Below are 56,705 nucleotides of genomic sequence, written 5' to 3' on the forward strand. Positions count from 1 at the left end.
TGATCGAAAGTCTCGTCGTCCGCCTTCGCTTATGCAGCCCGCAGGCGTGCGATTTTGTTCCACACTTGCATGACTTCGGTTCGCGGTAACGGTCGGACGGAATATCATGGCGTGGAATGTGAAAGAGATTGGCCACGGGGTCATGCATGGAAACGAAACGCTGAAGATGTCGGGCTGACTTGAAGCCCTTCATGATCCGCTCTCGCCGCCGGGTAGGTTGATGGGAATTCGCCGCCACCAGATCTTCGACCATCCGCAGACTGAGCGGAAAATGAAGATACAGCCAGACGGCATAAGCGATCACTTCAGCGGGAAACCGGTGGCGGCGATAAAGGCGATCACGAGCGACTTGGATCATGCTGCAAGATCGCACAGACCAATCGCCGACAGCTTAACTTTACGGTGCCGCGTTGGCCGTTCTCGGTGTTCGGGCTTTGGTCGCTGCGATCCATTCCAGAGTTCGCGTCTCGGGATCGGCGTTCAGCGTGATGTCGGTGACGACAGCGGCGCTGTCGGCGCCGTTCGCGAACACGCCCGCGATGCGATCCAGGTTTAGGCCGCCGATGGCCACGAGCGGTAGTGGTCCGATCCGGTCCTTCCATTCGCGCAGCCGGTCGAGGCCCTGTGGCGTCCACGGCATTTTCTTGAGGATGGTCGGATAAACCGGGCCGAGCGCGATATAGTCCGGGCTTGCGGCGAGGGCTGTCGCCAGTTCGGCCTCATCATGGGTCGAAAGCCCGAGCTTCAGGCCCGCCTTGCGAATGGCGCTGAGATCGGCAACGGCCAGATCTTCCTGTCCGAGATGGATGAAGTCGCATCCTTCTTCGATGGCAAGCTGCCAGTGATCATTGATGATGAGCTGGCATCGATGCGTCGCGCAGATCGCCTTTGCCCTCTGGATTTCGGCGCGTATCTCCGACGACGTACGATCCTTGATGCGCAACTGCACCAGCTTGACACCGAGCGGCACCAGCCAGGCAATCCAGTCGGCGCTGTCGACGATGAGATAGAAGGGGTCGAGCCTCATGCGAACACCGCCCTTCCGATCACCGGGGTCGATGGCACCGCCATGTCGCGCGGCTCCAGCATGCCGGCGCCAAAGGCCTGTCGGCCTGCATCGATCGCCTTGGCAAAGGCGCCGGCCATGGCGGCGGGGTCGCGGGCGCTGGCAACGGCGGTGTTGAGCAGCACCGCATCGAAGCCGAGCTCCATGACCGTCGTCGCATGCGACGGCCGGCCGATACCGGCATCGACAATCAGCGGGATATCTGGGAAATGCGCCCGCATGGCTCGAAGGGCGGACAGATTGAGCGGGCCAGCGGCGCTGCCGATCGGCGCGCACCACGGCATCAGGACCTTGCAGCCCGCTTCCAGCAATCGTTCGGCCACCACCAGATCGTCGGTCGTATAGGGAAAGACGTCGAAGCCTTCGCTGGCGAGAATGCGTGCGGCCTCCACTAGCCCGAAGACATCTGGCTGCAGCGTGTCGTGATTGCCGATGACTTCAAGCTTGATCCAGTTGGTCTGGAATACCTCGCGCGCCATCTTGGCCGTCAGCACGGCTTCGGAAACGCCGTGACAGCCGGCGGTATTGGGAAGCACGCGAACGCCAAGCGCGCGGATCATCTCGAAGAACGCGCCGCCATTGCGGCCGCCGGCGGTCTCGCGGCGCAACGATACCGTTACGATCTCCGTTGCCGATTGTCTGACGGCCTCTGCGAGAATGGCGGGAGAGGGATAGCGCGCGGTGCCCAATAGAAGGCGGGACGCGACTTCGGTTCCGTAGAGAGCAAGCATGGGTCAGCCTCCTTGCATCGGGGTCAGGATTTCGATCCTGTCATTGTCGTTGAGGGCGTGGTCGGAGCGATCCTCGCGATGAACGAGTTCGCCGTTGACGGCGGTCGCAAGCCAGTCGCCCTCATAATCCAGCGTGATCAGCAGCTCGGAAAGCGTCGTGACAGGGATGGTCTGGGGCTCGCCATTGACGATCAGTCTCATGGGGCAGGCGCTCCTATAGAATTTCGGGAAAAGACAAGATCAGCGGTCTCAGCGGCCATGGCCGGTGCCAGCAGGAAGCCGTGGCGATAGAGGCCGTTGAGGATGACCGCGTTTCCCTCGCGCCTGACGCGCGGAAAATTGTCGGGGAAGGCCGGGCGGATGCCGGCGCCGGTTTCAACGACGGTGGCATCTGCGAAAGCAGGGTGCAGCGCATAGGCGGCGTTCAGCAACTCCATCAGGGAACGCGCCGCGATAGGGCCGTCGAACTCCGTCTCGATCATCGTTGCGCCGACCATGAAAAGGCCGTCGCCACGCGGCACGATATAGACGGGAATACGCGGGTGCAGTAGGCGGACAGGCCTGATGAGTTCGACCTCATCGGTCTGAAGGTAGAGCATCTCGCCTCGCACCCCGCGTAACTCGCGGGTCTCTCCAATGCGTGCGCCGCCGGTGCAGTCGACAATATCGTCGAAACCCTGTTCGGTCGGATTCTCGCTGGCGAAGGTGACACCCTGTCTGCCAAGCTTCTCCTGCAGCGCCCTCAACACTCGCCGTGGATCGAGATGAGCTTCGCGCGAAAAGAACAGGCCTTGCCGGAAGCGCCCGGCAAGTGCCGGCTCCAACGTGGCCAAAGCTTCTTCTTCCACCCATTCATAACCCGTGGTGCGGCTAGCGAAGCGCTTCAGCTCGCCGTGATCGCGGGCCGGAGTGACCACCAGCGTCCCGTTTCTGTGTACCTCTCCAGGTAGGATCGCATCCCACCGATCGGGAGCGTCCATGCCACGTAAGAGCACGGCCTCCTCGGCGCTTTCACGCTCGCACCAGGGCGCCAGCATCCCGCCCGCGAGCCAGGATGCGGCATGGCCGAACCCTGGGCGCGGGTCGAAGACGGTGATGTCGGCGCCGCGAGCGTAGAGCTCATGCGCGACGGTGAGGCCGGCGACGCCGACCCCTTTGACAAGGACGCGCATCTCAGCCGGCCGAAGGCTCGACGGCATCGATCGGCATATAGAGATCGCCGCCCTCGCGATATTTTGCCGCCATTGCCTCCAGACCCTCCTTCTGCGCCTCGGCGCGGATGTCGTGGGAGATCCGCATGGAGCAGAATTTCGGGCCGCACATGGAGCAGAAATGCGCGACCTTGTGTGCCTCCTTCGGCAAAGTCTCGTCATGGAAGCTGCGGGCGGTTTCCGGGTCCAGCGAGAGGTTGAACTGATCCTCCCAGCGGAATTCGAAGCGGGCACGGGAGAGCGCGTCGTCGCGCAGTTGCGCTGCCGGATGCCCCTTGGCGAGATCGGCGGCGTGGGCGGCGATCTTGTAGGTGATGACGCCGGTCTTGACGTCGTTGCGATCCGGAAGACCCAGATGCTCCTTAGGCGTAACGTAGCAGAGCATCGCCGTGCCGAACCAGCCGATCATCGCCGCACCAATGCCGGAGGTGATGTGGTCGTAGCCGGGCGCGATGTCGGTCGTGAGCGGCCCGAGCGTATAGAAGGGCGCCTCGCCGCAGACCTTGAGCTGCTTATCCATGTTCTCCTTGATCTTGTGCATCGGCACATGGCCGGGGCCTTCGATCATCACCTGGCAATCCTTAGCCCAGGCGATCTTGGTCAGCTCTCCCAACGTTTCCAGCTCGGCAAACTGGGCGGCATCATTGGCATCGGCGATCGAACCGGGGCGCAGGCCGTCGCCGAGCGAGAAGGAGACGTCATAGGCGCGGCAGATGTCGCAGATCTCCTCGAAATGCTCGTAGAGGAAGCTTTCGCGGTGATGATGGAGACACCACTTGGCCATGATAGAACCGCCGCGCGAGACGATGCCGGTGACGCGATTGACGGTGAGCGGAATGTAGTGGAGCCGCACGCCGGCATGGATGGTGAAATAGTCGACGCCCTGTTCGGCCTGCTCGATCAGCGTGTCGCGATAGACCTCCCAGGTCAGGTTCTCGGCAATACCTTCGACCTTCTCCAGCGCCTGGTAAAGCGGCACGGTGCCGATCGGTAGCGGTGAGTTGCGGATGATCCATTCGCGGATATTGTGGATATTGCGGCCGGTCGAAAGATCCATGACGGTATCGGCACCCCAACGCGCCGCCCAGACCATCTTTTCGACCTCTTCGGCCATCGACGAGGTGACGGCGGAATTGCCGATATTGGCGTTGATCTTCACCAGGAAATTGCGGCCGATGATCATCGGCTCGGCTTCCGGATGGTTGATATTGGCAGGGATGATCGCCCGTCCCGCCGCGACTTCCTGACGGACGAACTCGGGCGTCACATGATCCGGAATATGGGCGCCGAAGCTTTCGCCGTCGCGAACCATGGCCTCCGCCTGCGCCTTGCGGCCGAGGTTTTCGCGGATGGCGATGAACTCCATCTCGGACGTGATGATGCCGGCGCGCGCATAGGCGAGCTGGGTGACGGCCTTGTCGTCCTTTGCCCGCAGCGGCTGGCGCAGCGTGGGAAATTCCGGTGTCAGCCGCTCGCCGCTAGCAAAGCCGTTGTCCTCGGGGCGGACATGGCGGCCCTGATAGGATTCGACGTCGCCACGGGCGAGCACCCATTCGCGGCGCAGATCAGGGAGACCCTGCTCGATACGAATGTCGGCACCCTCGATTGTGTAGGGGCCGGAGGAATCATAGACGATGACAGGCGGCTCGCCCGATGTCGGGTGGAGGCTGATTTCGCGCATCGGCACGCGAATGTCTGGGTGGATGTCTCCCGGAATGTAGATCTTCCGGGATGCCGGCAAGGGGCCGGTGGTGACTGTCGGGGTTACATTCTTTGCGGCGATATTCATGGTTTGAGGCTCCAAGTTGCGATTGGAGACCCAGTCCTCAGCCGGAATGATGAAAAGACGCCGGCTCAAGGATTCCACGCGTGAATCCGTAAGCCTTTCGAGCGCTTGCACCGTCCCTACGCCAGTATGAACTGGATCAGGTTCAACGGGTCACTGCGCCACAATCGGCAAAGCCGAGTTGTCCAGCAGTATCTCAGCCCCTTGCCGGGACCCCCCTGGTGAATGTCGTGAAGGCTATGCTTTCGGTTCGGGTCATGTCAACCCCGCAGGTGAGGCGATGACACTGAGGCTTGGCCGCGAGGCTGTCCGGCCAAGCGACACTGCTACGTCTTGGGCGCGCTCGTCGTTTCGCGGGTGACGAGTTCGAAGCCGACATCCAGACGGCTCTCCGTCGGTTGCGGGACGGTGCCGTCCGGCTCCAGGATAGCCAGTAGCAACTCTCCGGTTTTTCGACCGATCATTGCGGCATCGACGCGGATGGTCGACAAGGCCGGCACGCATTGGCGGGCAATGTCGAAATCACCGAAGCCGAGAATGGAAAGGTCGTCCGGGATGACGATCTTGCGGCGGTGACATTCCATCAGCGCGCCGACGGCGGAAATGTCGGAAACCGCAAAGACGGCCTGAACGTCGGGCGCCCGCTGGAGAAGCGTGCTCAGCGCCTCAGCCCCGTGATCGTAGGACGAGGGCGCGGCATTCTGGCGAACGATGAAGTCGTCGGAAAGATCTGCCTCACGGAGGGTCGCGGCAAATCCGAGCAGGCGACTTTCGCCGCGAAAGTCGGTAGCGTCCGCGGTCACGGCCGATCCGATGGCGCCGATGCGGCGATGGCCGAGAGAGATGAGATGCCGGGCCGCCAGCCGCCCGACCTCGTAGTTGGAAAAGCCGACCGCATGGTCGATTGGGTGTTCCGACGCGTCCCAGATTTCGACGATCGGAATGCCCGCCCGCAGCAGCATCTCGTTGGTCGCCTTGGTGTGGACCGCGCTGGCGATGACGATCGCATCCGGGCGTCGCGCCAGCATGGCGCGAACGATGCGCTCCTCCTCCGCCAGGCTGTACAGGGTATAGCCGATCAGGAGCTGGTAGTCGGCGGCGCGCAGCGCACCCGCGAGGCCCTGTGCGGTGTCGGCGAAATTGGCGTTGGTCAGCGTCGGCAGGATCGCGGTGATGAAGTTGGTCCGGCGCGAGGAAAGTGAGCTGGCGGTCCGGTCCGGCACGTAGCCGAGTTGCTCGATCGCCGTCATCACGCGATTGCGTGTTGGTTCGGCGACCAGCGTCGGATCAGCCAGCACGCGCGACACGGTCATCTTCGAAACGCCGGCAAGCCGCGAGACGTCGCTCATGGTCGCCTTGCGGGATATGTCTGAAGGATGCGCCACGTTTTCCCCTGTTTTTGGTTCACGCAATCCGTTGGTAGACGAGATGATAGAACCGGCCGTCGCACATGCTCATCATCTCGTCGGTGATGGCGCGACCTTCCAGGCGAACGGGCGAGACGAGTGCCTCTTCCACAGCTTCCATCGTCGGATAATCGATTTCCTGGACCATGATGATCGGCGCGGCTCCGGGGTCGCTACGCCCGGTGCGCATCACACGCACTGCCTGGGCATTCGGCATGCGCTTCCACACGGGTAGCAGCTTTTCCTCGACGATGCGAAAGAATTCCTCTTCGCGGCCGGCATGGATTGCGCCCTCGAAAATCGCGGACCGTGTGAACATGAATTTTCCTCCCTTGAGACTGTGTCGAAACAGCGGTGTCTTATCTGACTTGCAATGATACCGGTAACATGTTCTATTGCAACCACCAACCGAAATGGCGCGAGCCGGATCGGGAGCGGCGGATGAATGTTGGGATTATCATTCTAATTCCGCGAGAACGGAGTAATCGGTTCAGGACTGCTGGCTTTGGCAGGGCGGTTTTTTCATTCAGTTTTCCTATGTTACCGCAAACATAGGTGCCGTGAATAAGTTGGTAGTTTCCACCGCGAGAGCTCCGGGGAGTGGGCAGCGGCGGAGTGTGACAAAGCAACAGATGGAGGAGCATCATGAACATTTCGAAATCCCTGCGCGGGGTCATGGCAGCGGTCGGTATTGTCGCCACGGGGCTGCTCGCGACGACACAGGCGCATGCGACGACGCTGAACGACATCATTTCGCGCGGCAAGGTGCGCATCGGCGTTCTCACCGGTGCGCCGCCGATGGGCATGATCGATGAAAAGGGCAATCCGAGCGGCTATGACGTCGACGTCGCCAATCTGATTGCCGGCTATCTCTCTCTGCCGGTGGAACTGGTTCCGCTGACGCCGCCTTCGCGTATTCCGGCGTTGCAGACCGGCAAGGTGGACTTCCTCGTCGCAACACTGGCGCCGACCGGCGAGCGGGCGAAGACGGTGATGTTCACCCAGCCCTACAGCGCTTTCAACATGGACATCATTTCCGGTCCGGACCAGAAATTTACCCAGCTGTCGGATCTCCAAGGCAAGCGCGTGGCGGTGAACCGTGGTTCGTCGCAGGAAACGGCATTGCGCAAGGCGGCGGTTCCCGGTCTAGAAATCGTTGTCTATGAGGATGATTCCACCAGCGCGCAGGCGCTGATCGCCGGCCAGACCGACGCGGCGGCCGTGCCGTCCACGGTTGGCGAGGCGATCATCAAGCAGCGTCCGGATGCGGGTCTGCAGGTCGGCTTCACCTTCTTCCAGCAGGGTAACTCCATGGCGACGAAGATCGATGATTTCGAACTGCGCCAATGGCTGAATACCTCAATCTATCTCATGAAAGTCTCCGGTGATCTCGACAAGATCTCGGTGAAGTGGACCGGCCGGCCGATGGCGCAGCTTCCGTCCTTCTGATCGGGTTTGCGTCCGTGCCCGCCGGCGGAAAACATTCGCCGGCGGGCCGCGAAACCTCAACGGAGGTCCTTTTCCATGTCCTATACATTTCAATTCAGCGCCCTGGCGCAATATCAGGGTGAGTTCCTGAGCGGTCTCTGGTTGACCATCAGGCTTTCGGTTCTGTCCATCATCCTCGGCTCGGCCTTCGGCATCGTGCTTGCCTCGCTGCGTTCCGTCCGGGGCAGGTGGGTGCGGTTTCTGGTCGACGCCTATGTCGAGGTCATCCGCAATACGCCCTTCCTGGTCCAGCTTTTCATCGTCTATTTCGGGCTGCCGGGTATCGGCCTGAGGGTTGGCGCCGATACGGCTGCACTGATCGGCATGACCATCAATCTCGCTGCCTATTCGACGGAAATCATCCGAGCGGGTATCGAGGCGGTGCACAAATCCCAGATCGAGGCGGGCGAGGCGCTCGGCTTCACGCGCTTCCAGATCTATCGCCATGTCATCATCGTGCCGGCCGTTGCCAAGGTCTATCCGGCGCTGTGCAGCCAGTTCGTGCTGATGATGCTGGCATCGAGCGTCTGCTCGGCGATCTCGACCCATGAACTAGCCGCCTCGGCCGCCTTCGTGGAATCGCAGACCTACCGGTCCTTCGAGGTCTATATCGTCGTCACGCTGATGTATCTGGCGCTGGCGCTGGTGCTGCGCGCCGGTCTCGCGCTCGTCGGGATGTGGCTCTTCGGCCGCCGCGTCGCGCGTCGCACGATCACGGCCCTGCCGGAGGTACAGGCATGACACTCAGAACATTCGGCATCAATGAATTCACCTTCCTGGTGCAATCGCTGCAATGGACGGTCGTTCTGACGATCATCGCGCTGATCGGTGGTGGGCTCCTGGGCTTTGCCGTGGCGCTCGCCCGCACCTCGTCGATCAAGGCCGTGCGTATCGCCGCCGGCACCTATATCCAGGTGATCCAAGGCATTCCGGTCCTGATGATCCTCTTCCTGTCCTATTACGGGCTGAGCCTTGCCGGCTTCGAACTGCCGCCGCTGATTGCCGCGGGTGCGTCGATGACGATCTATGCCTCCGGCTATCTGGCGGAGATCTGGCGGGGCTGCATCCAGGCCGTGCCCAAGCCGCAATGGGAGGCGTCCGAGTCGCTCGCCATGACCCGATTGCAGCAATATCGCTACGTCATCCTGCCGCAGGCGATGCGGATTTCCCTACCGCCGACCGTCGGCTTTGCCGTGCAGGTGGTGAAGAACACCTCGATCACCTCGATCATCGGCTTTGTCGAACTCGCCCGTGCCGGGCAGCTCATCAACAATGCGACGTTCCAGCCGTTTCGCGTCTTCATCGCGGTGGCGATCCTCTATTTCGTCGTCTGCTACCCATTGTCCCAGCTGTCGCGTTGGCTGGAAAGGAGGCTTCATGCCGGAAGTAATCGTTGAAAATGTTCACAAGAGCTTCGGTGCGCTCGAGGTTCTGAAAGGTGTGTCGCTGAGCGTCGGACGGGGCGAGGTCTTCGCGCTGATTGGCCGCTCCGGGTCCGGAAAGAGCACGCTGCTGCGCTGCATGAACGGGCTGGAGAGGATCAATTCCGGCCGGATCGAGATTGCCGGCCATGCGCTCGGCGGCGATGCCAAGTCGCTGAGGGATCTCAGAACCGATGTCGGCATCGTCTTCCAGAGCTACAATCTCTTTCCGCACCTGACGGTGGGTGAGAACATCATGCTGGCGCCGCGCATCGTCAAGGATGTCAAGAAGGCGGCAACCCGCGAGATCGCCCGCGAAGTGCTGCAGCTCGTCGGCCTGTCGGAGAAGTTCGATGCCTATCCGGATCAGCTGTCCGGTGGCCAGCAGCAGCGCGTGGCCATCGCCCGCTCGCTTGCCATGCGGCCGAAGGTGATGCTCTTCGACGAGGTGACCTCCGCGCTCGACCCGGAACTGACTGAGGAAGTGCTGCTGGTCATGGAGCGACTGGCGCGCGACGGCATGACGATGATCCTCGTGACGCACGAGATGAGCTTTGCCCGGCGCGTGGCGACCCAAACCATCTTCATGCACAAGGGCACGATCTGGGAGCAGGGGCCGTCGGCGGAGCTGTTCGCCAACCCGCAAACGCCCGAGCTGCGCCAATTCGTGAAATCCGACGTGAAATGACCCTCGTTCAAAGTTTGAGTTGATCCATGACCGTAGACATCCTGCAGCTCTGCCCGCTGACGCCCTTTCTCGAAACGGAGTTGGCCAAACGATTTACCATCCATCGCCTCTTCGAGATGGAGGACAAGGCGGGCTTCCTGGCGGCCAATGGCGATAGCATTCGCGTCGCCGTCACAGGCGGTCACCTCGGTATTCCGGCCGATCTGGCCGCCGCCCTTCCAAAGCTCGAAATCGTCGCAATCAACGGCGTCGGCTTCGACAAGGTCGACCTGGCCGAGGCGAAGCGGCGGGGCATCCGTGTCTCCAACACGCCGGATGTGCTGACGGCCGATGTCGCGGATCTGGCGCTCGGGCTGATTCTTGCCTTTGGTCGGCAATTGCCGCGTGCCGATGCCTATGTCCGGGCCGGCAAATGGCTCTCGGCCGATATGGGGCTTTCGACGCGGGTCGCCGGTCGCCGCTACGGCATTTTCGGGCTCGGCCGCATCGGCATGGCGATTGCGAGGCGCCTCGAAGGTTTCGACGCCCGCATTTCCTATTCGGCACGCTCGAAGCGGGATGTGCCTTACGACTATCATGAGACGCTTGTCGCGCTTGCCGCAAATTGCGATGTCCTCATTCTCGCCGCCGCCGCCACGGCCGAAACCAGGCATGTCGTCAACGCCGAAGTGCTCGATGCCCTCGGGCCGTACGGCACGCTCGTCAACGTGGCACGCGGCTCGCTGGTCGATGAGCAGGCGCTGGTCGTCGCCTTGCGGGACCGGCGGATCGGTGGCGCAGCACTTGATGTCTTCGAGGATGAACCCCGCGTGCCGGAGGAGCTGTTCGGCATGGACAACGTGCTTCTGGCCCCGCACCTTGGCAGCGCCACGCACGAGACACGGCGGGCGATGGCCGATCTGGTGCTTGCCAATCTCGATGCCCATTTCGCCGGAATGCCGCTACCGACAGCTGTCGTTTGATGAGTTGAAGCTGGATTTTGCTGGCGAAAAAATGAGCGGAGGCAAAGCCGCTCATCTGATCTGTGACCCTATCAGGGATTGAATTTCTTCAGCCATTCCAGCGTTGCCGGAACCAGGTGGCTATCGATCGTCTCGGGCCCGGTAAAGGCATTGAAAACATGATCCATGTCGAAAACGTCCAGACGCTCTTCGCCATCGTGATAGTCGAGAAGAGCCTGGCCGGATGCCGGCTGGGGCGTGACCGTCGTATCCTTGCTGCCAACAATGACTTGCAGCGGACCGGGGTAATGCGCAATCGCCGCGATCGTGCTGGTGGTCGGCATTTCCTTGAAGAAGGAAGCCTTCAGCGTGGTATCGACGCCCCACGGTAATTTGGCGGTGATCTCGGTGTCCGAAGGGCTGGTCAATCCTTTCGCGACATTGTCTGCGCCGAGGAGGCTGCCGTAGGTGTAAAGCGGCGTCACCACCGGCGCCCACAAGGTCACGGATTTGACCTCCGGTCGCGCCCTTGCCACATGGGCGCCAACGAGGCCGCCCTGGCTCCATCCGAGGATGGATATCCTGGAGCCGTCGACCTTGTCGCTGGCCTTCAGCCAGTCCACCGCCGCGATGCCATCCTTGATCTGGCCGGAGAAGGTGGTGTCAGCCCATTTGCCGTCGCTCTCCCCGGATCCGCGAAAATCGATCCGCAGGCTTGCATAGCCGCTTTCGGCAAGAAGCCGGGCGCTGCGCGAAAAGACCCCGTCCTTGGTGTCCTTGATTGCCAACTCGTCGCGCGAGCCACCGAAGCCGTGGAACATGACAACGACGGGCGCTTTGGGGTTGTTATCGATCGTCGATAGCGTGCCGATCACTTTTTGCCCATCGACGCTAAAGGAAACCTTCGTCTCGGCGGCGGACGCGAAACTGGAGACGGCCGCCACGGCCAGGCACACGAGCCCAAATTTGCTCGCCTTCGTCATTCCAAACATCTTAAATCCTCAATGGCCACGGGTGTTGCAAATACCGATGAAGACTAGAGAAAAAGGCGGTGCGGTCAAGGACAGGCCGGGGTGTTGTTACGCCGCAGTCCCGCCCGTCACCTGGCGGCTTTTCCGGCTCTCATGCAGCAGCCAGTCCCGGAATGCGATGACGCTGTGTTTTTGCGACTTGCGCTCGGAATAGACGGCCCAATAGGATTCGCTGGAGCGAACCGGCTTTCCTAGCGGCAGATGCAGCTCGCCGCTCTCCAATTCGCGTTCGACATATTGCACCGGCACAACCGCAAGGCCGAGACCGCTGACGGCTGCATTGATGAGCATCTCGCTATGGGCAAAGCGGACCCCCTGGATCGCGCCGCTGTAGCTCAGATTGGCAGCCCGCAGCCAGTTGAGCCAGAGGCTCGGTCTGCTGGCATTCTGAAGCGTGGGAAACTGGGCGAAATCGAGCCAGTCGAGCTTCGTCGTCGCCGGGATCAGCTTTGGCGAGGCAACGACAGCAAGCTCCTCCGGGAAAAGCAATGAGGCGCGTGCATTCCTCCAGGAGCCGACGCCGCGCAGGATGGCGATATCGATCCGGCTGTGGTCGAAATCGAGCTTGGGATCGACCAGCATGATCTCGATCGGCATATCGGGATTTCCCTGCACAAAGCCTTCGAGCCGGGGTGCGAGCCATCGCGCGGCAAGCGTGGGATAGGCGCCGATCATCAGCGACGCATCGGCCTTGCGCCCGCGCACGACATCGATGGAGACCTCCTCAAGCTTGTTGAGCGTCTGTTCGATCTCCTGAAAATACTTGGCCCCCGGATCGGTCAGCACGAGCCTCGATCCGGAGCGCTCGAAGAGCCGGACGCCGAGATAGCGTTCGAGATTCTGGATATGGCGGCTGATGCCGCTTTGCGTCATCGCAAGCTCCTCCCCCGCCTTCGTAAAGCTCATGTGGCGAGCAGCAGCTTCGAATGCTTGCAGGGCCGGTAATGAAGGAAGGAAGCGACGCATGAAGTCCCTATTATGTCTTCGGCATGACAAATACTCATGACGAACCGAGTTTTCAAGTTTTGTATTTTTGCGCGCGACAGGCCATTAATCGGGCAATTGTAATAGGTGCGCGAAAATTAGACGCCCGCAAAGGAGCGAGAATCTTGCAAGCCCGCATTTGCGACGGCGAAACTCTCAAGCTTCAACCCGAGCTAGAGTGGCTACTCTAGCTTACACATCGAAGCGTTGGAGCGGCTCCTTCGCGTTGCAATCAAGCACATCATCAATCATCAAACAAAAAAGGGGAATGAACATGATGAAACGCAGAGATTTCGCAGGCCTCATCGGGGTTGCCGCGACCGGTGCCGCAGCGGTGGCATTGTCCACTCCCGCCGTGGCCCAGACGGCGCCGAATGAATCGACCTTCGACCGGATCCGCAACAGCAAGAAGCTGCGCGTCGCCGGCATCGTGGGGACCGAGCCCTATTACCACAAGGATATCGCGACCGGCGAATGGTCCGGATTCTGTATGAGCATGGCGCGCGATCTCGCCAAGTCGATGGAAGCAGAGGTCGAGATCAGCGAAACCACCTGGGGCAACGCCGTGCTCGACCTGCAGTCGAAGAAGATCGACATCATGTTCGGCCTCAGCCCCACGCCGAGCCGGGCGCTGGTGGTCGAGTTCACCCGCCCGATCATGCAGAACACGTTTACCGTCATCGCCAAGCCGGGCCTGGAACCGAAGACCTGGGACGAGCTGAACAAGCCGGAGATCCGCGTCGCTGTCGATATCGGTTCGACCCATGACCTTTTGCGCGCCGCGTCTTGCCGCAGGCGACACTGGTTGCGCTGAAGTCGGCCGACGAAGCGACGCTTTCGGTTCAGGCCGGTCACGCCGATTTGGTGATCCAGGTGGCCATGCTGTCGCTGGTGACGATCAAGAAGATCCCAAATCTCGGCAAGATCTTCGTTCCGACCCCGATCGTCCGGCAACCGACCTGCGCCGGCGTTCGTGTCGAGGACAGCGCCCGTTTTCGCACCTTCGTCGACAATTGGCTGGAGTATAACCGCTCCTCCGGTGTGGTGACCAGCTGGATCACCTCCAGCCTTGAACTGGTTGGCGTGCAAAAGCAGGAAATCCCCGCCGAGATTCAATTCTGACGTGGGCAATCGGGCCGCGCGGCAACGCCCGGCCCGGACGCTCGCTCGGTGCTTCCTAGTGTAAAGGTTGCCAAGTCATGTCTGATCCTGCCAATGCGCTCGGTATCATCATGCTGGACACGACATTCGAACGTCCGGTCGGTGATGTCGGCAACGCTGAGAGCTGGCCCTTCCCCGTTCTCTATCGGATAGTGCCCGGGGCAACCGCGAGAACCGTGGTTGCGGGGCGGGACGAGAGCCTTCTCGATGCGTTTGTCGCCGCCGGCGAAGAGTTGCAGCGGCAGGGTGCGCGCGCACTCACCACCTCCTGTGGCTTTCTCGTGCTCAGACAGTCGCTGTTGGCAAGCCGGCTGTCGCTGCCGGTGGCGACATCGAGCCTGATGCAGATCCCGCTCGTCATGCGGTGCCTGCCGGCGGGCAAGCGCGTCGGGGTGGTGACCTACGAGCGCAATTCGCTGACCCCAGCGCATTTTGCACAGGCCGGCGCTGATCCCGACACACCGACCATGGGGTTGCCGAAAGAAGGGTATTTTCACGGACTGATCGAGCGTGGAGAGGCTTATGATCGGGACAATCTCGAACGGGAGCTGACCGAGGCCGTGCAGGACCTGCTTGCGCGCGAGGCCGACATCGGCGCGATCGTTTTCGAGTGCACCAACCTGCCGCCGTTTTCCGGGGCAATTGCCCGACGTTTCGGCCTTCCGGTCTTCGACATTCTGACGATGGGCCGTTGGTTGTTTGCGGGAACCCAGGCGGGATAGCTGCAGAATAGAATAAAAGAGGGATATCGCTCAATGGGTTATCAATGGGATTTCGGCTTTCTGCTGCAATATAGCAAGCTGATCTGGATCGGCGCGCTCTACACCTGCGGCTTCACCGTCATAACGGTGATCTCGGGCCTTAGCGTCGGCTGCGTGATTGCGCTGGCGCGGCTTTCCAATTTCAAGATTATCAGCGTGCTCTTGACCGGATTCATCGAGATCTTCCGCTGTACGCCGGTGCTGGTCCAGCTTGTCTGGTGTTATTACGCGCTGCCGATCCTGTCGGGCATCGAACTGACGCCGGCGGTGGCGGCGTTCATCACGCTGACGCTCTACGGCGCTTCGTTTTATAGCGAGATCATTCGCGGGGGTATCGTCTCCGTCGATGCCGGACAATGGGACGCCGGTCGAGCCATCGGCATGCGCCGCCATCAGCTCATGCGCCGCGTGATCATGCCGCAGGCACTGAGACGCATGTTGCCGCCGCTGGTCAATCAGAGCGTCCTGCAGTTGAAGAATACGTCGCTGCTGTCGGTGCTCGCCGTGCCGGATCTTCTTTATCAGGGCCAGCTGATCACCTCGGCGAGTTATCGCCCGCTGGAAACCTATACGATGATTGCGGTGATCTATTTCATCATCCTGTTTCCGCTCACACGCCTCGCGCATGGGCTGGAAGCGCGGATGGCAAAATGATGCACGCCGAGAAGGAATGAAGCCATGTCTGACGACAAGATGATCGAACTCGTAGGCGTCAAGAAGTCCTTCGGACCGGTGGAGGTTCTCAAGGATATTACCTTGAGTGTCGGGAAAGGCAGCGTCGTGGCGCTGATCGGCCCCAGCGGCTCGGGCAAATCCACGCTGCTGCGTAGCATCAACCTGCTGACCGTACCCGACAAAGGCTATATCCGGGTGGGAAACCACACGATGGATTTCTCACGCTCGACCGCACTTCCGCGCGACAAGGAACTCGCAGCCTTCCGCGCGAGAACTGGCATGGTCTTCCAAAGCTTCAACCTCTTTCCGCATATGAGCGTAGAGGAAAACGTGATGGAAGGGCCGGCCACGGTGCTTGGCATGACCAAGGCCGAGGCTCGCGAGCGTGCCCATGCGCTGCTGGAGAAGGTCGGGCTGGCGGACAAGGCCAAATCAAAGCCCGAGCAGCTGTCCGGCGGGCAGAAGCAACGTGTCGCCATCGCCCGCGCGCTCGCCATGCAGCCGGAAGTGATGCTGTTCGACGAGGCGACCTCGGCGCTCGATCCCGAGTTGGTTGGCGAGGTTCTCGCGGTGGTGCGCTCGCTGGCTGCCGAAGGCATGACCATGCTCTTGGTAACGCATGAAATGGCCTTCGCCCGCGATGTCGCCGACCAGGTGATCTTCATGCGGGATGGATGCGTCGTCGAACAGGGCGACGCCCGGCAGATGATTGAAAATCCGAGCCATCCGGCGACGCGCAGCTTTCTCAGCCACTTTCATACCGGGCTCGCAGGCCCGCCGCATCCAAGCTGACCGGGCCTGCTCCGCCCGAGCGAGGGCCCTGGCACATGAATTCAAAGCATGAGTTTGACGCAGCAGGACGGCACTCCTGCCTTGCGAAGCCATGCGCAGCACGCAGCGCATGGAACAACATCACCCGCTATTTTCTCGAGGAACCAGAATGCCGAACACCGCCCCAAAGCACATCGCCGTCATCGGATGTGGTATCGTTGGCGCCTGCAGCGCGCTTGCGTTGTTGAAGGATGGGCATCGCGTGACGATCATCGAGCCGGGTGAGCCGGGCGATAGCCAAGCGGCGAGCTATGGCAATGGCGCCTTCCTCAGCCCGGCCTCGATCATCCCCATGTCGGTTCCAGGCCTCTGGAAGAAAGTGCCGGCTTACCTTCTCGACCCGCAAGGGCCATTGACTATCCGCTGGGGACATCTTTTGCCCCTCACGCCATGGCTGCTGCGTTTTCTCAACGCCGGCTCGACGCTTGCCAAGGTGCAGCGAACGGCGAAAATCCTGTCCTCGTTGCTGTCGGATGCCCCGATGCGTCATCGCGCCATCGCAGCCGATTGCGGGCAGCCAGATATGATCCGGCAGGACGGTCTGCTCTATGTCTATCCAGACCGGGCAAGTTTTGAGGCCGACGCTTTCGCCTGGCGGCTGCGGCGCGACAATGGCGTTGGGTGGCGGGAACTGTCGGGCGAGGAGCTACATGCTTTTGAGCCCTCCCTTAACCGGCGCTATACGTTTGCCGCGCTCGTCGGGGCCGGTGGACATTGCACGGACCCCGGTGCTTACGTTGCATTGCTGGTGCAGCGCGCCCTTGGCGACGGCGCTCGCCTGGTAAAAGCAAGCGCGATCGGCTTCCGGATAAAGGACGATCGCCTAACGGCTGTCGATACCGATGCCGGCCCGATCGAATGCGACGGTGCCGTCATCGCGGCGGGGATCCGGTCGAAGGCGCTCGCGAGAATGGTCGGCGATCGTATCCCGCTTGAAAGCGAGCGGGGCTATCATGTCGAGGTTGTCGATCCGAGGACAGGCCCGCGCATTCCGATCATGCCGAGCGATGGCAAGATGGCCAATACCATGATGCCTGGCCGGCTGCGGGCATCGGGGCAGGTGGAACTGGCGAGCGTCGATGCCGCGCCCGACTGGAGGCGGGCGGATATCCTGCTACGGCAGCTTCTCAGCACCTATCCGGCTCTCGGGAATAGCCCGGAGGACCTGACGATCCTGCGCTGGCAGGGCAACCGCCCCTCGACCCCGGACGGTCTGCCCGTCATCTCGCGCTCAAGTGCCACGGCTGATGTCGTGCACGCATTCGGCCATGGTCATATCGGCCTTGCGGCCGGCCCGAAAACCGGAGAGCTGGTGGCTGCCTCGTTTTCCAGACGGCCGCCACCGATCGACATCGGGCCTTTTGCGGCGTCGCGCTTCCGATAGAGCCTTGCCGTCAGCGGTCGATCCGTGTCGACAATATGATCGATGACAGCGTTTTTTCGACGCCATCCATCTCGCCGATCCTGTCGATCACCTTGTCCAGTTCGCTGATCGACGCGGCGGCGATAATCGCGATCAGATCGAAGCTGCCACTGACGGAATAAACCGACCTGACGTGAGGGATCGCCTGCAGTTCCTGCGTCACGCGGCCGAGCATTTTCGCCGTCAATGTGATCAGCACATGCGCCTTTACCAGCCCACTTTCATAGCCGTCCGATAGACGAACACCATAACCGGCGATCACGCCATCCCGCTCAAGACGCTCGATTTTCGTCTGTACGGTCGTGCGCGACAGCCCGAGCTTGCGGGCGAGCGTGGCGGTTGGAATCCGGGCGTTTTCGCTGAGGAAAGACAGCAGTTGCCGGTCTTTTTCCGATAACGTCATTCTGATCAAATCCAACGGCAGTTTGTATGAAATACCAGTTCATTTCTATCATTTCGGCGCTGTGAATCAACCAAGCTGTCGAGAATAAAAAAACTATAAAAATTACGATCACTGTTTGGGGACTGATATGAAAAACATCGTTGTCATCGGCGCTGGCAAGATCGGATCGACGATTGCCCGCCTGCTTGTTCATTCCGGCGAATACAACGTTACGGTTGTCGACCGCAGCGAGGACCACCTTGCGCAGATCGAGACAAGTGCCGCGTTGCGCGTGGCCAAGGTCGACATTGCGGATGCCTCCGCGCTCACCGCAGTCCTTTCCGGCAGCTTCGCCGTTCTCAGCGCCGCCCCGTTCCATCTGACGATCGCCATTGCGGAAGCGGCGGCAAAGATGGGTGTTCACTATCTCGACCTGACCGAGGATGTCGCGTCGACCAGACGCGTGAAGGCCATCGCGCAAACCGCAAACACCGCCTTCATTCCGCAATGCGGGCTGGCACCGGGATTTATCTCGATCGTTGCCAATGACCTCGCCAGCCGTTTCGACAGCCTCGATAGCGTCCGCCTGCGCGTCGGCGCCCTGCCGCAATATCCGTCCAACGCTCTGAACTATAATCTGACCTGGAGCACCGACGGCGTCATCAACGAATATATCGAGCCATGCGAGGCGATCGTCGAAGGGAAGCTCGTTCAGGTTCCGGCGATGGAAGAGCGGGAGGAATTCTCGCTGGATGGCGTTACTTACGAGGCCTTCAACACGTCCGGCGGGCTCGGCACCCTTTGCGAAACGCTGGAGGGCAAGGTCAGGACGCTGAACTATCGCACGATCCGCTATCCCGGCCATGCGGCGATCATGAAAGCGCTTCTGAACGACCTCGGCCTGCGGCATCGCCGCGAAGTCCTGAAGGACATCCTCGAGCATTCTCTGCCGTCGACCCTGCAGGACGTCGTCATCATTTTCGTCACCGTTTCCGGCTGGAGAAACGGCCGTCTCGTGCAGGAAACCTATGCGAACAAGGTCTATAGCGCCATGGTCGCCGGTCGCCCCATGAGCGCCATCCAGATCACCACTGCATCAAGCATTTGCGCAGTACTTGATATGCTCAGCCACGGACACCTGCCCAATAGCGGCTTTGTCCGTCAGGAGGATATCGGGCTCGACCTGTTCCTGAAGAGCCAGTTCGGCCATTATTATGAGCAGGCGGCCGACACGCGACGGATGGCAAGCTGATTTGACGGAAAATTGCCGGTAGACGTTATCGGCGATTACATTGCAGATACTAACGAAGGGAAGGCAGCCGTCCTCCCTTCGTCGTACGCGCTCACTGCGCAAAATATGGCACGAGCCGCGCTGGGCGTTTTCACTGGATCGCGGCGTCGAGCTTCTTCTTCCAGTCGCCACTGTCCAGCTGCTTGCGCATAAATGCATCCACGGCGGCCTTCAATGCCGGGTCCTTGCGCAACAGATAGGCATTGTCGAAATGGGTGAAAGGCTCCTTGACCGCAACCGGGCACAGCACGCCGGGATGCAGCTTGGATTGAATATCCACCTCTATGCCGTCGGTGATCATGATGTCGGCCTTGTCCGCCGCGATCTCGTCGAAGATTGCCTTGTTGTCCGCAAACTCCTCAATCTGCGCCTTGGAGAGGTGCTCATGGGCGAACTTGTCATTGGTGCCGCCTGGATTGACGATCACGCGCACCGAAGGCTGGTCGATCGCCTCCAGCGTCGCATATTTGTCCTTGTCTGCGCAGCGGGCGATCGGGCGCTTGCCGTCGCTGACGTTGGGCACGGAGAAGTCGCCGACTTCGGCGCGCGCGGGGTTGACCGTAATGCCGCCCAGCGCGACGTCGAACTTGCCGGCCTTGAAATCGTCCAGCATGGTCTTCCATGTTGTCATCACAAATTCCGGCTTGACGTTCAGGCTCGTCGCCAGATCCTTGCCCATGGCGATATCAGCGCCGGTCAAGCTGCCATCCGCGCCCTTGTAACTGAAGGGCTTGTAGTCGCCCGTCGTGCCGATCTTGATCACGCCCGCCTTCTGGATCTCCGCCAGCGCGCCGTCTTCGGCCAGCGCCATGCTCGCTGTCAAATTCAGCGCCACAAATACGGTCGCCAGGAAATACGATCTCTTCATTGTTCTCTCTTTCTTCGCATGCTCGAACAGGTCGAATGAACGCAAGAATCGTTCCGAACGGGAACCGGGAGGATGCCCGCTGCCGGATGTCGAGACAATCCACCCTGTTGCCGTGCTTGTGAAGCTCTCAACAGGCATTCATGAATTATGGATATAGCCTCATGCCAATTCTGCCGTCTAATCGGTATGCATGGCGTGGCCTATTTTCTCCTCATCGCAATAACTGAGCGCTCACCATCGGTGGGCGCGAGAGGAAGAGCAATGAAGACGCGTATACTTGGCAAAAGCGGCCTGGAAGTTTCCGCCATCAGCTTTGGCTGCATGGGTTTGAACTTCGGCTATGGTCACGCACTGGGCACGCAGGAAGGCGTTACGCTGATCCGCCAGGCGGTTGAACGCGGTGTCACCTTCTTCGACACGGCAGAGATCTATGGTCCTTTCACCAATGAAGAGATGGTCGGAGAGGCGTTGGCGCCGGTCCGCGATCAGGTGGTGATCGCAACGAAATTCGGCTTCGCGATCGATCCCGAGACCCGGAAGTCGAGCGGCCTGGATAGCCGGCCGGAAAACATCCGCAAGGTGGCTGAAGCCTCGCTCAAGCGGCTGGGCGTTGAGGTCATCGATCTTCTCTACCAGCATCGCGTCGACCCCAACGTACCGATCGAGGATGTGGCCGGTGCCGTCAAGGACCTGATCGCCGAGGGCAAGGTCAAGCATTTCGGCCTGTCGGAACCCGGCGCGCAGACGGTTCGCCGCGCGCATGCCGTACAGCCGATCACGGCGTTGCAGAATGAGTATTCGCTCTGGACGCGCGGTCCGGAAACCAACGGTATCCTTGAGGCCTGCGAAGAGCTCGGCATCGGCCTGGTCGCCTACAGCCCACTCGGCAAGGGCTTCCTGACCGGTGCGATGGGCAAGGATACCAAGCTGAGCGAGAACGACTTCCGCAAGCTCCTGCCGCGCTTCACGCCGGAAGCAATGGAGAAGAACCAGGCCTTGATCGACCTGCTGAAGACCATCGCCGACGCGAAGAGCGCGACGACTGCGCAGATTGCCCTTGCCTGGCTCCTGGCGCAAAAACCTTGGATTGTGCCGATCCCCGGCACCACCAAGCTGCACCGGCTGGAAGAAAACCTCGCGGCCGCCGACATCGAACTGACGCCGGAGGATCTGGCGCGGATTCAGAGCGCGGCCGCCGAGATCGGGATCGAGGGTGAGCGCTATCCCGAGCATCTGCTGAAGACTGTCGGTCTCTGAGACGCCAGGAATTCCTATTGTGATCCGAGCCCGTGCGCCTGTCGCGCGGGCTCTATCCTTTTCAAGATTGGAGCTTGCCGTGTTTGAGAACATTAACGGCACTGGCTTCCGCTCGATCGTACAGGAACTGTAACCCGATGCCCAATCAGGCGAAAACCGCAGTCAAGCAAACGGCAGGAGCTGCTGGTACTCCCCTTGCAGATACTCCTGGGACGGGAAAGATCGTTGGGGCCGCAAGCCACGGATGGCGTGTCCTCGCGGTTCTGAGCGCGCTGATGGGCTTCGCGTCGATCTCGACGGATCTCTATCTCCCCGCCATGCCGACGATGGGCCGGGATCTCGGCGCCGATACGGGCGGGATAGAGCTGACGATCTCCGGCTTCCTCATCGGCTTCAGCCTCGGGCAGCTTCTCTGGGGTCCGGTCGGCGACCGTTACGGCCGGCGCCTGCCGGTGGCGATCGGGCTGGTGCTGTTCGTCATCGGTTCGGCTGGATGCGCCATGGCCGACAGCGCTTCGGCGATGATCGGGTGGCGTATTGTGCAGGCGGTCGGGGCCTGTGCCGGGGTCGTGCTGTCGCGCGCGATGGTGCGCGATCTTTACGAAGGCAGCCGTGCGGCGCAGATGCTGTCGACATTGATGACCGTAATGGCGATCGCGCCCTTGCTCGGGCCGGTCGTGGGTGGACAGATCCTCGCGCTTGCCGGATGGCGGGCGATCTTCTGGACGCTGGTGGGCGTCGGCCTGCTGACCCTTGCGGCGCTGTTCACCTTGCCCGAGACATTGCCGGTCGAGCGTCGAAACCTCCAGCCGCTCGGGCGCGCGATTATCGGATATGGCACGCTTCTGCGCAATCGCCGCCTGCTCGGCTATGCGGGTGCGGGCGGCTTTCTTTATGGCGGCATCTACGCTTACATTGCGGGCACGCCCTTCGCCTACATCACCTATCATCAAGTCCCGGCCGGGCTCTACGGGCTGCTGTTCGCCATCGGCATTGTTGGGATCATGATCGCCAATATCGTGAATTCGCGGCTGGTGTCCCGCTTCGGCGGCGATCGCCTGCTGATCCGCGGCACCGCCGCCACCGCACTTGCCGGCGTCGTGCTTGCCGTGGCGGCATGGACGGACTGGGGCGGACTTTGGGGCCTGGTCGTGCCGCTCTTCCTGTTCATCTCCGCAACCGGCTTCATCGTCGCCAACTCCATTGCCGGGGCACTCACGGATTTCCCCGAGCGTGCCGGCACCGCATCCGCCCTGGTCGGCGCGATCCACTACGGTAGCGGCATCTTCGGCTCGGCACTGGTCGGCACCTTTGCCGACGGTACGCCCTGGCCGATGGGCTGGGTGATCGCCCTTGCCGGGATCGGAAGCTTCGTTTGCGCACGGTCGCTCGCCTCAAGCCGGAAGGTTTGATCGGCATCAATTTGCGTGCTTTGGGCGTGATATCTGTGGTATTGTAACGATAGGGTAAGTCATTCACATGGCTCTCGAAATTGTAATAGGAGGCCTATTCGTCTCGATCAATGTATGGTAGTTTTTCACTACTTTACCGAGTGACGCCCGAGACGCCAGATGACGCCCGACCTTGAAGACCGTCCTGTGCCTAATGAACCTCAAATCAAAGCAGATACATGGTTCGGCATGGCCATTGCTGGTTTTGTTATTGCGATTGTCGCGTTCGTAAGTGCCGGCCTGTGGGTGTTTTCCACGGGTGAAGAGCTGAAAATGGTTCAGAAGGCGCAAGCATTTACGCCGTTCGGAGCGGCTCTGGTTGCGATTGTCACCTTCTTTACAATCGCTTGGCGTGGGGTCCTGAATACGACCCAGCTCGCGTATCAAGCTCAACAACTGGCACACCAAGCCGATCAATTGGCTCAGACCAAAAGGCAAAATGACAGCAAGGATGAGGAGAATCTCGCTAAACTGCTGATGGACGGCGCGAAACTCTTGGGAGATGAGAAGGAATCTCACGTCCTTGCGGGAGTTGCCGCTCTTCAAGCCGTGGTGACTTCTACTAGGGCGACATTCGCTCCGCATGCTATGGATATACTGGCCGACCTCATACAGGCCACTCACGCCGACTACGAGAAGCGCAAAGTCTTCAATGCCGCGAAACAAGCGCTTAACAACGGGGCTGCCAGGGGACAGCGAGCACAACGCTCGTTGAGCATCGATTTCAGTGGATTGAAAATTCCTAATGGAGTTGCAATCAACGGAGTGAGTTTTATTCACTATGTCGATGCGACCTTTTATGATGATCAATTCCAACTTTTCGCAGATATATCCGCCGTCCATTTCAAGGGATGCTTGTTCGAAGAGTGCTCGCTGCCTGCGGAAATGACCGTTTCGCGCGACTGCACTTTTGATAGTTGCAAAATTGCGAAATTTACCACGAGCATGGTCAAGAATAATACTTTTGACGACTGTGACTTCTCGGGCGCGATATATTCCGGATCATCTCCTTTTGGCAGCCGCCTCAAAGAAATAAATCAGAGGCATCCTCTGCATAAGCTTATCAGCGGCGGAAACTACTTTCGTCTAGGTGAACCTGTTAGGTCGAGACATTCCATTGATTGGTCTCTATTTCTCGATTGCTTCCGTGGTTTGGACATTGAAGATTCTGATGAAGAGGACACTGAGGCCGCCCTGGACGATACTTGAGAGTGCATACGTGACTTTCATCATCTAGCCTTCCCCGACTATGTAGCCCGATTTTCACGCCACCGGTCGCTTTAACGATGACCAGCGCTTGGTGTAGGGAAACGAGTCCTTGCTTGATATCCGCTGCATGCCGGTTCATTGCGCGAGTTTCGGCAAATCTCACGTAGGCGTCGGTCATAGCTACCGCGCCAGTCGCCATTAATGCAGCCGCCTTTTGAAGCGCGTCGGAATAGGAGATGAGAGAGCGTTTGCGTTTGTTTTGTGATCGGCTTCCGAGTCAGGCAGCCGTCAGCCGTCAGCCGCCATACTGTCCGTCGCTGACCTTCTCCATCCAGTCGACGACCTTGCCATCTCGCATTTCGGCGATGGCGACATGCGACATCGCACAATCGGGCGCGGCGCCATGCCAGTGCTTTTCGCCCGGCTCGAACCAGACGATATCGCCGGGGCGGATGTCCTCGATCGGCCCGCCTTCCCGCTGAACCCGGCCAAGGCCGGACACCACCAGCAGCGTCTGGCCAAGCGGATGCGTGTGCCAGGCGGTTCGCGCGCCCGGCTCGAAGGTGACGGTTCCCCCGCTCAGATTGCCGCTGCCGCTGAACGGCGCGTCAACGCGCACGGTCCCGGTGAAGTAGTCCTCGGGTCCCTTTCGCGAGGGCTGTGCGCCGCTGTGTTTGATCTGCATGTTCAGTCTCCTTGCAATAGGCGGCCGCGTCGATGGCAGCCGGCCTCCAAAAATCGCAAAGCTAATCTAGTCGTGGGACATTCTGACAATTAGCCACTATAAGTCGCATGTAGTCATATCTGGAGTTCATGAATGCGACGCGAGGAACTGGTCGATCTCAATGCCTTTCTGACCGTAGCCGAAGAGGGCAGCTTTACCCGTGCCGCCGCGAAGCTCGGCACCTCCCAATCCGCATTGAGCCATACCATCCGGCGGCTGGAAGCGCAGGTCGGTGTGCGCCTGTTGACCCGCACCACCCGAAGCCTTGCACCGACCGAAGCCGGCGAGCGGCTGCTTGCCACGTTGAAGCCGGCGCTCGACAGCATCGGCGCGGAACTCTCCTCGCTCGGTGAATTGCGCGAGAAGCCGGCCGGCACGATCCGCATCACCACCGCCGAACATGCAGCCAACACTGTTCTGTGGCCGGCGCTCGAGAAATTCCTGCCGGATTATCCGGATATCCATGTCGAACTGAGCATCGATTCCGGGCTCACCGACATCGTTACGGAGCGTTTCGACGCCGGCGTCCGGCTTGGCGAGGCGCTTGCCAAGGATATGATCGCGACGCGCATCAGCCCGGCTGTTCGCATGATCGTGGTCGGCTCGCCCGCCTATTTCGAACAGAGAAAAATCCCGCTCGTGCCGCAGGATCTGTCCGAACACAAATGCATCAATCAGCGTCTGCTCAGCGCGGGCAGCCTCTATGCTTGGGAATTGGAGAAGGACGGACGCGAGGTGCGGGTGCGTGTCGAGGGACAGCTCACCTTCAACAACACCAACATGATCGTCCGCGCCGCTATCGCCGGCTTCGGTCTGGCCTTTGTCATGGAAGATCATGTCAGAGAGCAACTTGCCGACGGCAGCCTGGTGTGCGTGCTGGAGGACTGGTGTCCGTCCTTTCCCGGCTATCATCTCTATTATCCGAGCCGGCGCCAGCCCTCGGCCGCCTTCGCATTGCTGGTGGACGCATTGCGCTATCGGGATCGAGGGCGGGCTTGATCTGGGCGGTCTTGTCTCCGGCTCAGCTTCCGCGCTCTTCGAACACTTTCCTGGCAACCGGTGCCGCCGACATCGCGTTCGGCCAGCCGGAGTAGAAGGCCAGATGCGTGATCACGCCGGAAATTTCCTGCTTCGTCAGGCCGTTGTTCATGCCGATATTGGTATGGCCCGGGAGTTGGGCGACGCGGCCGGTGGCGACCAGGGCGCTGATGGTGACGAGGCTGCGGTCGCGCGGCGCAAGCGCCGGGCGTAGCCACAGGTCCGTGAACAGGACGTCGGTCGTATATCCTGCCAGATCCTTGAAATCCGGCCCCAGCATCTGGTCGACCATCGCGACCCGTCGCGCCTCTGCCTCTTCGTTCAGGGGCAGGGTGGCATCCCGGGCCGGCGGAAGCTGGTCGGCGCCGATGCCGTGGTTCTGGAAGAGATGCCTTGCGACCTTGACCGCCGACTGCGCATTGGGCCAGCCGGTATAGAAAGCGAGATGGGTGATGGTCTCGGAGATCTCGGCCGGTTTCACGCCGTTCTTCAAGGCCATGTCCATATATTGCGGCAGTTCGCCCGACTGGCCGGTGGCGATCAGCGCGGCCACAGTGACGAGGCTCCGGTCGCGCAGGCTAAGGTCCGTGCGCTTCCACAGATCGGCGGCAAGCCGGTCCTTGGCGTAGTGTTCCAGGGCGGGAGAGACGGCCTTCATCTCCTCGATCGATGTCGTCGGCATGTCGAACCTTTTTGTTGATTGTTCTGACTGAGCGAGGGCCAGCGCGGGCAGGCCAATGAACGCGGCGGTGGCGATAAGATGCTTCATCGACAAGTCCTTTCGTTGCGTATCCGGATCTGCTGCTCAATCCATTTTACCGGGCAGTATAACGCGCGCCCGAGCCTGCGATTATATCGCCTGGACCGCATGGGCCTATGCGAGCGATTCATGAGTGGGCCTGCTGGTTCACTTCATCCGCGTACGTCTAAAGCCAATGTCGACAGGATATCGGCGGACATGGCATGCTCTAATTCCGTGTGAGGGCGCGCGTTGAGACAAAAAATCAGAGGGACATGTCGAAATCGGGTGGGGCCGAACGTCATTGGATCATAGCCGGTACGACAGTTATCACGTCGAGGGTTGATCTCGTGGACAGGGGAGTTGAAGCGGATGAGCATTTCCTATCGTTGGGTCATCGTGGGCGCCGGGGCGTTGATGACCTGTGTCGCACTTGGCGCGATGTTTTCGCTGGCGATTTTCCAGGCGCCGATCGCAGCCGCCACCAATTGGTCGCATACCGGCATCGCGAGCGCGATGACCCTCAATTTCCTGGTGATGGGCCTGGGCGGCTTCATGTGGGGGGCGGCAAGCGACCGTTTCGGGCCTCGCATCGTCGTTTTGATCGGAGCGGTGCTGCTGGGGCTGGCGCTTGTACTTGCGAGCCGGGCGACATCGCTCCTGCAATTCCAGTTGACCTACGGCATTCTCGTTGGGCTCGCCGCTAGCGCCTTCTTCGCGCCGATGATCGCGGCCACGACGGCGTGGTTCGATACAAATCGCAGCCTTGCCGTGTCGCTGGTCTCGGCCGGCATGGGTGTGGCGCCGATGACGATCTCTCCCCTCGCCCGTTGGCTGATCTCGGCCTATGACTGGCAGACGGCGATGATGCTGATCGGCATTCTCGCCTGGATATTGCTGGTTCCGGCAGCGCTTCTGGTGCGAAGCCCGCCGATGATGGTGGCGGACAATCCATCCGTTGCAGCCGCCGAGGGCCCAAGCGTGCCGCTCGGACAGATATTTCGCTCGCCGCAGTTTCTTGTTCTTGGCGGCACCTTCTTTGCCTGCTGCGCCGCGCATTCGGGGCCGATCTTTCATATGGTGAGCTACGCGACGATCTGCGGTGTTGCACCGATGGCGGCGGTCAGCATTTACAGCGTCGAGGGGTTGGCGGGGCTCGGCGGCCGGCTCCTCTATGGCACGCTCGCTGACCGGATCGGCGTCAAGCCGGTGCTGGTCGCAGGGTTATTGGTGCAGGCCGCTGCGCTCGCGGCCTATCTTCTCGTCAGCCAACTCGGCGAATTCTATGCGCTCGCCGTCATCTTCGGCAGCGCCTATGGCGGGGTCATGCCGCTCTATGCGGTGCTGGCCCGCGAATATTTCGGCCCGCGCGTCATCGGCACGGTTTTCGGCGCGGCGACGATGCTGTCGAGCATCGGCATGGCGTTTGGCCCGCTGGCCGGCGGCTGGATCTTCGATACGTTCGGGAATTATTCCTGGCTGTTCATCGGGTCGTCCATGGTCGGGCTTGGAGCGGTGGCGATCGCGCTCGCCTTCCCGCCGATGCAGCGCCTCAGGCTACAGTCGGCGTGATCGCGGCCCCAACGGCTGGAAAGCGTACGCGGAAGGTAGCCCTTCAGCCGCTGGCAGAGGGGCTTGAACCCGGTTCGGAGTAATCCCTTCGTCTTTTGGCACCTTACACACAATTTTAGACGGTCAAGGCAAGTTGCAGCCATTGCATTTTTCAATTTTTAGCCAACACTTCCCGTGCATCGGATGCATGACTTCTGGGGGAGGAAATCTAGGGGGCATCCATCGCGCAGGTTTCCCGCGCCGGAAGGGCCGGGAGACCCATGTGCAATGTGACTGTTGGGGGACATGAGGCGGGCATTGTCCGTCATGTCCCAGGTGCAACTGGGAGGAATTAGGAATGGTAGCCACGTCTGTGGATCAGACTTCTGGTCGAGCGATGACCAGGGAAGAGAAGAAGGTGATCTTTGCATCTTCGCTCGGAACTGTTTTCGAATGGTATGACTTCTATCTCTATGGTTCATTGGCCGTCTTCATCGGCGCGGCCTTTTTCAGTGAGTATCCGGAAGCGACCCGTAATATTTTCGCATTGCTCGCCTTCGCGGCAGGCTTTCTGGTTCGGCCATTCGGCGCGTTGGTCTTCGGACGGATCGGCGATCTCGTCGGCCGCAAATATACATTTCTCGTCACTATCCTGATCATGGGCTTGTCGACCTTCCTGGTCGGTATATTGCCCGGCTCGGCCAGCTGGGGTCTCGCCGCCCCGGTCATTCTGATTGCGCTACGCATGTTGCAGGGCTTGGCGCTCGGCGGCGAATATGGTGGCGCGGCGACCTATGTCGCCGAACATGCGCCCAACGACCGGCGCGGTTTTTACACATCCTGGATCCAGACGACGGCAACGCTCGGGCTGTTCCTGTCGCTCATCGTCATCCTGGTGGTGCAGAACTGGCTCGGCAAGGAAGCCTTTGCTGCGTGGGGATGGCGTATTCCCTTCATCCTGTCCTTCGTCCTGCTCGGTATTTCCGTCTGGATTCGGCTGTCCCTCAGTGAATCGCCGGCTTTCAAGAAGATGAAGGAAGAGGGCAAGGGCTCCAAGGCGCCGCTGTCGGAAGCCTTTGGACAATGGAAGAACGCCAAGATCGCGCTGCTTGCGCTTTTTGGTCTCACCGCAGGTCAGGCCGTTGTCTGGTATGCGGGCCAGTTCTATTCGCTGTTCTTCCTGCAGAATGTTCTGAAGGTCGACGGCCAGTCGGTCAACATCATGATCGCCATCGCGCTCCTGATCGGCAGCGGCTTCTTCGTGTTCTTCGGCTGGCTGTCCGACAAGATCGGCCGCAAGCCGATCATCATGGCCGGACTTGCCTTGGCGATCCTCACCTATTTCCCGCTGTTCAAGGCATTGACCTACGCGGCAAATCCGGCGCTTGCCCAGGCAGAGCAAACTATCCGCGCCACCGTCACGGCGGCACCGGGTGATTGCACCTTCCAGTTCAACCCGGTTGGCACGGCGAAGTTCAACAACTCCTGCGACATTGCCACCTCGTTCCTGTCCAAGAGTTCCGTGCCCTACGCGGTCGTCGATGGTCCTGCCGGCCAGCCGGCAACGGTCAAGGTTGGCGACACGATTGTGACCTCCTATGACGCAGTTGCCGCCGGGGCGACGGCTGCGGCAAAGAGCGCCGCCTTCACGCATGACCTGAACCTTGCCCTGCAGAAGGCCGGCTTCCCGCTGGCGCGCGACCCAGCCAAAATACCGGACGCCAAGCTGGATGGCTTCATCGCCGCAAACCCCGAGCTCAGCCTGAACGCGGCAACGGTCCGGGCTGGTGACAAGACGGTCACTCCGGTTGCCGATCTGATCAAGGCAAAGCTGCTCACGGCGGAACAGGCGGCGGGCGCAACCGACATGCCGGTTTATACGGTGCCGAACGGCGGTGCCTTCAAGATGGTCGCGGATCCCGCCGCGATCAACTGGCCGCTGACCATCGCCATTCTGACCATTCTCGTCATTTACGTGACCATGGTCTATGGCCCTATTGCCGCAATCCTGGTCGAGATGTTCCCGACCCGCATTCGCTATACCGGCATGTCCTTGCCCTATCATATCGGCAATGGCTGGTTTGGCGGCCTGCTTCCGGCAACGGTCTTTGCGATGAGTGCCGCCAAGGGCGATATCTACTATGGCCTTTGGTATCCGATCGCGATTGCGTCGATGACGCTGGTCATCGGCCTCATCTTCATCCGCGACACCAAGGGCGTCGATCTCGAAGCCATCAAGTAACGGCGCAAGAAAAGCCCGGCGCGAGCGATCGCGCCGGGCTTTTTTGTGTTTGGTATTGAAGAACCGCTCGCCGGAGAGCTGGTGCGGAAGCTGCTGGTTCGAGCCAAAATCCCGACAAAAAAGCATGGAGCGGCTGCATCCGCAGAAGGGCCAACCGCTACCGCCTCGTCACATTTTGAAATAACATTTCCCATAAATTTCATGGGTTGGAAACGTTCAGACACGATTGAGGACTAGCTATCGTTTAAATATCGAGATGCCGTTCAGAGCAGGAGCCACTGAAACGACACGGTTCACCCATAACCGGGGGCCGATTGATATCAATTTTGTCGCGGAGCCTAATCGTCAATGCCTTTTCCGTATTTCTGGCGGCAAAAACAGCTGAAGCATGTCGTCGTGACGACCTTTCATGAAAAGGGGTATCGCGACTATGGCAAGAAGTGCATCGAGACGTTTCTCAAATATTGGCCCAAGGACATCTCGCTTGTGGTCTATGCCGAGAATGTGCACGTCGAGGAGAAGGATGAGCGGCTCCAGGTTTTCGACCATAATGAGAGCCTGCCGCGCTTGCTTGAATTTCGGAAAGATTTCGCGGAAAATCCGCTGGCCAACGGCGTACGTCTATCTACGAATAGCCAGGAACGTGATTACCGGTGGGATGCCGTTCGTTTTTCCAACAAGGTCTTCGCCGTTACCGATGCCATCCGGCGCTACCGGGCGTCGGCGGATCAACTGATATGGCTCGATGCCGATACGCTCACGCACAGCGAAATTCCGCGCAGCCTCATCGATAGAATCGCCCCGAGGGGCAATCAGCTCGCCGCCTATCTGAACCGTAAAATATATCCGGAATGCGGATGGGTGGGATACAATCTACACCACCGCGAAATATTGACCTTCGTCGAGCGTTTCGAAAGCACCTATTCGTCCGGCTATTTCCTGGCGCTGAAAGAAAGCCACGACAGTTTCGTCTTCTGGAAGATCGTCCAGCAGATGGAGCAGGATAAAGAGGCAAGTTTCAAGTTTCTGGGCTCGAACCGGACCAAGTCCCATGTTTTCATAAACAGCGTTCTTGGAGGTTACATGGATCACCTCAAGGGTGACAGGAAAGCCGCCGGAAAAAGCCGCAAGAGCGATTTGTCATGGCGACGGCGCGAGGCGTGGTGGAGCTGATCGGGCTCGCGCCGAGTTATCATGCATCGCATGAGAATGTCTCGGGTAGGAAGATCCCTGCAACACGCTCCCGCTTCGGCGTCAATTGTCAGACATAGGCGGCCCGAGCGCCGAAATCCGTATTCTCGTCGAAATTCGTCGTGCCGATGCGATCGCTTTCGCCAGACAGCGGCGATTGCGCATTGCTCTGTGACGAACTGGAGCCGGAGGCCGTGCTCGCCTTCGCGGTTTGGCCGGCGGCACTCGACTGGCTGCTTGAGGATTTCTGCAGCTTAGCCAGTTTGGCCTCGAGGGCGGTCAGGTCCTTTTGAAGCGTGGCTGCTTCGTCCGGATCTTTCGTGCTGGCGAGTTCCGCTTTCTTTGCCGCGATTTCGACCTGTATTTTCGCGGCGTCGTCTGCGCTCGACGCGCTCGATGATGTTGATGCGGAGGACGATGTGCCAAACAGGGATGAGGCTGTGGAGGAGGATATTGCGGTAACCATTTTTGCCGTTGTCCATTGCTGTCGTGTGCGGATGTACAATTGTGGCAGCGGCTGGATTAAGCGGACGTAAATGGCCTTTTGTGCCGCACTCAAAGCTCGTGGTAGGATAGCCTCGGAATGACCCGGAAATACGGGCGCGTTTATTGTGATTTCCAGCGATAAAAGTCTATGAAATCATGATGATGAGGTTTCTGGCGGTGAAGCGCGCAATGTCCCCTTTGGAAGAGGCGTCCTGATCCTGGAAATGTCGCGACAAGAAATTCCTTGATAATACCTCTTTTCAGCAATGTTCGGACATGTCTGCGGCAGGCGCTGGGGCCTATTTGTACTTGGCCGATTGCTTGAGGCTCGCACCGCGACTGGGAAGGCGGGCTTGTCTAATGTCCGAATGCCGGCGCGAATTGTAGCGCTCCGTTCGGGATGGGCCCTCGAAGAACGAACCTTTGAACGTATTTCGTATCCAGGTCCTGATAGGTCAACCGCCCATCGCTTTCGAAGCCCGCGTGCCTGTAGACATCCGGATTACCGATGAGGGCGCATCCACTTGCGCCCATTCCGTCCAGGAGTTCCAGCCCCTCGGCAATAAGTGCCTTTCCGATGCCTTGGCGCTGTCTTTCGGGTGCGACCGATATCGGGCCGAGCCCGAACCAGCCATTGTCCACGCCATCGATCTTCACCCGCGAAAAGGCGACGTGCCCCAAAATCTTGCCGTCCTCCTCGGCGACCAGCGAGATCGTCAAGTCACCGGATGCGCGCAGCGCCCGAAGAATGTCCACCTCGGTATCGTCGCTGAAGGGCATCGGCTTGAACGCGGCCCATGTCAGATCATGGATCGCATCCACATCCCCAGGCGTTTCGTGTCGGATAAGCATCTGTGTCAATCCTTCGCAAAGCGATGCGCTCAGGCGCGCTCCGCCCAGATTTTCGTGAGTTCGACGATGGTCTTGACGGCCTTTTCCATGTCCTGCTGGCTGACCCATTCGAGCGGCGAGTGGAAGGCGTGGCCGCCCGCGAAGATATTGGCGCAGGGCAGGCCCATGAACGACAGCCGCGAGCCGTCGGTGCCGCCGCGAATGCTGCCGCGCACGGGCGTCATGCCGGCGCGCCGGACGGCCTCGATGGCGTAATCGACGATCTGCGGATGGCGGTCGAGGATGGTCTTCATGTTGCGGTATTGTTGTCTGACCTTGAAGGTGTAGGAGGAGCCGGGATAGCCGGTCATCACGTCCTTGACGATTGCCTCGAGCATGACTTCCTTGGTCTTGAGCCCCTCGTCGTTGAAGTCGCGGATGATGAAGCCGAGGGATGCCTTTTCCATCGAGCCGGTCACGCCGGTCGGATGAATGAAACCGTCCCGGCCCGCCGTGGTTTCCGGAGCCGTATCCTTGGGCAGGCGGTTGATGATGGCGCCGGCGATCTTGATGGCGTTTTCCATCTTGTCCTTGGCGAAACCGGGATGGATGGCCACACCCTGAATGGAAATCTCGACGCCATCGGCCGAGAAGGTCTCGTCTTCGACATGGCCAGCCGTTTCGCCATCCATGGTGTAGGCGAACTCGGCGCCCAGCTTTGCCAGATCCACCTTGTCGACCCCACGGCCGATCTCCTCGTCGGTCGTGAACAGGAGCTTGATGGTTCCGTGCTTGATGTCGGGATTGTCGAGGAGGAATTGCGCCGCCGTGACGATCTCCGCCAGCCCCGCCTTGTCGTCGGCACCGAGCAGCGTCGTGCCGTCGGAGGTGATGATGTCGTTGCCGATCTGGTCGGAGAGCACCGGATTGTCGCTGACACGGATGATTTGTTGCGGGTCGCCGGGAAGCTTGATGTCGCCGCCGCGATAGTTCCGTACGATCTGCGGCTTCACGTTCGTGCCCGTGAAATCGGGCGCCGTATCCATGTGCGAGCAGAAGCAGATGGTGGGGACCGGCTTGTCGATGTTCGATGGAATGGTCGCATAGACATAGCCGTGCTCGTCGAGATGCGCATCCGCAAGGCCGATCGCCAGCAAATCCTCCACCAGAACGCGGCCGAGGTTCTTCTGCTTCTCAGTGGAAGGCTGTGTCGATGAGGTGGGATCGGATTGGGTGTCGATAACGACATAACGAAGGAAGCGGTCGGTGACGATATCGGTCATGAATGCGGTCCAATATGTGGGCGTCGGTTATGGACAGCTATAGCCTCGGACGGCGTCACCGTGAATCTATTTTCGCTTTGAGGCTGCGTTTTGTCTGCGCGGCAGGGTGGTCAAATTCCAATGCGGGCGCCTATACTCGGCTCAGTTCGCCGTAGGTGGCTGCTCCGGCCGTTTCCAGGTTGTCAGAAGCATATCGATGAAGCGGTCGGCTGCGGGGGACAGGGTGGCACTCCTGCGTCTGACAATGCCGATCGTCCGAGTAACGACAGGATTGACGATCGGGCGGGTGACGAGAAACGGGTGATCTTCCTGGGGCGTGGCGAGCCTTGGAAGCACGGAAATTCCCAATCCCGCCTCGACCAATCCGAGCGAAGTATTCAAATGTGTGACCTCGTAGAACCAGCTTAGCTTCAGGTTTGCGCGGGCAAGTGCCGCATCGAGCAATGTGCGGTTGCCGCTGGAGCGATCGACCATGACGAGAGGATGGCCTTCGAGCTGATCCCATTGAATTTCGTCAAAGGCGGCGAGCGGATGGTCCTTGCGCATGGCCAGTACGAACGGATCGTCGATCAATGGCTCGAATGCCAGATCGGGATCGGAGTTGCCCATCAGGTTGATGCCGAATTCGACCTCTCCACGGGCGACGGCCTGGAGGCCCTCATTGGCGGTCAGATCCCGGATTCTGAGCCGTATATGAGGATAGTCGCGGCCAAAGGTCCGAATGACGGTCGGGAGAAAGTAGAAGGCGGCGGTCGGCACGCAGGCCATGGTTATCAACCCGCGCCGCTGCGACCCGCTGTCCTTGATGGCGAACAGCGAGCCGTCGAACTCCTCCAGCATGCGCCGGACGAGGGGGATCATTTCCTGGCCGAAGGCCGTCGGCGCAACATGCCGGGTGGTCCTGTCGAGCAGTGGTGCGCCGATCGATTGTTCCAGCTTCTGGATGCGGCGCGTCAAGGCCGGCTGTGAGATGTGCAAGGCTTCCGCGGCGCGATGAAAGCTTTCGAGCTCGACCACGGCCTGGAATGCACGAAGGTCCAAAATCTCGCAATTGATGCTCATAATGAAATAATCTCTCCGAAAATTGCATTTCACAAATAATCCGTTCTTGCACATATTGCAACAAGTCGGTGGATTGATCCACTTCATGCAACTTGGAAGGTTGATTATGAACGATTTGGTGCGGATTCCTTGCGTCTTGATGCGCGGCGGAACCTCGCGGGGGCCGTTCTTCCTGAGCGCGGACCTGCCGTCGGACGCCGCCAGACGCGATGCGGCCCTGCTGTCGATCATGGGGTCGGGTCATCCACTGCAAATCGATGGCATAGGGGGCGGAAATCCCGTCACCTCGAAGGTGGCGATCATCGGTCCGCCGAGCGTTGCGGGCGCCGATGTCGACTATCTGTTCGCTCAGGTCCGGACCGACCGGCAGATCGTCGATTATTCGCCGAACTGTGGAAACATGCTGGCGGCCGTCGGGCCCTTCTCGATCGAAGCTGGCTTGGTAAAAGCCCAGGAGACGGAAACGCTCGTACGTATCCATAATGTCAACACCGGCAAGGTGATCGAAGCGAAAGTGCCGACCCGCAACGGCGAGGTGACCTATCTCGGCGATGCCTCGATCGACGGCGTACCGGGGCTTGCCGCGCCGATCGCACTCACCTTTCTCGACGCCGCGGGCGCCAAGACTGGCAAGCTGCTTCCGAGCGGCAATGCTTCGGATGTCATCGACGGCCTCAGAGTGACGATCATCGATTGCGCCATACCCATGGTGCTGATGCGCGCTGGCGATCTCGGTGTAACCGGATATGAAGACGCCGCCACGCTGTCCGGAAATGTCGAGCTCATCGCGCGCATGTCGGCGATCCGCATTCAGGCCGGTGAGATCATGGGCATGGGCGATGTGTCCGACAAGGTCATTCCGAAGCCGGTCTTGATTGCGCCGCCGCAGAAGGGCGGCACGCTTGCGGTTCGTTATTTCATGCCGAACGACTGCCATCCGGCCCTTGCGACGACAGGTGCGGTCGGCATAGCAACTGCGGTTGTCACGCCGGGGACGATTGCCGCCGATCTTGTGGGCGGCGCATCTCTTCCGACGACCGTGCGGATTGAACATCCCGGCGGCCGTCTCGACGTCGAGCTGGAAACGCGCGGCGGCGCGACGACCGCCGGTCTCGTGCGAACCGCGCGTCGCCTTTTCGAGGGCTACGCGTTTGCCAAGCCCGCCGAGTTTGTCGAACACGCAGCTTAGACCATTAGCAATCGATCCGGTGAGGACCGGATATAGTCAGGGAGGAAATTCCATGCGCAATTATCTGCTCGCGGCAGCCGCCGTCATGGTGCTTGCCAGCGTCGCCCATGCCGAACCGGTTCGGATGAGCGTCGGCTCCTATAATCTCAACAACCTGCCGTTCCCCGTCGCCGAAAGCCTCGGCTTCTACAAGGAAGAGGGGCTGGAGGTGACCACGGAGAACTTCGCTCAGGGTGGCTCCAAGGTTCTGCAGGCCCTGGTCGCCGGCTCGACCGACGTTGCCGTCGGCTTTTACGATCACACGATCCAAATGCAGTCGCAGGGCAAGCATGTCGTTGGCTTCGTTCAGCTGGCCCGCAATTCCGGGCTGGTCCTAGTCGGGAAGAACGACACCGATTTCGATCCGGCCAAGCCGGCAACGATCAAGGGAAAGAGCATCGGCATCACGGCGCCAGGCTCATCGTCCGATTTCTTCATTCGTTATTATCTTCAGCAGCACGGTCTGACCGAAAACGACATTTCGATCGTCGGCGTCGGCTCCGGCGCGGCCGCGGTTGCGGCCTTGCAGCAGGGCAAGGTCGACCTTCTTGTCAACTACGATCCGGCCGCAACGATCGTCGTCGAGCGTGGCATTGGCAAGATCCTGATCGACGCTCGCAGCGAAGAGGGCGCCAAGGCCGTCTATGGCGGTATCTATCCGACCTCGGTTCTCTATGCCAACCAGGCCTATATCGAGGCCCATCCGGAAGTGATCCAGAAGGTCACCAACGCCACGGTGAAGGCGCTGCATTGGATGAAAAATCACACAGCAGCCGAAATCGTCGAGCAGCTTCCTGACGATTTCGTCTCCGGCGACAAGGCGACCTACATCAAGGCGGTCGAGAACGCCAAGGCGATCTTTTCCAGGGACGGCCTGTTCGTTGCGCAAGATACCGAGACGCCGCTCGCCGTTCTCAAGAGCTTCAACGAGAGCGTTCACAAGGCAACAATCGATCTCAATGCCACCTACACGAACAAGTTCGTAGAGGCCGCAGCCCAGCGCGCCGCCAACTAAGAGGCCTCCAATGTCAGCGACAGCAACGAAAATTCAAGCTGTACCCCAATCAAACCCGACACCCATGGTTTCCATCAGCGGCGTCACCATGGCGTTCGGATCATTCGTGGCCGTCGAAAACGTCAACCTGACGGTCGGCGACGGAGAATTCCTCTCCATCGTCGGACCGACGGGCTGTGGCAAGTCCACCATCCTCAACGCCATCGCAGGCCTTTTGAAGCCTTCGGCAGGCGAGGTCTCGATCGACGGCGCCGCCGTCAAGGGCGTACAGAACAACATCGGCTATCTCTTTCAACAGGACGCGCTCCTCCCTTGGAAGACGGCTTTTGAGAATGTCGAGCTTGGGCTGCGGTTTCGTGGCGTGTCCGCCGGCGAACGGCGCGAAAAGGTCATGGGATGGCTTGAAAAGGTCGGTCTCAAGGGCTTTGAAACCCGGTTTCCCCACCAACTTTCCGGTGGGCAGCGCAAACGCGTGCAGATGGCGCAGGCCTTGATCACCGAGCCCAAGGTTATCCTCATGGACGAGCCGTTTTCGGCGCTGGACATCCATACCCGTCATCTCATGCAGAATGAGCTTCTCAAGCTGTGGCAGGAAGACCGCCGCGCCGTGGTCATGATCACGCATGATCTCGAGGAGGCGATTGCGCTTGGCGACCGTGTTGTCGTTCTCGCCGCCGGTCCCAAGAGCCGCGTGATCGAGACCTTCGGCGTCGATCTCGAACGGCCGCGCGATGTCGCCGAAATCAAGCTCGACCCGAAATTCATGACCCTTTATCGCGACATCTGGGCGTCGCTGCGCGGCGAAGTGGAGAAAAGCTATGCAAGCCATTAACGTTCGTCTCATCCAGGTGGCGCTTCTGGCGATCATCCTCGGCGGCTGGCAGCTCGGGGTTTCCTCCGGGTTGATCGACCGCTTCTTCTTTCCGGCGCCGCTGGACATCGTCAAGCAGGTGGCGACCTGGGTCGCCGATCACGGCTTCTACAAACATGTCGGCATCACGCTCGGCGAGACCGTTCTTGGCTATCTTATTGGGACGGGCCTCGGTGTGGCGGCGGGCGTCTGGCTTGGCCTCAGCCCGTTCGTCGCGAAGGTCCTCGATCCTTTCATCAAGGCCGTGAACGCAATCCCGCGCGTCGTGCTCGCGCCCATCTTCGTTCTCTGGCTGGGGCTCGGCCTCTGGTCGAAGGTCGCACTGGCGGTCACTCTGGTCTTCTTCGTCACCTTCTTCAACGCGATGCAGGGCGTTCGCGAAGTCAACCCGGTCATCCTATCCAATACCCGCATCCTCGGCGCCAAGCGTTCCGACCTGCTTCGCCACGTCTATTTTCCGGCCGCGGCAACCTGGATCCTGTCGTCACTGCGCACCTCTGTCGGCTTTGCCGTCGTCGGCGCGATCATCGGCGAATATCTCGGCGCATCGGCAGGTCTCGGCTACCTCATCGCCCGCTCGGAAGGCAACTTCGATGCCGTCGGTGTTTTCGCAGGCATCATCATTCTCGCCGTCTTCGTTCTCGTCATCGACCTGATCCTCGATGTCGTCGAAAGGAAGCTCATCACCTGGCGTCCGAACGCCGGCGAAGAGCGTCCCGCCTGAGCTCACTCATTCCAGCTAAGTAACGAGGGCGACCTGCCGGTTGCCCTCGTTGTCCTATCAGAGGAAACCCTCCGCCGCAGGTGGAGGTTTATGGCTTTCAGCGAGTGGGACGAGCGGCCATATGCGTCCGCAGCTCGCCAATCTCGCGACGGGAGCAACCGCTTGCGGTTCGCTCTCAAACCTCAGCGCGCGTTATATTTTGCGTCGACTTCGTTGATGGCGTCCACATTGCCGGCCGAGCGGCCCCCGGAGTCGAAGGTCTGCCCAAGAAAGGCGTCGGCGATCGACTTGGCGAGTTCCGTGCCGATGACGCGGGCGCCCATGGTGATGATCTGGGCATTGTTCGACAGGGCGGCGCGCTCCGCCGAATAGGTGTCATGGGTGAGTGCTGCGCGAATGCCCGGCACCTTGTTGGCCGAGATGCTGACGCCGATGCCGGTGCCGCAGACGAGAATGGCCCTGTCATAGGTGCCGTCGATGACGCCAGAGGCGACGCGGTCGGCTAGATTTGCGTAGAATGCGTCCGGCCCGGCGTCCGTGCGCGAAACTTCGTACACGTCATAACGATCCTTCAGATGATCGGCGAGGACCTTTGCCAGGCCTTCGCCTGCGCTGTCTCCTGCGATGGCAAGTTTCATTTCGTGTCTCCTCTAAGTTTGGCGGCGCATTTGGCGAGGATGTCGAGATAACCTTCGACGTTCCAGGCCGAACGGCCGATGAAAAGCCCGTCAATATGCGGGCATGAGATGAGTTCTTCGCAATTGTCCGGATTGACCGATCCGCCGTAGAGGCAGGGGATCCGGCGGCCAAGTATGCTTTCGGCGACTGCAATGATCTCGGCCTGGCGTGCATCGGCATAGGAGGGCTCGGCGGGAATTCCGTTTTCGCCGATGGCCCAGACGGGTTCGTAGGCAAGCAGGATTTGCGCTTGTTTCTGCGAGCCCGAGAGCTTGGAGAGGGCGCCTGCGACCTGCTCGCCCAGGATTTCGGTGGCGCGGCCGCTTTCCCGGTCGCTCAGGGTCTCGCCGATACAGATGAGCGGGATGAGGCCGTGGCGAACGGCCGCCTCGGTCTTCAGGCCGACGGTCTCATTGGTCTCGCCGAAATGTTCGCGGCGCTCGGAGTGGCCAAGCTCGACGATATCGAGATTGCAATCCCTCAGCATCGGTGGCGAAATTTCGCCCGTCCATGCCCCCTGATCGGCCCAGTGCATATTCTGCGCACCGACCTTGACGGATGTCTCCGACAGGATCGCCTTGACCTCGCGAACGGCGGTGAAAGGCGGAATGATGAAGCGCTGGATCGCAGGGTCACGCAGGGTATCCGCGTCTCGCAATGCCTCGGCGAAGCTGCGGGATTCCGCCAGCGTCTTGTTCATTTTCCAGCTGGTGCCAATCCAGTAGCGCGGTGATGCTGTCATTTCAGATCCTAGGTCGAGGCAATGGTCAGGGTGATGCCGTCACGGCTCAATTGTTCGAGAATGGCGGCTTCGGGGGCGCGATCGGTGATGACGGCGTCGAAATCGGCAAGGTCGGCCATCACATGCAGGGCGGTGTGGCCGATGCGCTGGTGGCTGACCAGCAGGCAGCTCTTGGCGGCAGAGGCAATCATCGCCCGTTTCGTTCGCACGATGTTGTCGTCCATATGGTAGACGAGCCTGCCCGAAACAGCCGGCGTTGAAACGAAGGCGATATCGGCGCGCAGGCGAGACAGCGCCTCTTCCGTCACCACGCCCAGAAAGGCATTGAACTTGGCGGAATAGATGCCGCCAAGTGCGATGAGGGTGATGCCGCTTTCGCTTTTCAGCCGATCGATGATCGCGGCATTGTTGGTGATCAGCGTCAGCGGCTGCCTCTGGAGCAGCATTTCCCCAAGAACGGCCGCCATCGAGCCGTCATTGACCATAACCGTCATGCCGGGCTCGACCAGCTCGAGGGCGGCGCGCGCCATGGCGAGTTTTTCCTCATGCCCCTGTCGCTCGCGGAAGCGGAAGTCGCTTTCGAATTGGGTGCCTGCATCAATCGTCGCACCGCCGCGAACCTTGCGCAGGACGCCAGCCTGTTCGAGATCGTCCAGATCACGGTGAATGGTCATCTTGGACACGGTGAAGCGTTCGGCCAGATCGTCGAGGTCGACGGTCTTGTGCTCGACGAGCAGGTTGATGATCGATTGTTGACGTTCTTCCCGTTTCACCTTGCGCTCCGGTCTTGGCCAGGATTGAACGCATTAAACATAACATTTAAATCACATAATTCAACATCAAGATTGTTATGTTGAGATGAATTTATGTTTCTTGATTGCGGTGAGTTCAGCTCTTCAGCAGCGCTTGTGCCGTCCGCTCGTCGGTGATCAACCCATAAAGACAGTGGCTGTTGAGAACCGCGCGGATAGCCTCCACCTTCGGCAGTCCGCCGGACAGGGCGACGAGCTTTTCCTTCTTCGATCGCGGCAATGAGGCGGAGAGGGTTCTGGCCGACAGCATCGTTTCCAGGATGCGTCCGTCGGCATCGAAGAAATGCCCGAGGATTTCGCCGGCTCCACCCATGGCGGCGATCTCCTTGATCTCGCGCGGTTCCACCATGCCGGACAGGACGAGCTGCGCGTCGATATCGACCGTGCCGAGACCGACGAGCTTGAGTTCGGCATTGTTGGCGAGGTCGAAGACTTCCTTCACGCCGCGTTGCGCCAGCAGTACGTCGCGGTCTTCCCTTGTGTTGGCGAAGAACGGCACCGGCATCACATAGGCCTGCGTGCCCGTCTTTTCGGCGATGCGGTGCATGACGTCATAGGGATTGGCCGCATAGTTTCGCGTCAGCCCGCCGAGCAGGGAGACGAAGCGTACCCCCTTGGCATTGACGCGGGACATGTGATGGACGGCGGAAGACAGCGTTCGACCGTGGCCAAGGCCGATGATCTTGTGCTTGCCGCTCTCGACTTCCCGCCGCAAGAAGCTGGCGCCGGCCTGTCCCAGGGCGCGAAAGTCGAAACCCTCTTCGCCGAGATCGGGCGCGACCTCGCAATATTGCAGGCCGAACCTTGCTGCGAGCTTCGTCTCGAGCTCGACGCATTCGACGATATCGCCATCGATCGTGACCTTGACGACGCCATCCGCAACCGCCCTTGCGATCAGCCGATGCGCCTTGACCGAGGGCACGCCCAGGCGCTTGGCGACCTCGGACTGCGTGAAGCCGCCGGCATAGTGTAGCCAGGCTGCGCGCACCGCAAGCGACTCATCCGCGTCTGTCATCACTCGTCCCTTTTCCATTCGGTCATGCATTTACCGCAAGACAGCTTGATCGGCGCTTGCAGCTAGATATGCAAGTCGTCAACGCCGGTATCGATGTGCGGCGCCCAAAAGGCGATGCTTTCGGCAATCTGCGAGACGACCTGGCGGTCATTGGGCTCGCGCTCCTTGAACGACAGTTCGAGGCAGATTTCATTGTCCTGAGCCCCGCCCTCGGCAAAGGCTGCAAGCAGGGGAGCAGGCTGGATGCGGCCCTTGGCGTTGAACTCCGCCGTGAACGGTCGGTGGCCGCCCTTGTCCATCAGGCTCTGCTTGATGTGAATGATCGGGGAGATCTTCGGAACCGCGCGCGCCCAGGCGTAAGGATCAAAGTCATCGGGATTGGCTGAGGTAACGTCGCCATGATCGATATCCGCCATCATCCACATTGGCACCGCGAGATTGGCCGCCGTCAGGCGGGATTGCAGCTTGAGGCAGGCGTCGATGGTCTCGCCGAATTCCCGCCCGATGCTCATCGGCTCCCAGAAGACATAGGAAAGACCCGCCGATTTCGCATGCTCGGCCACATCAGCCCAGCAATCGATGGCAATCTTGATCAGGTCTTCGCGCCGGGCCGGATCGTCATAATCCTTGAAGGTGAAGATGGCGAATTGCGTACCGACCGAATGCCCGCCGAGATCGGCGGTGATGTCGGCAAAGGTCTTGAACCAGTCGACATAATAGCGTCGGACGTCGGCATCTGGATGGCCGAAATGGTTCAGGCGGCCGTAAGGCCCGGTCATGCCGGATGTCACGCGAACGCCGGTGCGCTGAAGCGCTGCCTGCATCGTCCGGGTGAGGCGACGGATGACGGGCGCCTGCCAGCTCGGATTGATGAATTCATGCGTCAGCTGGAGATCGCGGATTTTCAGGTCACGCGCCACGGTTTCGATCAGGTCGTCGGGGTCGGCGAAGCGGTTCACCAGCGGATTGGTGTTAAGGGAAAGCGTCAACGGCATAGAGGTCTGCTCCTTGAAGGGCGGATGGTTCAGGCGGCGATCGCCAATTCGCTCTCGAACCAGGCCGAGAAATTCACTTTTTCCTGTGCCGTCATATGCAGGCCTTCCTTGGTGCGCCGCATGAGAACGTCATCCGCCGACTGCGCCCATTCGGAAGCGGCGAGATAGCGGGCCTCAGCCTCATAAAGATTGCCGCCGAAGTGACGCCCGAGGTCGGCAAGCGATGTGGCGTCGCCAACGACCAGCTTGGTTCGCGCGCCGTAAAGGTGCCCGTAATGGTTCACGAGCTGGCGCGGCATCCATGGATAGGCGCTGCGCAGACTGTCGGAAAAAGCGATGTAATCGGCATTCGGAATATCGCCGCCCGGCAGAGCTGCTGCGCGCGTCCAGTCACCGCCCATCTTCGGAAAGAACTTGGCGAGCTTCTGCACGGCATGTTCGGAGAGCTTGCGGAACGTAGTGATCTTGCCGCCAAAAACGTTGAGGAGGGGGGGCGCCGGCGGTCTCGTCGAGATCGAAGACATAGTCGCGGGTGACGGCTGAGGGATTGCCCTGGCCGTCATCGAATAGCGGGCGAACGCCCGAGAAGCTTTCGATCACGTCAGAACGGCGCAGCTTCTCCTTGAAATAGCGGTTGACGGCGGAAATCAGATAGTCGATCTCCTGCTCGTCGGCTTTCACCTCCTCCGGCTTGCCGTCATAGGGAATGTCGGTCGTGCCGATCAAGGCCATGTCGCCCTCATAGGGATTGATGAAGATGACGCGCTTGTCGTGGTTCTGGACTAGGTAGGCCTGCTGCCCACTCCAGAATTTCGGAACGATGATGTGGCTGCCCTTGACGAGCCTGACATTGCGGCGGCTGTTGGAACCGGCGACGCGGCCGATGATATCGTTGACCCAGGGACCGGCTGCATTGACCAGCACCCGCGCCCGCACGGTGCGCAGCTCGCCGGACCGCTGGTCCCGCATCTGGACGACCCAACAGCCTTCGTCACGGCGTGCGCTGACGCAGGCCGTGCGCGTCAGGATCTGCGCGCCCTTGCTGGCGGCGTCGAGCGCGTTCAGCAGGACAAGCCGGGCATCGTCGACCCAGCAGTCCGAATATTCGAAGCCCTTGGTGTACTGGTCAAGGATGGGTGCACCTTCCGGATCGCGTCGAAGGTCGAGTGTGCGCGTGCCGGGCAGTCGCTTGCGGCCGCCGAGATGATCGTAGAGGAAAAGGCCGAGGCGGACGAGCCAGGCCGGGCGGTCCGTCGGGCTGTGCGGCAGCACGAAGCGCATCGGCCAGATGATGTGGCTTGCGGAATTCAGCAGCACTTCGCGCTCGATCAGCGCTTCGCGCACCAGGCGGAATTCGTAATATTCGAGATAGCGCAGGCCGCCATGTACCAGTTTCCCGGAGCGGGACGAGGTTCCCTCGGCCAGATCGCCTTTTTCGCACAGCATGACGGAAAGACCCCGACCCGCGGCATCGCGCGCGATTCCGGCGCCATTGATGCCGCCGCCGATCACGAAGAGATCCAAGATTTCGGATTCAGTCATTTCATGCTCCTTGGGATGCTTCCTGCATCGTCACATCTTTTTGCTTTAACGGGTGCGCTTATCGCTCAGGGCGCGGCAAGCGTGTCCCAGGCAGGCGCGATCGCCTGTCGAATTTGTACGTAGGCTGAGAACAATCGGTCGTAGCGGCGAGCCTGCTCGACATCCGGCGCCTCGGCGTCTCCGAGCAGCGGCGTGACCCACTCGGCGATGCAGTCGTCCATGCTCGAATAGGCGCCAATGGCGACAGCGGCCATCATCGCGACGCCGGCCGCTCCCGCTTCCTCGCGACGCGAGACCCGAACCGGCGCGTTGACGGCGGCGGACAGAGAGCCGCGCAGCGCACGCGAGCGCGCAGCCCCTCCGGTGATCCGCAATTCGGCAGGCATGCTGCCCATGGCGGCATAACAGTCGCGTGTCGCCATGCCGAGCCCCTCGACGACGGCCCGCAGCATGTCTGCAAAGCCGTGCCGCGTTGAAAGGCCAGTGAAGCCGGCGCGCGCATGGGCATTGACGAAGGGGCCGCGCTCCCCCGCCTCGGAAATATAGGGGTGGTAGAGCAGGGCGCCCGGCTTGCTCTCGGCAAACCAGCTGTCGATCCGCGAGATGAGATCCGAAGGCGCGACGGGCTTGCCGGTCTCCGACATGAGTTCGGCAGCGACCTGCAGGATCCAGTCGATATTGATCGTCGCACCCATGTTCGTTTGGACCTGGGTGACGATGCCGGGGATAGGCAGGGCGATCACATAGCCCGTTCCCTCGGCATTGAGCTGGACGTCGGATACCGGCTTTGCGCGCATATGCACGCCTGTCGATCCGATGGTCGAGCAGGCCGCGTTCTCGCCGCCGCTGCGAACACCGGCGCCAAGCGCGGTCATCACCATGTCGACATAGCCGAGACAGACAGGCGTGCCGGCAAGCAATCCGGTCGCCTTCGCCGCGTCGGGCGATAGCGGATGCGTGATCTCCGTTCCCTCAATGATCTCGGGCAACAGGGATCGCCGGTGGTTGAGCCCGAGCGCGTCGATCACGACGGGATCATACTGGCGGGTGCGGAAATTACCGAAGGTGAAGCTGGCCTCTGACGGATCGGTCGCCCGAACGCCGGTCAGGTTCAGATAGAGCCAGTCCTTGCAATGCAGCGCCGTCTCGGCCCGAGCGAGGGCCTCCGGCGTGAAGCGATCCATATGGGCGAGCTGTGTGCCCTGCTGGCAGGTATTGAGGCCGGTGCCTGTCGCCTCGAAGCGCGCGCGGCTTTCCGGGTGAGCGCCGAGACGGGTAACAGTCGCAGCGGCGCGGGCGTCGAGCCAGAGCCAGGCATCGCCGACCGGCGCGTTGCCGGAGCCGACGAGCCAGGTTCCATCCCCTTGACCCGTCACGGCGACGGCGGCGGTGCGCGCGGCGAGATCCGGCACTTTGTCGCTCAGGCCGCGCAAGGCGCTGACGCAGTCGGCCCATGTCCGGCTGAGGGATTGCGTGGCGGAGCCGTCTTCGCCCATCGTATAGTGATTGCGCGCCGATGCCGAGGCGATCTGGCGGCCTGATAGCTCGAAAGCCACGGCTTTCAGCACCGAGGTTCCGGCATCGATGCCGATGATGATCTTGTCGTTCTTAGACATCGTGGGTCGGTCCCGCCGCGAGGGGGCAAACCGCCACGCGCGATTCATCCGTCAAAGCCATTCTACTCCTCCCTTCCTGATCGACCTCTAACCGGTATTCGGTCGAGATCGGCCGGGCGGTGGTCACGACGCGGTTGTCAGGCCCCAAGTGCCGGGCTCCTGTCGTCCATGTCATTCCAACCCCACCGCTCACGCTGTCAGAGCACTCTTCATTCGGACAGGCAAGCTGCCCCGAATCCGGCGCTCAGGTTATGTTTAAATTATAACATAGAGATATCACGGATGTGTAATATTTTTCTAGTAATGTAATTTTTTTCATATAAAATAAGAGCTGTCAACCTCGGGGAGGCAGGGGGATCGTCGCCGGCGCAAGGCGTGCGGCTGCGATTTCAAGAATATCGCGATCAGGATTTAGATAATTGCTCGGTCCGCAACCGATTTTTTAAAATCATGAATATTCAATAGCTTAATGCAGGTTGATTTTACGCGATTTTCCATCCGCAAGACTGTTATTCCCGAGGTTGGCGCCTTTAATGGTTGCCGACGGGAATTCTGTGAAGTGTTAGCCTCTGGAGTTGGCTGCCACAGGAGGGATATCCGGATCGACAAAGGGCTGTTGACAGGACCAATAAATTATAACATAGATTACGACATTAATAACACGCTTATATCATAATCTGTCATGGATTGGGTCGTAGGCGGCGACGTCGGGTGGCTGGAGGAAACAAGCGCCCGCACTGAGGAGGCTCCTATGAACGATCTCTTGCCAGACCATGGTTTGGTCTTGCGCCGACAGCGCTTCGCGCAGCCGCCTCGCTTTTCCGCACGCGGGGCTTGGCCGGGTCTCGAATAGATCGGCATCGCATCCGCGCCGTCCTCTTTTCTTTCCAGCAAGCAGGCAATCCGGCCAGCAGCGCCGAAGGTCTTTCGAATATGAATACACAGACTGAATACGCAGCTTTCAAATCCGACGGCGCCAGGCTCAAGATACTGGCGAGTGTCGCGGCGGTAGTGATCGTCATCGGCGCCATTGCCGTCGATACGACGGTGGTCAAGATCGGTTCCGCGCATGACGTGCGCGAGCAGTCCTTCTCGCCCGAAACCTTTGGCGCCCAGGAATTCCCGAAGATTCAGGCGGATGTCGAGAAGCGCGCGGTCGATGCCGCAACGCTGTCGAGCGCGGTCGTGGCCGACAAGAAGGCGGCAGGCGAAAAATACGGCGTGGCGACGAGCACCGGCGCGGTCGTGCCGGTCTCCCTCACAGGCACCTTCGGCGCTCGCAAGGCCAACTATAGCGAGATCAAGGTCGACGGACTGCCGGCCGACGTCACCGTCCGCGTCCAGACCGGTCCGGCGATCAACGGCACCGACCTGCGCGACGCCATCGGCGCCATCCAGTTCGGCCAGTTCACCAATCAGATTGAGTATCAGGACGCCGGCTCGGCGATCAACAATGAGATGAAGAAGGCCGTCCTCTCAGGCTTCGATGCCGAGACGCTGACGGGCAAGACCGCGACTATCGTCGGCGTCTTCAAGCTCATCAACCCGAAGAACTGGCTCGTCACTCCCGTCAAGGTCGACGTCAAATGATTGAGGCGGCGCAGAAGCAGGGTGCAAACGGCGAGGTCGTTCTTGCCGCCCGCAACATCACCAAGTCCTATGGCAATGTTCATGCCCTGAAGGGCGTGAATTTCGATATCCATCGCGGTCAGGTCACCACGCTGTTCGGTGAGAACGGAGCGGGCAAGTCGACGCTGATGAAGATCCTGTCCGGCGTCGTCCAGCCGACCGCTGGCGAGATCATTCTCGATGGCAGCCCGATCACTTTCCATTCGTCGACACATGCACGAGCGTGCGGGATTTCTATCATCCATCAGGAATTGAGCCTCGCGCCCAATCTCAGCGTTCGCGACAACATCTTCATGGGCCGCGAGATCATCAAGGGTGGCGTCGTCGACTTCGCCGAGGAGGAGCGCCAGACGCGCGCCCTCATGGAGGAGTTGGAAGAACACATCGACCCGCTGACCCTGGTGGAGGATCTCCGTCTTGGCCAGCAGCAGATCGTCGAGATCGCTCGTGCTCTGTCTGTCAATTCGCGCATCCTGATCATGGACGAACCGACCTCGGCGCTGAGCGCCACGGAGGTGGAGGTTCTCTTCAAGGTCATCCGCGATCTGACGGGCCGCGGCGTGTCGATTGTTTATATCTCTCATCATCTCGAAGAGGCGCTGCAGATCACCAATCATGCCGTGGTGCTGCGCGATGGCGCCATGACTGCCTACGCCGAGCGCAAGGACATCGATCTCGAATGGATCGTGCGCAACATGGTGGGCGACAATTTCGATCTGGGAAGCCCACCCACCGGCCACACCATCGGCGATGTCGCGCTGACCATCGACAATCTGACCGTTCCCGGCCCCTCGGGTGCGGCCTATAACGCGGTCGACCATATGTCGCTGCAGGTTCGTGCCGGCGAGATCGTCTGCATCTATGGCTTGATGGGCGCCGGCCGCACCGAACTGCTCGAATGTGTCGCCGGACGCCTGAGGTCGAGCGGCGGTCGGGTTCTGCTTGGCGGTCGCGACGTTGCGCGTCTTAGCATCGCCGGCCGTATCGCCAATGGCCTCGTCCTGGTGCCCGAGGATCGTCAGCGCGACGGCCTCGTCCAGACCATGACGGTCGGCTCCAATTTGTCGCTTGCCAGCATCGGCGCCTTCACCAAGGGGCTCTTCACCTCCGGCGGACGCGAACGGGAACTGGTGGGTGAATCGATCCGCAAGGTCCACATCAAGACCGATGGCGGCGATGCGGCGATCGGCTCGCTTTCGGGCGGCAATCAGCAGAAAGTCGTCATCGGCAAGATGCTTGCCACCAATCCCGAGGTCATCCTGCTCGACGAACCGAGCCGCGGCATCGATATCGGCGCCAAGGCGGAAGTCTTCAAGCTGTTGGCCGAGCGCGCCAAGCAGGGCCTCGCGGTGATCTATTCGACATCGGAAGTCGCCGAATGCCTCAGCATCGCCCATCGCATCATCGTCATGCACCGTGGCAAGATATCCGCCGAATTCGGTCCCGACGTCACCAAAGAGAAGATCATGGCCGCCTCTGGCGAAGCAGTGGTCGCGCACTAGCCGCATTCATGGAGCACTGATTATGTCAGTCACGAATATCACTGAGAAGAAACCAATTTCGAACGGCCAGCAGCGGAACTTCAGTCTCGTGCGGTTGATTCTGGAAGGCCGCGCGTTTTTCGCGCTGATCGTCATCATCGCGGTCTTCTCCTTCCTGTCGCCCTATTATTTCTCGCTGAGCAACTTCCTGACCATGGCCTCGCATGTCGCGATCTTCGGCATCCTGGCGATCGGCATGCTGTTGGTGATCCTGAATGGCGGCATCGATCTCTCGGTCGGCTCGACGCTCGGCCTTGCCGGCTGCATTGCGGGATTTTTGATGCAGGGCGTTACGCTTTCGAGCTTCGGCGTCATCCTCTATCCGCCGGTCTGGGCTGTCGTCGTCATCACCTGCGCCATCGGCGCCGTCGTCGGCGCGGTGAACGGCGTACTGATCGCTTACCTGAAGGTTCCGGCCTTCGTCGCCTCGCTCGGCGTGCTCTATGTCGCGCGCGGCATCGCGCTTTTGATGACCAACGGCCTGACCTACAACAATCTCGGCGGCCGTCCGGAGCTTGGCAATACCGGCTTCGACTGGCTGGGCTTTAATCGTCTCGCCGGCATCCCGATCGGCGTCATCGTGCTGGCGGCCCTGGCGATCATCTGCGGGTTGGTCTTGAGCAAGACCGCCTTCGGCCGCTGGCTCTATGCCTCCGGCGGAAACGAGCGCGCGGCGGATCTTTCGGGCGTACCGGTCAAGCGGGTCAAGATCCTCGTTTATGTGTTTTCCGGCGTCTGCGCCGCAATCGCCGGCCTGGTCCTGTCCTCGCAGCTCACCTCGGCCGGCCCGACGGCCGGCACCACCTATGAATTGACCGCGATCGCAGCCGTCGTCATCGGCGGCGCGGCGCTGACGGGCGGACGGGGCACGGTGCGCGGCACCATGCTCGGCGCCTTCGTTATCGGCTTCCTCTCGGACGGTCTCGTGATCATCGGTGTGTCGGCCTATTGGCAGACGGTCTTCACCGGCGCCGTGATCGTTCTGGCGGTCCTTATGAACAGCATTCAATACGGACGTCGGGTCAAAGCGAGCTGACGGACGAACTGAACTTCTCCACGACGGCGGATCTGGTTCGAACAGCCAGCCGATTGCGGAAAGCACGACCGGTTCGCCGGTAACATCTGAGCTCATCAAAAAGGGAGAGAGACTATGTTTAAGAAAGGCATGCGCTTAATTTTGGCGGCTGTTGCCGTAGCCCCCATTTTCGCAAGCTCCGCCTGGGCGGCCGGCCAGATGACGATCATCGTCAATGATCCGTCCAACCCCTACTGGCTGACGGAAGGCAATGTCGCCAAGGCAACAGCCGAAAAGCTCGGCTATACGGCCTCGGTCAGCGCTCATAAAGGCGACACCAACACAGAGAGCAACCTGATCGACACCGCGATCACCAACAAGTCGGTTGCCATCATCCTCGATCCGGCCAATGCCGACGGCTCGGTCGGCGCGGTGAAAAAGGCTGTGGCTGCCGGAATCCCGGTCTTTCTGGTGAATGCAGAAATCAACCAGGAAGGCCTCGCAAAGGCGCAGCTCGTCTCCAACAACGCCCAGGGTGCGGCAATCGGTGCGCAGCAATGGGTCGAAGCCGTTGGCGACAAGGGCAAGTATGCCGAACTGTTCGGCGCTCCCTCCGACAACAATGCCGCAACCCGTTCCAACGGTTATGAGACGGTGCTGACGCAGTATCCGGACCTTCAGAAGGTCGCAAAGGAAGTTGCCAACTGGGATCGTACCCAGGGTCACAACAAGATGCAGTCCATGCTGCAGGCTCATCCGGATATCAACGGCGTGATTTCCGGCAATGACGAAATGGCGTTGGGCGCGATTGCAGCCCTGAAGGAAGCCGGCAAGCTCGCCAACATCAAGGTCGGCGGCTTTGACGGTTCTCCGGACGCAGTCGCCGCCATCAAGGCCGGCGAACTGCAATATACCGTTCTGCAGCCGGTTGCCATTTTCTCGGAAGAGGCAGTCAAGCAGGCCGATAGCTTCATCAAGACCGGCAAGACTGGTGCTTCGAGTGAAAAGCAGCTCTTCGATTGCTTGCTGATCACGAAGGACAATGTCGACAAGTACACAGGCCCGTTCGTTCTGGCCCAGTAATGACAAAGGGGGACGCCGAAAGCGGCGTCCCCCATCATTTGCCGTTTCATGGATCTGGCAAAGGATTGTTCTATCACCATTTTTTGCCTTCGCTCGGCATTCGCAGTACGAAGCTGATACCCCCAGAGTCAGCATCAGAGGCCACAGTGACACAGAAGACGAATATCGGAGCATTCCTGTCCGACGAACTGCCAAGCGACAGCCGGCACAGCCGCCAGCTCGCCCGCCGGCAGATGATCGCCGAAGCCGTCATGGCGGAGGGCTCCATGCGCATCGAGGATCTCACGGATCGTTTCGGCATCAGCCTGATGACGGCGCACCGCGACGTCGACGAACTGGTGAGCCGTGGCCTTTTCAGAAAGACGCGCGGCATCGTCACGGCGGCAGCAACCAGCCTGATCGAATCGAGCGACGTTTATCGGGCGAACCGCCAGTCGGCGGAAAAGAAGATGATTGCCGCCGCCGCAATGCAGTTCGTCGAGCCTGGGCAGGCGATCTTTCTCGACGATTCCACCACGGTGCTGCAAATGGCGGCGCATCTGCCGGCCAAGGTTCCGCTGACCGCGATCACCAATTCGCTGACGCTGATGAACGCGCTGAAGGACATGCATGATGTCACGCTTCTGGCCCTTGGCGGCCAATACTACAATTGGTGCAATGCCTTCATGGGGCGGATGACGATCAATGAGATCAACCGGCTGCGGGCGGATGTCGCCTTCATCTCCATGTCCGCCATCACCGATGATGTCGTCTTCCATCAGTCCCCGGAAATTGTCGACATCAAGCGGGCGATGTTTGATAGCGCCGCCAAACGCATTCTTCTGGCCGATCACACGAAATTCGAACGGCGCGCTTTGCACAGTTTCGCGGCCTTGAGCGAATTCGATGTGGTCATCGTCGATGAGAAGACGCCGGCCGATCATCTCGATCGGATGCGAAACAAGAATATCAACGTCGTCGTCGCCAGAAGCGACGGAGATCAATCATGAGGGCAACGCCCGCGCGGCCTTTCTATCAATCGGAGTAATCAGCATGCCGAGTCTGCTCGGAATTGACAGCGGTCTCACCGTCACCAAGGCCGTTATTTTTGATGTCGACGGCACGCAGCTTGCCGTGGCGCGGCGGCGGGTGACGCAATTCATGCCCAAGGCCCGCCACATCGAGCGGGACATGGACGAGCTCTGGAATGCGACCGCCGACGCGATCGGGGAGGCGATCAGCCTCAGCGGGCGCCCGGCGAGCGACATCCAGGCCATCGCGGCAACGGCCCATGGCGATGGCATCTATTTGCTCGACCGGTCGAGCAAGCCGCTCGGCCGCGCCATCCTGTCGCTGGACAGCCGGGCAGGCGCTGTTGTCGACCGCTGGCTGGAAAGCCCGATTGCCGATGCGGCCCTCACCCTTACCGGCCAGCTTCCGCATGTCTCAGCGCCCTCGGCACTTCTCGCCTGGATCAAGGAGAAGGAGCCGGCCCGTTTCGAGCGCATCGGCCATATCCTGAGCTGCAAGGACTGGCTGCGCTTCTGCCTGACCGGCGTGATAGGCACGGACAGGACGGAGGCGAGCACGTCCTTCACCAACGTCAAGGATCAGGACTATTCGCTGGATGCGCTGAAGCTCTTCGGGCTCGGTGAACTCCAACACGCCCTTCCGCTCGCATCGCGTTCCGACGAAGTCATCGGCCATGTCACCAGCGCTGTTGCAAGCCGCACCGGCCTTGCCGAGGGAACGCCGGTGGTTGCCGGGCTCCACGATGTCACCGCATCGGCTCTGGGTGCCGGCGGCTATGCATCCGGCGTGGTCGCGGTGATCGCCGGGACCTATTCGATCAACGAAACCCTCTCCTCCGAACCGCGCGTCGACAAGCGGTGGTTCTGCCGCAATGCGATTGCGCCCGGCCAGTGGAATAACATGTCGATCTCGCCGGCATCGACGGCGAATTACGACTGGTTTCTCGACACGCTTTGCGCCGGCGAGCGCGCCGGCACCGAGGCCACGGGACAGTCGGTCCATGCGCTGCTCGCGCCCGAGATCGAGGCGGCCTTCAACCGCCCCTCGACGGCGCTCTTCCACCCCTATCTCTTCGGCTCCCCCTATGGCGCCTCGGCGAGCGCCGGTTTCTTCGGTCTCGGCGGCTGGCATGATCGCGGCGACATGCTGCGCGCCGTGCTGGAAGGCATCGCCTTCAATCACAAGATCCATGTCGATGCGCTGGGCGATGGCTTTTCCTTCAGCGAGGCGCGGCTTGCCGGCGGGATCTCCCGCAATCCGGTCGTCGTCCAGATGTTCGCCGACGTGCTCGGGATGCCGGTGACGGTAACCGAAACGGACGAGGCAGCGGCCTGGGGTGCGGCGTTATGCGCCGGCGCGGGCATCGGTCTCTATGCCGATCCACAGAGCGACCCCCGCGATGTCAGCGCGATTGCAAAGACCTATCATCCCGACGCGAGCCGCAGCACCGATTATCGGCGCCGATACGACCTTTTCCGGGACATTGCCGATGCGATGATGCCGCTTTGGCCCAGGATCGGCAGCCTCGTGCCGGCGGAATCCCAGGACTAGATATGCAGCAGGACAATCATGCCATGACCGATACCGCCGCCGAGCTGGAACAGCGCTTTTCGACACTACAGGAGAAGGACATCGATGTCGTCATCCTCGGCGCGGGCATCAATGGCGCCGGGCTGTTTCGTGATCTCTCTGTCCAGGGCGTCAACTGTCTCATCGTCGACAAATCCGATTTCGGCTCGGGCACCAGCGCCGCGCCGTCGCGGCTGATCCATGGTGGCTTGAAATATCTGGAGACAGGCGAGTTCGGACTGGTGGCGCAGTCGACATTGGAGCGCAATCTGCTTCTCAAGAATGCCCCCCATTGCGTCGAGGCCCTGCCGACATTCGTGCCGATCTTCTCCTGGACACGCGGTATTTGGGCGGCATTGCGGACCCTGACGGGTTCGACCACCGCGCCGCGAAGCCGTGGCGCCGTTCTCATCAAGATCGGGCTTGCCCTTTACGATTTCTTTGGCTCCCGCAGCCGCGTTATGCCGCGTCACAGGTTCATACTGAAGAGGCAGGCGCTCAAGGAAATGCCGTATGTCACACCGAAGATCGTCGCCGGCGGCATCTACTACGATGCCAAGATCAGTCGGCCGGAGCGGCTCGTCTACGAGCTGATCAAGGATGGGCTGGATGCAAACGGCAATGCGCTTGCGGCGAACTTCACGACGCTGATCTCGTCATCGGACGGAACACTCACCTTCCAGCGGTCCGATGACTGCACCTTTTCCGTGACGCCGAAGCTCGTCGTCAACGCCGCCGGCCCGTGGATCGATCATGTCAATGAAGCGCTCGGCGCGCCGTCGCACCTGATCGGGGGTACGAAGGGCTCGCATATCCTGCTAGATCATCCCGAACTCGTGCGTAGCCTGAACGGCCATATGATCTACTTCGAGGCCGATGATGGACGCATCTGCCTGGTCTACGGCTATCTCGGCCTGGCGCTGGTCGGCTCGACGGACATACCAAGCGCCGACCCTGATAATGTCCGCTGCGAAGAGCCGGAACTCGAATATTTCCTGGACAGCCTGAGAGCGCTCCTGCCGGGGCTTCGCTTCGGGCCGGAGCAGGTGGTTTATACCTATAGCGGCATCCGCCCGCTGCCAGCCAACGATGCCTCTTCCCCGGGGCTGATCAGCCGCGATCATTCCGCGCCGGTGATGGAGCCGCAAGGGGACCGTCCCTTTGCGATCATCTCGCTGGTGGGCGGTAAGTGGACCACCTTCCGAGGCTTTGCCGAGGAAGTCGCTGACATCGTTCTCGCGCGCTTCAAGCGCGTCAGGAACCAGTCGACGCAGCAATTGGCGATCGGTGGCGGACGTAACTTCCCTGTTGACCGCACTGCAAGGGCAGAGTGGGTACGCGCGGTTGCCGGTAAAACCGGCGTGGATCCGAAGCGGGTCGACGAGCTTCTGGCGCGCTACGGCACCACCGCTTCGGCGATCCTGAGCTATCGGTCGCCCCACAGCGACAAGGAGCGCCTCGCCGGCGCTTCCCACTATAGTCATCTGGAAATCGACTGGATCGCACGGCAGGAAATGGTCGTGCATCTCTCGGACATCGTCTTCCGCCGCACGACGCTTGCGATCGAAGGGGCGTTGACGATGGACGGCCTGCGCCAGATTGGCATGATCGCTGGCGCGGCCCTTGGATGGAACGCGCAAAAGCTGCTGACAGAGATCGACGACGTCGTCACATCGCTGGCGAAATTCCACGGTCTGCGGTTGTCCGACACGACCGGGCGCCAGCCGGCGGAAGCGCAGATCTGAGCGGATCCGGCTTCCGGCTGCGCACTTTTCCTGGAATTGCTCTACGAGAAAACCGGGTCCAGCGAACCGGCCTTGTAGCGCTTGGCCATGTCAGAGACCGGGAGCGGCTTGATCCGGGCAGCATGGCCGGCCGTTCCGAATTGCTCGAAACGCTCCTTGCAGAGCTTGGTCAAGGCGGCCATAGCCGGCTTCATATATTTGCGCGGATCGAATTCGCTCGGGTCTTCCTGCAGCACACGACGGATCTGGCCGGTCATCGCCATGCGGCCATCCGTGTCGATGTTGATCTTGCGCACGCCATTCTTGATGCCGCGCTGGATTTCCTCGATCGGTACGCCCCAGGTCGGCTTCATCTGCCCGCCATACTTGTTGATGATCTCCTGGAGATCTTCGGGGACCGATGAGGAGCCGTGCATCACCAGATGGGTGTTCGGCAGCTTGCGGTGGATCGCCTCGATGACCTCCATCGCCAACACCGACCCATCCGGCCTGCGGGTGAATTTATAAGCGCCGTGCGAGGTGCCCATGGCGATCGCCAGCGCATCGACCTTCGTCTCGCGTACGAACTTGACCGCCTCGTCGGGGTTGGTGAGCAACTGGTCGTGCGAGAGCTTGCCTTCGGCACCGTGGCCGTCTTCGGCTTCGCCCATGCCGGTTTCCAGCGA

53 protein-coding genes, 2 pseudogenes and 1 riboswitch (2 of these 56 cut by a window edge) are annotated in these 56,705 nt (G+C 60.5%); of the genes and pseudogenes, 29 read left to right on the plus strand and 26 right to left on the minus strand.

The window, feature by feature from the left end:
• The 8 genes from HB780_RS03245 to HB780_RS03280 all read right to left on the minus strand — a co-directional run.
• A protein-coding gene (locus tag HB780_RS03245) for a hypothetical protein (protein WP_286203047.1) crosses the window boundary here: on the minus strand, positions 1-355 show its 5' portion. Its footprint begins 11 nt before the window's first position; only the first 355 of its 366 coding nucleotides appear in the window; it begins with the start codon at positions 353-355; its stop codon lies beyond the left edge, outside the window.
• A 42-nt stretch (positions 356-397) separates the two neighbouring features.
• Positions 398-1,027: a thiamine phosphate synthase gene (locus tag HB780_RS03250; RefSeq protein WP_183688606.1), complete on the minus strand. Its 630-nt coding sequence runs from the start codon at positions 1,025-1,027 to the stop codon at positions 398-400.
• Positions 1,024-1,797 (minus strand): thiazole synthase, encoded by a 774-nt coding sequence (locus tag HB780_RS03255; protein WP_183688608.1) that lies wholly within the window; start codon positions 1,795-1,797, stop codon positions 1,024-1,026. The genes HB780_RS03250 and HB780_RS03255 overlap by 4 nt, the downstream gene beginning before the upstream one ends.
• Positions 1,798-1,800: 3 nt before the next feature.
• Positions 1,801-1,998: a sulfur carrier protein ThiS gene (gene thiS, locus HB780_RS03260; RefSeq protein ID WP_183688610.1), complete on the minus strand. Its 198-nt coding sequence runs from the start codon at positions 1,996-1,998 to the stop codon at positions 1,801-1,803.
• Positions 1,995-2,969 carry a glycine oxidase ThiO gene (thiO, locus tag HB780_RS03265; protein ID WP_183688613.1) on the minus strand — a complete coding sequence of 325 codons (975 nt, stop codon included), beginning with the start codon at positions 2,967-2,969 and terminating at the stop codon, positions 1,995-1,997. Before thiO ends, thiS begins: the two co-directional genes overlap by 4 nt.
• 1 nt (position 2,970) lies before the next feature.
• Entirely contained in the window at positions 2,971-4,797 is a 1,827-nt protein-coding gene (gene thiC / locus HB780_RS03270; RefSeq protein WP_183688615.1) for a phosphomethylpyrimidine synthase ThiC, read from the minus strand.
• A gap of 95 nt (positions 4,798-4,892) precedes the next feature.
• Positions 4,893-5,024, minus strand: a riboswitch (TPP riboswitch).
• Between the two features lie 96 nt (positions 5,025-5,120).
• The gene (locus tag HB780_RS03275; protein WP_183689588.1) at positions 5,121-6,143 is read right to left on the minus strand and encodes a LacI family DNA-binding transcriptional regulator; all 1,023 of its coding nucleotides are present in this window, start codon (positions 6,141-6,143) and stop codon (positions 5,121-5,123) included.
• A gap of 55 nt (positions 6,144-6,198) precedes the next feature.
• On the minus strand, positions 6,199-6,519 hold the full coding sequence (locus HB780_RS03280; RefSeq protein ID WP_183688617.1) for an EthD domain-containing protein: 321 nt from the start codon (positions 6,517-6,519) through the stop codon (positions 6,199-6,201).
• Positions 6,520-6,845: 326 nt separating this feature from the next.
• On the opposite strand from HB780_RS03280, the gene HB780_RS03285 reads away from it, so the two are divergent.
• The 5 genes from HB780_RS03285 (at position 6,846) to HB780_RS03305 (ending at position 10,759) form a co-directional block, all read left to right on the plus strand.
• The gene (locus tag HB780_RS03285; RefSeq protein WP_183688618.1) at positions 6,846-7,649 is read left to right on the plus strand and encodes a transporter substrate-binding domain-containing protein; all 804 of its coding nucleotides are present in this window, start codon (positions 6,846-6,848) and stop codon (positions 7,647-7,649) included.
• A 75-nt stretch (positions 7,650-7,724) separates the two neighbouring features.
• The gene (locus HB780_RS03290) at positions 7,725-8,429 is read left to right on the plus strand and encodes an amino acid ABC transporter permease (RefSeq protein WP_183688621.1); all 705 of its coding nucleotides are present in this window, start codon (positions 7,725-7,727) and stop codon (positions 8,427-8,429) included.
• Entirely contained in the window at positions 8,426-9,085 is a 660-nt protein-coding gene (locus tag HB780_RS03295; RefSeq protein ID WP_183688623.1) for an amino acid ABC transporter permease, read from the plus strand. Before HB780_RS03290 ends, HB780_RS03295 begins: the two co-directional genes overlap by 4 nt.
• Positions 9,066-9,797 (plus strand): amino acid ABC transporter ATP-binding protein, encoded by a 732-nt coding sequence (locus HB780_RS03300; RefSeq protein ID WP_183688626.1) that lies wholly within the window; start codon positions 9,066-9,068, stop codon positions 9,795-9,797. Before HB780_RS03295 ends, HB780_RS03300 begins: the two co-directional genes overlap by 20 nt.
• 26 nt (positions 9,798-9,823) lie before the next feature.
• Positions 9,824-10,759, plus strand: a complete 936-nt coding sequence (locus tag HB780_RS03305; RefSeq protein ID WP_183688633.1) for a 2-hydroxyacid dehydrogenase — start codon at positions 9,824-9,826, stop codon at positions 10,757-10,759.
• A gap of 71 nt (positions 10,760-10,830) precedes the next feature.
• Here the strand turns inward: HB780_RS03305 and HB780_RS03310 are convergent, their stop codons facing one another.
• Positions 10,831-11,721: an alpha/beta hydrolase family protein gene (locus tag HB780_RS03310; protein ID WP_286202958.1), complete on the minus strand. Its 891-nt coding sequence runs from the start codon at positions 11,719-11,721 to the stop codon at positions 10,831-10,833.
• Positions 11,722-11,817: 96 nt separating this feature from the next.
• Complete coding sequence (locus HB780_RS03315) at positions 11,818-12,735, minus strand: LysR substrate-binding domain-containing protein (protein WP_183688638.1); 918 nt, start codon at positions 12,733-12,735, stop codon at positions 11,818-11,820.
• Positions 12,736-13,027: 292 nt separating this feature from the next.
• On the opposite strand from HB780_RS03315, the pseudogene HB780_RS03320 reads away from it, so the two are divergent.
• The 5 genes and pseudogenes from HB780_RS03320 to HB780_RS03340 all read left to right on the plus strand — a co-directional run bounded on the left by HB780_RS03320 (position 13,028) and on the right by HB780_RS03340 (position 17,565).
• A pseudogene (locus HB780_RS03320) lies at positions 13,028-13,875 on the plus strand (transporter substrate-binding domain-containing protein).
• Positions 13,876-13,952: 77 nt separating this feature from the next.
• The gene (locus HB780_RS03325; RefSeq protein WP_183688640.1) at positions 13,953-14,636 is read left to right on the plus strand and encodes an aspartate/glutamate racemase family protein; all 684 of its coding nucleotides are present in this window, start codon (positions 13,953-13,955) and stop codon (positions 14,634-14,636) included.
• A 33-nt stretch (positions 14,637-14,669) separates the two neighbouring features.
• Positions 14,670-15,329 carry an amino acid ABC transporter permease gene (locus tag HB780_RS03330; RefSeq protein ID WP_183688643.1) on the plus strand — a complete coding sequence of 220 codons (660 nt, stop codon included), beginning with the start codon at positions 14,670-14,672 and terminating at the stop codon, positions 15,327-15,329.
• A gap of 24 nt (positions 15,330-15,353) precedes the next feature.
• Positions 15,354-16,142: an amino acid ABC transporter ATP-binding protein gene (locus HB780_RS03335; RefSeq protein ID WP_286202959.1), complete on the plus strand. Its 789-nt coding sequence runs from the start codon at positions 15,354-15,356 to the stop codon at positions 16,140-16,142.
• A 148-nt stretch (positions 16,143-16,290) separates the two neighbouring features.
• Positions 16,291-17,565 (plus strand): NAD(P)/FAD-dependent oxidoreductase, encoded by a 1,275-nt coding sequence (locus HB780_RS03340; protein ID WP_183688645.1) that lies wholly within the window; start codon positions 16,291-16,293, stop codon positions 17,563-17,565.
• A gap of 10 nt (positions 17,566-17,575) precedes the next feature.
• Here the strand turns inward: HB780_RS03340 and HB780_RS03345 are convergent, their stop codons facing one another.
• Positions 17,576-18,007 (minus strand): Lrp/AsnC family transcriptional regulator, encoded by a 432-nt coding sequence (locus tag HB780_RS03345; protein WP_047459850.1) that lies wholly within the window; start codon positions 18,005-18,007, stop codon positions 17,576-17,578.
• 127 nt (positions 18,008-18,134) lie between these two features.
• Here HB780_RS03345 and HB780_RS03350 point away from each other — a divergent pair, with 127 nt between their 5' ends.
• Positions 18,135-19,238: a saccharopine dehydrogenase family protein gene (locus HB780_RS03350; RefSeq protein WP_183688648.1), complete on the plus strand. Its 1,104-nt coding sequence runs from the start codon at positions 18,135-18,137 to the stop codon at positions 19,236-19,238.
• Positions 19,239-19,368: 130 nt separating this feature from the next.
• Here the strand turns inward: HB780_RS03350 and HB780_RS03355 are convergent, their stop codons facing one another.
• A complete protein-coding gene (locus tag HB780_RS03355; protein WP_183688651.1) occupies positions 19,369-20,145 on the minus strand; it encodes a transporter substrate-binding domain-containing protein in 777 nt (258 codons plus the stop codon).
• 261 nt (positions 20,146-20,406) lie between these two features.
• On the opposite strand from HB780_RS03355, the gene HB780_RS03360 reads away from it, so the two are divergent.
• The 3 genes from HB780_RS03360 (at position 20,407) to HB780_RS03370 (ending at position 24,062) form a co-directional block, all read left to right on the plus strand.
• On the plus strand, positions 20,407-21,402 hold the full coding sequence (locus HB780_RS03360) for an aldo/keto reductase (RefSeq protein WP_183688653.1): 996 nt from the start codon (positions 20,407-20,409) through the stop codon (positions 21,400-21,402).
• 137 nt (positions 21,403-21,539) lie between these two features.
• A complete protein-coding gene (locus HB780_RS03365) occupies positions 21,540-22,814 on the plus strand; it encodes a multidrug effflux MFS transporter (RefSeq protein WP_183688655.1) in 1,275 nt (424 codons plus the stop codon).
• A gap of 159 nt (positions 22,815-22,973) precedes the next feature.
• Entirely contained in the window at positions 22,974-24,062 is a 1,089-nt protein-coding gene (locus tag HB780_RS03370) for a hypothetical protein (protein WP_183688656.1), read from the plus strand.
• Between the two features lie 295 nt (positions 24,063-24,357).
• Here HB780_RS03370 and HB780_RS03375 read toward each other — a convergent pair whose 3' ends face one another.
• The gene (locus tag HB780_RS03375) at positions 24,358-24,747 is read right to left on the minus strand and encodes a (R)-mandelonitrile lyase (RefSeq protein ID WP_183688657.1); all 390 of its coding nucleotides are present in this window, start codon (positions 24,745-24,747) and stop codon (positions 24,358-24,360) included.
• 132 nt (positions 24,748-24,879) lie between these two features.
• Between HB780_RS03375 and HB780_RS03380 the strand changes: the two genes are divergently transcribed.
• The gene (locus HB780_RS03380; RefSeq protein ID WP_183688658.1) at positions 24,880-25,785 is read left to right on the plus strand and encodes a LysR family transcriptional regulator; all 906 of its coding nucleotides are present in this window, start codon (positions 24,880-24,882) and stop codon (positions 25,783-25,785) included.
• Between the two features lie 22 nt (positions 25,786-25,807).
• Here the strand turns inward: HB780_RS03380 and HB780_RS03385 are convergent, their stop codons facing one another.
• Positions 25,808-26,593 carry a carboxymuconolactone decarboxylase family protein gene (locus HB780_RS03385; RefSeq protein WP_183688660.1) on the minus strand — a complete coding sequence of 262 codons (786 nt, stop codon included), beginning with the start codon at positions 26,591-26,593 and terminating at the stop codon, positions 25,808-25,810.
• Between the two features lie 342 nt (positions 26,594-26,935).
• Between HB780_RS03385 and HB780_RS03390 the strand changes: the two genes are divergently transcribed.
• From HB780_RS03390 to HB780_RS03400, 3 genes are all read left to right on the plus strand, one after another.
• The gene (locus tag HB780_RS03390; RefSeq protein ID WP_183688662.1) at positions 26,936-28,135 is read left to right on the plus strand and encodes an MFS transporter; all 1,200 of its coding nucleotides are present in this window, start codon (positions 26,936-26,938) and stop codon (positions 28,133-28,135) included.
• A 337-nt stretch (positions 28,136-28,472) separates the two neighbouring features.
• On the plus strand, positions 28,473-30,356 hold the full coding sequence (locus HB780_RS03395; RefSeq protein WP_183688665.1) for an MFS transporter: 1,884 nt from the start codon (positions 28,473-28,475) through the stop codon (positions 30,354-30,356).
• A gap of 348 nt (positions 30,357-30,704) precedes the next feature.
• Positions 30,705-31,529, plus strand: coding sequence for a hypothetical protein (locus HB780_RS03400; protein ID WP_183688666.1), 825 nt, complete (start codon positions 30,705-30,707; stop codon positions 31,527-31,529).
• A gap of 88 nt (positions 31,530-31,617) precedes the next feature.
• Here the strand turns inward: HB780_RS03400 and HB780_RS03405 are convergent, their stop codons facing one another.
• The 4 genes from HB780_RS03405 to HB780_RS03420 form a co-directional block, all read right to left on the minus strand.
• On the minus strand, positions 31,618-32,013 hold the full coding sequence (locus HB780_RS03405) for a hypothetical protein (protein ID WP_183688667.1): 396 nt from the start codon (positions 32,011-32,013) through the stop codon (positions 31,618-31,620).
• A gap of 377 nt (positions 32,014-32,390) precedes the next feature.
• Entirely contained in the window at positions 32,391-32,885 is a 495-nt protein-coding gene (locus HB780_RS03410) for a GNAT family N-acetyltransferase (RefSeq protein ID WP_183688668.1), read from the minus strand.
• Positions 32,886-32,914: 29 nt separating this feature from the next.
• Positions 32,915-34,147, minus strand: coding sequence for a peptidase T (pepT, locus tag HB780_RS03415; RefSeq protein ID WP_183688669.1), 1,233 nt, complete (start codon positions 34,145-34,147; stop codon positions 32,915-32,917).
• A gap of 141 nt (positions 34,148-34,288) precedes the next feature.
• A complete protein-coding gene (locus HB780_RS03420) occupies positions 34,289-35,209 on the minus strand; it encodes a LysR family transcriptional regulator (RefSeq protein WP_183688670.1) in 921 nt (306 codons plus the stop codon).
• 106 nt (positions 35,210-35,315) lie between these two features.
• Between HB780_RS03420 and HB780_RS03425 the strand changes: the two genes are divergently transcribed.
• From HB780_RS03425 to HB780_RS03440, 4 genes are read left to right on the plus strand one after another with little or no spacing between them, the layout of a single operon-like run.
• Complete coding sequence (locus HB780_RS03425) at positions 35,316-36,398, plus strand: 4-oxalomesaconate tautomerase (protein WP_183688671.1); 1,083 nt, start codon at positions 35,316-35,318, stop codon at positions 36,396-36,398.
• A 52-nt stretch (positions 36,399-36,450) separates the two neighbouring features.
• A complete protein-coding gene (locus HB780_RS03430) occupies positions 36,451-37,452 on the plus strand; it encodes an ABC transporter substrate-binding protein (protein WP_183688672.1) in 1,002 nt (333 codons plus the stop codon).
• 10 nt (positions 37,453-37,462) lie between these two features.
• Positions 37,463-38,284 carry an ABC transporter ATP-binding protein gene (locus tag HB780_RS03435; RefSeq protein WP_286202960.1) on the plus strand — a complete coding sequence of 274 codons (822 nt, stop codon included), beginning with the start codon at positions 37,463-37,465 and terminating at the stop codon, positions 38,282-38,284.
• A complete protein-coding gene (locus HB780_RS03440) occupies positions 38,271-39,047 on the plus strand; it encodes an ABC transporter permease (protein WP_183688673.1) in 777 nt (258 codons plus the stop codon). The genes HB780_RS03435 and HB780_RS03440 overlap by 14 nt, the downstream gene beginning before the upstream one ends.
• 182 nt (positions 39,048-39,229) lie before the next feature.
• Here the strand turns inward: HB780_RS03440 and derI are convergent, their stop codons facing one another.
• The 7 genes and pseudogenes from derI to HB780_RS03475 all read right to left on the minus strand — a co-directional run bounded on the left by derI (position 39,230) and on the right by HB780_RS03475 (position 46,447).
• Complete coding sequence (gene derI, locus HB780_RS03445; RefSeq protein ID WP_183688674.1) at positions 39,230-39,685, minus strand: D-erythrulose-4-phosphate isomerase; 456 nt, start codon at positions 39,683-39,685, stop codon at positions 39,230-39,232.
• Positions 39,682-40,467 (minus strand): triose-phosphate isomerase, encoded by a 786-nt coding sequence (locus tag HB780_RS03450; protein ID WP_183688675.1) that lies wholly within the window; start codon positions 40,465-40,467, stop codon positions 39,682-39,684. The genes derI and HB780_RS03450 overlap by 4 nt, the downstream gene beginning before the upstream one ends.
• An 8-nt stretch (positions 40,468-40,475) precedes the next feature.
• Complete coding sequence (locus tag HB780_RS03455; protein ID WP_183688676.1) at positions 40,476-41,240, minus strand: DeoR/GlpR family DNA-binding transcription regulator; 765 nt, start codon at positions 41,238-41,240, stop codon at positions 40,476-40,478.
• 115 nt (positions 41,241-41,355) lie between these two features.
• Complete coding sequence (locus tag HB780_RS03460) at positions 41,356-42,294, minus strand: sugar-binding transcriptional regulator (RefSeq protein WP_183688677.1); 939 nt, start codon at positions 42,292-42,294, stop codon at positions 41,356-41,358.
• A gap of 62 nt (positions 42,295-42,356) precedes the next feature.
• Positions 42,357-43,289, minus strand: coding sequence for a sugar phosphate isomerase/epimerase family protein (locus tag HB780_RS03465; protein WP_183688678.1), 933 nt, complete (start codon positions 43,287-43,289; stop codon positions 42,357-42,359).
• 29 nt (positions 43,290-43,318) lie between these two features.
• Positions 43,319-44,831 (minus strand): annotated as a pseudogene (locus HB780_RS03470) (glycerol-3-phosphate dehydrogenase).
• A 65-nt stretch (positions 44,832-44,896) separates the two neighbouring features.
• Complete coding sequence (locus HB780_RS03475; RefSeq protein WP_183688679.1) at positions 44,897-46,447, minus strand: FGGY-family carbohydrate kinase; 1,551 nt, start codon at positions 46,445-46,447, stop codon at positions 44,897-44,899.
• A gap of 933 nt (positions 46,448-47,380) precedes the next feature.
• Here HB780_RS03475 and HB780_RS03480 point away from each other — a divergent pair.
• From HB780_RS03480 to HB780_RS03510, 7 genes are all read left to right on the plus strand, one after another.
• Positions 47,381-48,037 carry a DUF2291 domain-containing protein gene (locus HB780_RS03480; RefSeq protein ID WP_183688680.1) on the plus strand — a complete coding sequence of 219 codons (657 nt, stop codon included), beginning with the start codon at positions 47,381-47,383 and terminating at the stop codon, positions 48,035-48,037.
• Positions 48,034-49,578, plus strand: a complete 1,545-nt coding sequence (locus tag HB780_RS03485) for a sugar ABC transporter ATP-binding protein (protein WP_183688681.1) — start codon at positions 48,034-48,036, stop codon at positions 49,576-49,578. The genes HB780_RS03480 and HB780_RS03485 overlap by 4 nt, the downstream gene beginning before the upstream one ends.
• Before the next feature lie 22 nt (positions 49,579-49,600).
• Positions 49,601-50,653, plus strand: coding sequence for an ABC transporter permease (locus HB780_RS03490; protein WP_183688682.1), 1,053 nt, complete (start codon positions 49,601-49,603; stop codon positions 50,651-50,653).
• Positions 50,654-50,767: 114 nt separating this feature from the next.
• The gene (locus HB780_RS03495) at positions 50,768-51,715 is read left to right on the plus strand and encodes a D-ribose ABC transporter substrate-binding protein (protein ID WP_183688683.1); all 948 of its coding nucleotides are present in this window, start codon (positions 50,768-50,770) and stop codon (positions 51,713-51,715) included.
• A 146-nt stretch (positions 51,716-51,861) separates the two neighbouring features.
• Positions 51,862-52,704 (plus strand): DeoR/GlpR family DNA-binding transcription regulator, encoded by an 843-nt coding sequence (locus tag HB780_RS03500; protein WP_183688684.1) that lies wholly within the window; start codon positions 51,862-51,864, stop codon positions 52,702-52,704.
• A 43-nt stretch (positions 52,705-52,747) separates the two neighbouring features.
• A complete protein-coding gene (locus HB780_RS03505; protein ID WP_183688685.1) occupies positions 52,748-54,277 on the plus strand; it encodes an FGGY-family carbohydrate kinase in 1,530 nt (509 codons plus the stop codon).
• A 23-nt stretch (positions 54,278-54,300) separates the two neighbouring features.
• Positions 54,301-56,040, plus strand: coding sequence for a glycerol-3-phosphate dehydrogenase/oxidase (locus tag HB780_RS03510; RefSeq protein WP_183688686.1), 1,740 nt, complete (start codon positions 54,301-54,303; stop codon positions 56,038-56,040).
• Between the two features lie 41 nt (positions 56,041-56,081).
• On the opposite strand, the gene fba is transcribed toward HB780_RS03510, so the two are convergent.
• Positions 56,082-56,705 carry the 3' portion of a class II fructose-bisphosphate aldolase gene (fba, locus tag HB780_RS03515; protein WP_183688687.1) on the minus strand. 441 nt of this gene lie beyond the right edge of the window, so only the last 624 of its 1,065 coding nucleotides appear in the window; the start codon falls outside the window, past its right edge — the gene reads right to left on this strand; the stop codon is at positions 56,082-56,084.

This window comes from Rhizobium lusitanum, assembly GCF_014189535.1.
Lineage (GTDB): Bacteria > Pseudomonadota > Alphaproteobacteria > Rhizobiales > Rhizobiaceae > Rhizobium > Rhizobium lusitanum_C.

Coding starts and splice junctions, on each gene's coding strand:
- HB780_RS03250 (WP_183688606.1), bottom strand. CDS start 1,027: ATGAGGCTCGACCCCTTCTATCTCATCGTCGACAGCGCCGACTGGATT.
- HB780_RS03255 (WP_183688608.1), bottom strand. CDS start 1,797: ATGCTTGCTCTCTACGGAACCGAAGTCGCGTCCCGCCTTCTATTGGGC.
- thiS (WP_183688610.1), bottom strand. CDS start 1,998: ATGAGACTGATCGTCAATGGCGAGCCCCAGACCATCCCTGTCACGACG.
- thiO (WP_183688613.1), bottom strand. CDS start 2,969: ATGCGCGTCCTTGTCAAAGGGGTCGGCGTCGCCGGCCTCACCGTCGCG.
- thiC (WP_183688615.1), bottom strand. CDS start 4,797: ATGAATATCGCCGCAAAGAATGTAACCCCGACAGTCACCACCGGCCCC.
- HB780_RS03275 (WP_183689588.1), bottom strand. CDS start 6,143: ATGAGCGACGTCTCGCGGCTTGCCGGCGTTTCGAAGATGACCGTGTCG.
- HB780_RS03280 (WP_183688617.1), bottom strand. CDS start 6,519: ATGTTCACACGGTCCGCGATTTTCGAGGGCGCAATCCATGCCGGCCGC.
- HB780_RS03285 (WP_183688618.1), top strand. CDS start 6,846: ATGAACATTTCGAAATCCCTGCGCGGGGTCATGGCAGCGGTCGGTATT.
- HB780_RS03290 (WP_183688621.1), top strand. CDS start 7,725: ATGTCCTATACATTTCAATTCAGCGCCCTGGCGCAATATCAGGGTGAG.
- HB780_RS03295 (WP_183688623.1), top strand. CDS start 8,426: ATGACACTCAGAACATTCGGCATCAATGAATTCACCTTCCTGGTGCAA.
- HB780_RS03300 (WP_183688626.1), top strand. CDS start 9,066: ATGCCGGAAGTAATCGTTGAAAATGTTCACAAGAGCTTCGGTGCGCTC.
- HB780_RS03305 (WP_183688633.1), top strand. CDS start 9,824: ATGACCGTAGACATCCTGCAGCTCTGCCCGCTGACGCCCTTTCTCGAA.
- HB780_RS03310 (WP_286202958.1), bottom strand. CDS start 11,721: ATGACGAAGGCGAGCAAATTTGGGCTCGTGTGCCTGGCCGTGGCGGCC.
- HB780_RS03315 (WP_183688638.1), bottom strand. CDS start 12,735: ATGCGTCGCTTCCTTCCTTCATTACCGGCCCTGCAAGCATTCGAAGCT.
- HB780_RS03325 (WP_183688640.1), top strand. CDS start 13,953: ATGTCTGATCCTGCCAATGCGCTCGGTATCATCATGCTGGACACGACA.
- HB780_RS03330 (WP_183688643.1), top strand. CDS start 14,670: ATGGGTTATCAATGGGATTTCGGCTTTCTGCTGCAATATAGCAAGCTG.
- HB780_RS03335 (WP_286202959.1), top strand. CDS start 15,354: ATGTCTGACGACAAGATGATCGAACTCGTAGGCGTCAAGAAGTCCTTC.
- HB780_RS03340 (WP_183688645.1), top strand. CDS start 16,291: ATGCCGAACACCGCCCCAAAGCACATCGCCGTCATCGGATGTGGTATC.
- HB780_RS03345 (WP_047459850.1), bottom strand. CDS start 18,007: ATGACGTTATCGGAAAAAGACCGGCAACTGCTGTCTTTCCTCAGCGAA.
- HB780_RS03350 (WP_183688648.1), top strand. CDS start 18,135: ATGAAAAACATCGTTGTCATCGGCGCTGGCAAGATCGGATCGACGATT.
- HB780_RS03355 (WP_183688651.1), bottom strand. CDS start 20,145: ATGAAGAGATCGTATTTCCTGGCGACCGTATTTGTGGCGCTGAATTTG.
- HB780_RS03360 (WP_183688653.1), top strand. CDS start 20,407: ATGAAGACGCGTATACTTGGCAAAAGCGGCCTGGAAGTTTCCGCCATC.
- HB780_RS03365 (WP_183688655.1), top strand. CDS start 21,540: ATGCCCAATCAGGCGAAAACCGCAGTCAAGCAAACGGCAGGAGCTGCT.
- HB780_RS03370 (WP_183688656.1), top strand. CDS start 22,974: ATGACGCCCGACCTTGAAGACCGTCCTGTGCCTAATGAACCTCAAATC.
- HB780_RS03375 (WP_183688657.1), bottom strand. CDS start 24,747: ATGCAGATCAAACACAGCGGCGCACAGCCCTCGCGAAAGGGACCCGAG.
- HB780_RS03380 (WP_183688658.1), top strand. CDS start 24,880: ATGCGACGCGAGGAACTGGTCGATCTCAATGCCTTTCTGACCGTAGCC.
- HB780_RS03385 (WP_183688660.1), bottom strand. CDS start 26,593: ATGAAGCATCTTATCGCCACCGCCGCGTTCATTGGCCTGCCCGCGCTG.
- HB780_RS03390 (WP_183688662.1), top strand. CDS start 26,936: ATGAGCATTTCCTATCGTTGGGTCATCGTGGGCGCCGGGGCGTTGATG.
- HB780_RS03395 (WP_183688665.1), top strand. CDS start 28,473: ATGGTAGCCACGTCTGTGGATCAGACTTCTGGTCGAGCGATGACCAGG.
- HB780_RS03400 (WP_183688666.1), top strand. CDS start 30,705: ATGCCTTTTCCGTATTTCTGGCGGCAAAAACAGCTGAAGCATGTCGTC.
- HB780_RS03405 (WP_183688667.1), bottom strand. CDS start 32,013: ATGGTTACCGCAATATCCTCCTCCACAGCCTCATCCCTGTTTGGCACA.
- HB780_RS03410 (WP_183688668.1), bottom strand. CDS start 32,885: ATGCTTATCCGACACGAAACGCCTGGGGATGTGGATGCGATCCATGAT.
- pepT (WP_183688669.1), bottom strand. CDS start 34,147: ATGACCGATATCGTCACCGACCGCTTCCTTCGTTATGTCGTTATCGAC.
- HB780_RS03420 (WP_183688670.1), bottom strand. CDS start 35,209: ATGAGCATCAATTGCGAGATTTTGGACCTTCGTGCATTCCAGGCCGTG.
- HB780_RS03425 (WP_183688671.1), top strand. CDS start 35,316: ATGAACGATTTGGTGCGGATTCCTTGCGTCTTGATGCGCGGCGGAACC.
- HB780_RS03430 (WP_183688672.1), top strand. CDS start 36,451: ATGCGCAATTATCTGCTCGCGGCAGCCGCCGTCATGGTGCTTGCCAGC.
- HB780_RS03435 (WP_286202960.1), top strand. CDS start 37,463: ATGTCAGCGACAGCAACGAAAATTCAAGCTGTACCCCAATCAAACCCG.
- HB780_RS03440 (WP_183688673.1), top strand. CDS start 38,271: ATGCAAGCCATTAACGTTCGTCTCATCCAGGTGGCGCTTCTGGCGATC.
- derI (WP_183688674.1), bottom strand. CDS start 39,685: ATGAAACTTGCCATCGCAGGAGACAGCGCAGGCGAAGGCCTGGCAAAG.
- HB780_RS03450 (WP_183688675.1), bottom strand. CDS start 40,467: ATGACAGCATCACCGCGCTACTGGATTGGCACCAGCTGGAAAATGAAC.
- HB780_RS03460 (WP_183688677.1), bottom strand. CDS start 42,294: ATGACAGACGCGGATGAGTCGCTTGCGGTGCGCGCAGCCTGGCTACAC.
- HB780_RS03465 (WP_183688678.1), bottom strand. CDS start 43,289: ATGCCGTTGACGCTTTCCCTTAACACCAATCCGCTGGTGAACCGCTTC.
- HB780_RS03475 (WP_183688679.1), bottom strand. CDS start 46,447: ATGTCTAAGAACGACAAGATCATCATCGGCATCGATGCCGGAACCTCG.
- HB780_RS03480 (WP_183688680.1), top strand. CDS start 47,381: ATGAATACACAGACTGAATACGCAGCTTTCAAATCCGACGGCGCCAGG.
- HB780_RS03485 (WP_183688681.1), top strand. CDS start 48,034: ATGATTGAGGCGGCGCAGAAGCAGGGTGCAAACGGCGAGGTCGTTCTT.
- HB780_RS03490 (WP_183688682.1), top strand. CDS start 49,601: ATGTCAGTCACGAATATCACTGAGAAGAAACCAATTTCGAACGGCCAG.
- HB780_RS03495 (WP_183688683.1), top strand. CDS start 50,768: ATGTTTAAGAAAGGCATGCGCTTAATTTTGGCGGCTGTTGCCGTAGCC.
- HB780_RS03505 (WP_183688685.1), top strand. CDS start 52,748: ATGCCGAGTCTGCTCGGAATTGACAGCGGTCTCACCGTCACCAAGGCC.
- HB780_RS03510 (WP_183688686.1), top strand. CDS start 54,301: ATGACCGATACCGCCGCCGAGCTGGAACAGCGCTTTTCGACACTACAG.